Source organism: Rosettibacter primus (assembly GCF_036860675.1).
GTDB lineage: Bacteria > Bacteroidota > Ignavibacteria > Ignavibacteriales > Melioribacteraceae > Rosettibacter > Rosettibacter primus.
Genome location: NZ_JAYKGK010000007.1, coordinates 1 through 57,671, shown reverse-complemented (window position 1 = coordinate 57,671; position 57,671 = coordinate 1). Strand labels below are relative to the sequence as shown.

Here is a 57,671-nt window from a genome sequence, read left to right as displayed (position 1 = left end):
TGCAATTTTTTTAACAACCTCCCATCTAATTGTGGGTTCACCGTAACCACAAAAAACAATTTCTTTATATTTCTTTGGATCCCCGATTTCTTTTATATAAGTCTCTGCATCTGGTTCTTCTGATTTTTTCATTTTTAGGTTGTAACCATTAATAACTGCATCACCTTTTCTATCGCAGAAGATGCAATCAGCATTACATCTATTCGTAACATTTATATAAAGAGAATTCCCGATTTTATATGTGATACTCAATTCCGGTTTTTGTCCTATACGAAATAATTTATAAACATTGTAAGAAGTTGCTCTTGCAACATCTTCAACTGTAAGATTTTGAATTTCAGCAATTTTTTCTGCAATAAATCGGATGTAAGCAGGTTCATTTCTATTTCCTCTATGTGGAACAGGAGTCATAAATGGAGAATCTGTTTCAAGAAGAATATTTTCGATAGAAATGCTGGAAACAACTTTTCTTAAATTTTCTGCTTTGTTGAAAGTAATGTTTCCTGTAAAAGAAATAAAATGATGCATTTCAATTAACTCTTTGGCATTTGATATTGAACCAGCGAAACAATGATACTGGGCTCTTAATCCGGAATCTTTATACTTGCGAGCTATTTGCATTATATCTTCATTAGCATCCCGATTATGAATAATTACCGGCAATTTCAATTTTAATGCAAGTTGAATCTGTTCTTCAAATGCTTTTATTTGAATTTCCCGCGGCGAAAAATCATAATAATAATCAAGTCCAATTTCACCAATTGCAACTACCTTTTTATTACCTGCAAGTTCTTCCAGTTTATTAATAATACCATCATTCCATTCTTTGCTGTCATGTGGATGAACACCTACTGCTGCATAAATGTTGTCATACTTTTCAGCAAGTTCTATTGCCTGTTGAGATGAAACTAAATCTGCAGCAGGAACTATTATTGAATTAACTTCAGATTCTTTTGCTCTTTGAATTACCTGCTCAACTTCACCATTGAAATTAGGATAAAACAGATGAGCGTGTGTATCTATGAACATATGATTTTTCTTATAATTTAGAGTAAATGTTATTTAACAATTTTTAACAAAAACAATTTAATAGAATTTTTGATTCAACTTCTAAGAGAAAATATTTAATACACTTCGCCAATCACTATGCCTGTTTCATTTACACTTTTGCTAAGTTCCAATACGTTATCTACTTCGTTTTTATTTACGATTGCTATTAAACCTATTCCAAGATTGAATACTTCTCTCATTTCTTCGTCATCAATATCCCCAATTTTTTTAATCAATTGAAATATTACCGGAATTTCCCATGAGTGCCAATCAATTTTCATTTTCAAATTTTCTGGAAGAACTCTTTTAGTATTGCCTACTATTCCACCACCTGTAATATGTGAGAATGCTTTTATAGAAAAATTTTCTTTCAATAAATTTATCAATTGAAGATAAGATTTGTGAATTTTTAATAATTCTTGGCCAAGTGTATTATTAAGTTCATCTATGAAATCATTTAATTTGAATTTATCAAGCAAGACTTTTCTTGCAAGTGAATATCCATTTGTATGTAATCCATTTGAAGGAAAACCAATTAATACATCCTCTTTTTGAACATTTCTGCCGTCAATAATTTTATCCTGTTCAACAAAACCAACAATAGTTCCCGCCACATCGTATTCATCTTCGGCATAGATGCCTGGCATTTCTGCTGTTTCGCCACCAATTAAAGCAACATTATTTTCTTTACAGGCAATTGAAAATCCTTTAATAATTTGTTCGGCTTTTTCAGGGATTAATTTCCCAAATGCAATATAATCCATAAAATATTGAGGCTCTGCTCCACAAACTGCAATATCATTAACACAGTGGTTGACTAAATCCTGCCCAATCGTATCGTGTTTATTCATCATCATAGCAATTTTAATTTTCGTTCCTACACCATCAACACTCGAAACAAGAACTGGATTATTCCACTTTTTCAAATCAATTTTATAAAAAGCTCCAAAATGGCCTATGCCGTGCAAAACATTTTGATTAAATGTAGATTTAGCAAGTAACTTAATTCTATCTACAGTATTTTCACCTGCCTGTATGTTTACACCGGCATCTTTATAACTAATTCCCACTAAATCCTCTAAATTTTTTACAGCAAATATAAGAATATTAATCCCGAATTATAAGTTAACCCCCTTTTAAAATGATAAAATTTTATTGTTCAGTTTAACCCCATTAAATTTTTTTGCGATAAGCGAAAAACAATTTGCGTTAACTTGAAACTTTAAGTCAAATAAAATTGTCTTATGCGACGCATTGAAGAGTTAATCATCTAATCTGAAAAATTGTCAAAATTTTGATATTTTTGAAGCCACGATTAGGATGGATAAGTGTATGCAGGATTATCAATTAAAAGATAGGGAAAAAGCAATACTTAGATTTGTAATACACCAGTTTATTTTGACAGCAAGTCCTGTAGGCTCAAGAAATATTTCGAAGAAATATAATATTGGTTTATCTCCTGCTTCAATTAGAAATATTATGGCAGATTTAGAGGAGTTAGGGTATTTAGACCACCCTCACACTTCAGCAGGAAGAGTGCCTACAGACAAAGGTTACCGTGTCTATGTGGATTCATTAATGGATCCGCCAAAACTTGATTCACAAGCCAAACATCTTATAGATATTAATTTAAGTCAGGCTTCAAGCGAAACAGAAGAACTGCTTAAAATAACAACAAACATTTTGAGTGATTTAACAAATCAGCTTGCAATGGTAACTTATCCAAAATTTGAACAAGCAGTTCTTGAAAAAATTCAGATTGTCCAGCTTTCTTCTACGAGAATTCTTGTTGTTGTTACTGTAAAGTCAGGATTAATAAGAACCATCACACTTGAAATTGATGCTGAAGTCAAAGAGGACCAGTTAGCTGTAGTTCAACATCTTTTGAACGAAAAACTATCTGGCTTAAAATTTTTTGAAATTAGAAATACGATTGGCGAAAGAATTAAAGATTTCGACAAAGAAATTTATAGACCCATTATTAGAGTTTTTCTTGATTCTGTTGACAGAATTTTTACAGATATTCCAAGCGACAAAGTTGTTGTCTCAGGTGCTAAAAATATTCTCAAACAACCTGAATTCGCAGACCATGAACAATTCCAGAGCATAATTGAATTAATTGAAAATAAAGATATTATAATTCATATACTCGACAAAAAGCCTTCTGCAAAAAACGATGAAGTTCTTGTCACAATTGGAGAAGAAAACAAAGATGAAAAGTTTTCTGATTATAGTATGATTACAAAAGAGTACAAGATAGGCGATTTGCAGGGGACTGTAGGAATTATGGGTCCTAAAAGAATGGATTATTCAAAAATTATTGCTGCAGTTGTTTATGTTGCACAACAGCTTTCAGAAGAATTAACTAAACAAAGATAATATGAGGAAAAAGAAAAAGACTATGGAAGATAAAACACTTCAAGAACAAAACAATCAAGCTGAATTATCGAACGAACAGAAAGAGAATGAGCAAAAAGAAATTGAAGCCAAAGAAAATCTAAACCAAACAGAAGATTCTTCACTTCAATTTGATTTACTTGAAAAACAAATCCAAGAATTAGAAGAAAAAATTTCTGAACTCGAAAAAAATAACAGTGAATTAAAAGATGCATTTTTAAGAAAAGCAGCAGAATTTGAAAATTATAAAAGAAGAACCGAAAACGACCAGCTCAATTTAATTAAATATGCTGCTGAGCCTTTTATAAAAAGTATTCTTACAGTTTATGATGACCTTGAAAGATCTCTAAATCATATTAATGGCGATAACAATTTTGAATCATTAAAAAAAGGACTGGAACTTATTTATGATAAATTCACAAAAATTCTTAACTCTCATGGTATAAAGAAAATTGATGCTATTGGTCAACCTTTTAATGTTGAACTTCATGAAGCTTTAATGCAAAAACCAGCCGAAGGTGTTCCGCCTCATACTGTTATTGAAATTTTAGAACATGGTTATATTTATCAGGATAAAGTTATTCGTCATGCAAAGGTTATTGTAAGTTCAGATACATCATCAGAAGAAAATAATTCCGGTTCACAAAACAATAATCAAGGATAGAAATTATGGCTAAAAGAGATTATTACGAAGTCTTAGGTGTTAGCAGAGATGCAACAGAAGAAGAAATAAGAAAGGCTTATAGAAGACTTGCAATGCAGTATCATCCGGATAGAAATCCCGGTAATAAAGAAGCAGAAGAAAAATTTAAAGAAGCTGCCGAAGCATACGAAGTTCTTAGCAATGCAGAAAAAAGAGCTAAATACGACAAATATGGACATAGTGGATTACGTGGTGGAGAAGATTTCCATGGCTTTGAAAATGTAAATGATATATTCAGTCACTTCTCCGATATTTTTGGAAGTGCTTTCGGAGGCTCTTCAATTTTCGATGACTTCTTTGGAACTTCTACATCTCAGAGAACACAAAAGAAAACTACAGGAACTCCTGGTTCTGATCTTAAAATAACTCTTAAACTTACACTCGAAGAAATTGCAACAGGGACTACAAAGAAAGTCAAAATTAAAAAATATATAAAATGTGATACATGTGGTGGAACTGGAGCTCGAGCTTCTTCTGGTTATAAAACCTGTACAATGTGCAATGGGACAGGTGAAATCAGACAAGTATCGAGGTCTATCTTTGGACAGTTTGTAAATATCACTACATGTAAAAATTGTGGTGGAACTGGTAAAGTAATTTCAGAACCCTGCCCAACTTGTTCAGGTGATGGAAGAGTTTATGGTGAAACTACTATCAAAATCAATGTGCCTGCAGGAGTTCACGACGGCAGTTATATGACTTTAAGAGGTGAAGGCAATGCAGGCAAAAATGGTGGACCAGCTGGTGATATAATCGTTGTGTTCCAGGAACTTCCTCATCAATATTTTACAAGAGATGGAGACAATGTAATTTATGAATTATTCATAAGCTTTCCAGAAGCTGTATTAGGCACTGAAGTTGAAGTTCCAACTTTAACAGGAAAAGCAAAATTAAAAATTGAACCGGGAACTCAACCAGGAAAATATCTCAAGATGCGCGAAAAAGGAATTCAACATCTCAACAGCCATGGTGCTGGGGACCAACTTGTAAAAATTAATATTCATGTTCCTAAAAATATAACTGCAAAAGAAAGAGAATTGCTCAAAGAACTTCAGAAAATGCCAAATATAAAAGTGGGCGAATAAATTTTTTCCCAATCTTTGAATAGGCGAGGTAAACTATCGACCTTTTCAAAAAAATATCAAGAAAATTTGGCTTTACTGAATTAGAATCAAAAGTAATTTTATTTCTTTTGATTGCGCTCTTTGTTGGTGCTGCAATAAACTTTTTAAAAAACAGTAGAAATAAAAATTTTCTCGAATATAATTATTCAAAAGACGATAGTCTTTTTTTTGGCTATCAACTTTCTCAAAATGACTCTACGGAAAAATATGTAAATCTGGGAGTTGATTATCAATGGGAACTTTTAGATTTTAGCAACGAAAAATTAAAAGAAAATATAAATAAAGAAAAAAAAGATACTTTTAAGTTAGTAAATATTAACTCGGCAAATTTTTCAGAGCTAATAAGTTTACCGGGAATTGGTGAAAAAACAGCTATTGAAATTATTAACTACAGAAAAAATAGTGGAGCATTTAATAACATAAATGATTTGCTGAAAATTAAAGGCATCGGTAAATCAAAATTAGATAAAATAAAAAGCAGAATCACATTTAAGTAAATCTTTTTGGAGGAAAAATAATGAACCCAAAGTCAGAACCATGGTATATTCACGCTATCTTATATGTAATAATTGCTGTTTTGGTGTATGTATTAATTAAGGTTGCATACATAGATCCAAATGAAATTATCGAAAAAGAAAAATATTACAAACAAGAATCAAGACTAAGAATGTCTAATCTCCGTGCAGCAGAAAAATTATGGGAAGCAAAGTATGGAAAATTTACAGACAATCTTAATGACCTGATTAATTTTCTAAAGAATGACCCAAGTGTAAAAAAAGCTATAGAAGGAGTCGACACAGTAACAGGTAAATCAACAAACCCATTTGTTAAATTATCTGATGGCAATTTAGTGTGGGATTCTATTACACACTCACCAAAATCAGGTAAACCTTATATAGTTATGGTAGATACCTCAGTTAGTGCAGATACAATAATTGATAGACGCGGCAGAATAATTAAGATTGATTCAATTAAAACAATTGGACAAAGATATTTTATTCAATGTCCTGATGGTTATGGAACAATAGGCGACCTTAGAAGCGATGCTCTGAAAAATACTGCATCATGGGAATAAAATTGTTTGAGTCAATGTGTTTGAAAATCATATTGGCATAAATTTAACTGAAACCAAATTTCAACTTGTAGAGGTAAGCTATAAACAAAATTCATTTTATCTGGAAAATGTAGACCAGATAATTTTCAAAGAAAATTTAAGCCCTTCTTTTATGAAGGGCTTAAATTCTGATAATGAATCGAGGCTCTTTACAAATCTCCAAGAATCTTTCAATAAAGTCATTTCAAAAAAAAATCCTGTTTCAAAATATGTTTCATTCTCACTGCCAGATGAGTTCTTTATTATTTTTGAAATTCCATTCGACCCAATTCTAACCAGAAAAGATTTAATTGAGCATTTCAAGTGGGAATTTTCAGTTTTGTTTCCATACTTAGATAGCAATGAATATCTCATACAACATATTGAAGTAAATAAAACATCTATTCGCCGGGAAGAATATGCTATTGTTTTTTCACTAAATAAAAAAATCGTAAATGCAATAAATAAATTTTGCAAATCAAACAACCTCCAGTTAAAATACATTGACAATGCTCATCTTTCTTCAACTGCTTTCTTGCATTTATTAGAAAATACAACCGAAGAAAATATTACATTCAGCTTTTATATTGACCAAAATTATTCTTCATTTGCTGCAATAGAAAATAAATTTCCATTTTACTTCAAAGTAATTGATACATTGAAAATACCGAATAGTATTGATGAAATATTTTCACAACTTTCGAAATATGGTATTACATACGATTCTGCAAATCAAATAATAATTTGTGGACAAAGTATTACTGACGAAGCAATTTTAAAACTGGAAGAAAAGTTTAACCAGAAATTAAAAAAAATTAATCCTTTTGAGAGATTGAAAATTGAGGAATCCTTAAAGAAAAATCCTTTTTATACATCACAATTCAACTCATTCACAGCTGCAGCTGGAATGGCATTAAGAGTTATATGAGAATAATATCTGGAATATATAAAGGACGAACAATAAAATTTCCCAACTCAAAACTTGTGCGTCCTACAACAGATAAAGTCAAAGAATCTTTATTTAACTACTTGAATAATCAAATAGACTTTGAGGGAATAAAAGTATGTGATATTTACGCGGGTTCAGGTTCGCTCGGATTAGAAGCTTTGAGTCGAGGTGCAGAAGAAGTTCATTTTGTTGAAAAAGATTTTTTTGTTGTCAAAGTTTTGAAAGAAAATATTTCTTCCCTTGATGCGAAAAATAAATGCAAGATATTCAAAACTGAAGCATTAAGATTTTCGAAAATGAAAAATCATGAAAGATACAATTTAATTTTAGCAGACCCTCCATTCTTTAAAGACGACATTCACTCTGTAGTTCAGAATTTACTCGAACGAAACTTTTTAAGTGAAAATGGAATTTTATTAGTTGAAAGGTCTATCCAGACCAAAGAAAAAGATATTGAGAACTTTCAATGCGAACCTTTCAAAAAAATTGGAGACAGTTTAATTTACTTATTCATAAATAAATCATAATAAAAATTTTTCAAACATTTAGAGAGATTATTATGGCAAAAGTAATTTATCCGGGAACATTTGATCCAGTAACTAATGGTCACATAGATATCGTAAAAAGAGCGAGTGAACTTTTTGACGAGGTTGTTGTAACTGTAGCTCGCAATCCAATGAAAACAGCGTTGTTTACAGTCGAAGAAAGATTAGAAATGCTGAAAGAAAGCCTGAAAGATTTTAAGAATGTTATTGTTGATTCTTTCGATGGACTTGTAGTTGACCATGCAAAACAAGTGGGGGCAATTGGGATAATAAGAGGATTAAGAGCAGTAAGCGATTTTGAATATGAATTTCAAATGGCATTAATGAACAGAAAATTAGCTGGAGATATTACCACAATTTTATTGATGCCGCATGATAAATACACTTACTTAAATTCCACAATTGTTAGAAACCTTGCTCAGTTTCATGGCAATGTGTCAGAATTTGTTCCGCCAATTGTAGAAAAAAAATTAAAAGAGAAATTTGGTTATTAAAAATTTTTCGGCTAATAATCTAAACTATTTTCATCTGGTATGATGAATTAAATAACTCAGGAACATCAAAATTCAATAAAAATTCTTTAATTCTTTTTTCTGATAACTTCACATAATTCTTATTTATTTCATAACCAATAAAATGTCTGAACGATTTAATAGCTGCGATAGCTGTTTGTCCACTTCCCATGAATGGGTCTAATACCACTTCATCTTTGAAAGTATAAAGCTGTATAAGTCGATAAGGCAACTCTACAGGAAAAGGTGCAGGATGACCAATTTTAGTAGCAGGTTCAGCTGAAAAAGTCCACACGCTTTTAGTAAATTCAAGAAATTCTTCTTTTGAAATAGTACTTTCCCTGCCAAAATTTTCTCTTGAAAAACTACCTTTCGAAAAAATTAAAATATATTCATGTATATCTCTTAAAGTAGGATTTTTGGCTGAAAGCCAACTTCCCCATGCTGTAGATGGGCTACCACTCGAAGCTTTATTCCAGATAACTTCCCCTCTCATTAAAAAACCTAAACTTAACATGTCTTCAATTATAAAAGCATGAAGTGGTATGTAAGGTTTTCGTCCTAAATTAGCAATGTTGATACATGCTCGTCCTCCAGGAACAAGTACTCTTCTTACTTCTTCCCAAACTTTTTTAAGAAATTCCCTATACTCATCTAAAGTGAGATTTTCATCATATTCTTTACCCACATTATAGGGCGGGGATGTAATCATTAAATGAATGCTATTATCAGGTAATTCTTTCATACACACACTTGATTTACAAAATATCTTATCCAAATTATCATTAGATATTGGAGATTCTACATATTTTACATTTTCTTCTTTAGGCACTCCTTCGTAAAGTTTGCTTGAATAAAACATTGTCGAGTCATGATTTATTCTTCCTGGAGAGCCAAATTTACTTGTTTTAGTGCCATTTTTTCTTTTATTCATTATCTAAAATTCCTACTTCCATTCCAACTTTTTCAGCTCTTGAACTTTCCAGTTCTGCTAATTGAAACATAAAGGGCAATTTATTTTTATCTTTTTAACAAGTTTTTCATCATAAAATATTTCAACAACTCGACTACTCATAAACAAATCTATCCCCTACATTTCTTTCTCTGCAACAAGTAGCTTACCTTCAACAAACAGACCGTGTTCTAAATGTCTCTTTCTAATATAAACAATCCCATCTTCATTATGAGGTTCTCCATAAATTGAGTGAACGGATTTTAAACCTCCCAGATATTTACGTGCATCAGAAAGATAAACAAGGTCACCGGGTTCTGCAGCCATTTTATGCATATCTCTTTTTGAAAAATTCAATATATCATCATTGTCATCTTTAACTAACTTCCAGTGAACTTTTACAACTTCACCTTCGCGTTCATTTAATTTTCTTCCTTTGAAATATTCTTTAGCTTTATGAATAGACCAGATTGTAAGACCTTCTGTTTGCCTTTCTGCGTTATATTTAACATAATGAGTTGAAATAAGAGCAACAAAGAACGATGCAATTATAGTTGATGTCATTAAAAATCCAAGTGAAAAAGTTTCCAGTCTTAAAACAGCAACCAAAATATCAATTATAAAGACAATTGCCGTAAATGCTATTACAGGATACATTATAAAATGTCTTTTAGAATTAATTATTACATCTGAAAGTTTTCTTAATTGTCGCTGAAAAATTGTGGCAAGTACAGCAAGAGAGACACAAACAATTAGATTATAAAGAGCACTCATATAAGTGTATGGATGTACGGGGTCATAAGGTGTTCCGTGTGCAATAGGTCTAATTAACTCATAAGGAAATCTATTTCCCAAAAGCATTAATGAAATTCCGCCTATAACAGTTGTTATCAGTCCAGCAGGTGTAAATTTTTTCCAGAATGCACCAAAGAAAATTGCAACCATTAATGGAGGCGTTAATGTTGCATGAAAGAATGCATGAGCTTGATAAACAGTTGGATATGATGCGAATGCATAAACAGCCAATACTCCAAGCAGTGTAATTCCAATTGTAGAAATTCTTGCAATTAGCATTGCTTTTTTTTCCTGAAGTCGTTCACTTCTGCTTAACTTTTTAAGCCATATTCTAATTGGTCTATCTACATCATTAACATAGATTGCAGAGGCAGCATTAACAAGAGTACTTACTGTTGACATCAAAGCGGCCGCAATAGCTGCTACCACAAAACCAAATACTCCTGGACCGGTAAGTATATTCGCAACTACAATAAAAATTGAATCTGGATTTACATCAGGAGGAATAATTTCAGGGTTCATAACAGAAATTGCTTTTGCTACCCATCCACCGCCGCCAACTACAATAGCAGAAATTGGAAGCATAAAAAGAATATTTACAGCTGCTGCTTTCCTTCCTTCATGAACATTTTTTGTTGCCATAAATCTCATTATTAGTCCCATATTCATAAACAGAAATCCAACTGAACCTGCAATAGCATCTTCCCAGAATGTTCCTACAGAATTAAATTCAGCAGGTGAATTGAACCCTGCAAAAGGAAGTTTCCAGCTTGTGGGAAGCAAATGCCAGAACGAAGACCAACCGCCTACATACGATATGCCCAGAAAGAATACCAATAATCCAGCTGCGAGCAAAATTGTGCCTTGAACTAAATCAGTAAAGATGACGGCTGTTTGCCCACCAAAAGTTATATAAATTCCAGTAATTAGTGCAGTAACCCAGATTAAGCCCATTAAAGTGACATGAACTTGAACACCAAAGATTGTAAAACTTTCAGGCATAAGTGGAAGGATTGCTTTCCCCATTGTAAGAAATCCTATTCCAACATAACCGATTAAATATAACAATTGAAGAATGGTAACAAGAAATCTGGCCGAAGGAGAAAATCTCCTTTCAAAATACTCAGGAATAGAACGTATTTTTGAATAAACTATGATTGGTAACCAACCAAACATAAAGAAAGGAACAAAGAACCAGTCATTTATATATGACATCGAAGATGAAAAACCATATTTAAATCCCATAGCAGAATATTTCACAAAACTATGACTGCTAATGCCTGTTGCAACAATAGACATAGCAATAAGCCACCAGCTGAATCTTCTACCACCAAAGAAAAAATCATTTGTGTCTTTATTATATTTTGCAAAATAAGAACCGAATAAAAGCATTGTTATCATGTAGATAACAAGAACTATCCAGTCGAGTTGTGTACCAATATTATTTAATTGTGCCATATTAATCTCACAAGTAAAGTGCAGCAATTATTAGAAATGCATGAAGTGCCATGAAGTAAAAATATCCAAATATTAATACTTTCCACCAGAAGCGGTGTCGTTTCAATCTCATATCAAGTGCTTTTGTTTTGCGGATTAATATTAAACCCGCCACAAAAAAAATTCCGCCTCCGACATATAGATAAATGAAAGGCAGCCAGGAATTAAAAAATGTAGGCATGCTGTAAAACCTAAAAATTTTGTATGCCAAATTAGGAGGCTAAAATTTTATACGCAAATAAAATCTATGTTTATAGTTCAATAGAAAGATGCATATTATTTCCCCCATAAATGAAAATAAAGTTTACTCTTAATTGCATTTAATAAGCAGTGTATCTAAATTAACTTCCTAAAATTTAATGTTTTCTTTAAACGGAGGTTGATTTATATGGCGATGATGGCCAGAATGAGGAGTTTAGCTCCGTGGTTCATTCTACTCGTTGGTGGTTTATTTGTTCTTTTCATGGTTATTTCAGATTCAAGAGTTCTGGAATTTTTAGGACAGCGTTCTCAGAATGTTGGTTCTATTGAGGGAGAGGAGATTTCTTATCAGGATTTCTCCAATATGGTCGAAAGAGCTAAAGAAAATCAGGAAAGAATGACAGGCCAGCAAATTGACGAAAGTCAAATGGATTTCTTTAGAGACCAAGTCTGGGATGCAATTGTTACTCAAAAATTACTTCAGAAAAAAATTAAAGAATTTGGAATTGTTGTTACAGATGATGAAGTAAGAGAAGCTTTACTTGGTCCTAATCCCCCGGAAGAATTAAGGCGTCAATTTACAGATTCTGCTGGTGTTTTTAATAGACAACTTTATGAACAAGCTCTTAGAGACCCCAGAAATAAACAAATTGTTCTCTATTATGAAGATTTAATTAGAGAACAACTGCAGCAACAAAAGCTTCAGGAATATTTATTTGCTTCGGTCGTAGTCGGTGATGAAGAAGTAAAAGAACATTTTATCAGACAAAACATCAAAATGCGAGCAGATTATGTTCTTGTAAATGTCAATACAATTCCAGAAAATGAAATTAAAATTTCTGAAGACGAATTAAAAAAATATTATAATGCTCACAAGGAAGATTATAAAATAGAACCTTCTAGAAAACTTAAATATGTTCTTTTCCGTCGCCTGCCGTCAAAGAGTGATTCAATCGGAATAAAAAATAATCTCGAAGCAATTGTCGCAAAAATTAAAAGCGATACTGCTTCATTTAAGTCATATGTCCAGATTTATTCTGACCAGCCTTATAGAAGAGATACAATTTCAATTACCGCTCTTCCTGTTGAAGCTAGAGATATTCTTCTTAAATCCAATAAAGGCGATGTAATTGGACCAATTGCTACTTATGAAGGATATGTAGTTTATAAATTAATTGACAGAGTAAAATCCAAAAACGAAGCTGTTCGAGCTTCACATATTTTAGTTCGTTCAACAGGAAATGACAAAGAAGATCTTGATAAAGCAAATCAAATTTATAATGAATTAATAAAAGGAGCTGATTTTGCTACTGTCGCAAAATCAAAATCGAATGACCCGGGTTCTGCTTCAAACGGAGGCGATTTGGGCTGGTTCACAAAAGGTCAGATGGTTAAAGAATTCGAAGAAGCCTGCTTTAAAGGAAATATTGGAGTGATTCAAAAACCTGTTAAAACTGTTTATGGCTATCATATTATAAAAGTTACAGGCAAATTAAATGAAGATTTCGTAATCGAAAAAATTGTGAACAAAATTCAAATCTCTGGCTCAACATTAGATAAACTTTATCAGGATGCATCAGATTTTGCATATGTAGCAAAAGAAAATGGTTTTGAATCAGAAGCAAAACTGATGAAGTATGATGTAATTGAAACTCCACCTTTTACAGAAGATGCTATTGCAATTCCAGGCTTGGGTGTAAACAAAGCTCTGGTTAAATGGGCATTCGAAAACGGACTTGGCGAAGTAAGTGATGTATTCAAAGTTCCAGCAGGTTATGTAGTGGTCAAAATCTCTGATGTTACAAAAGCCGGATTTAAAGACTTTAATGAAGTTAAAAATATTGTAAGAGCAAAAGTGCTTCAGGAAAAAAGATTTGAAAAAGCTCTTTCTATAGCAAAACAAATTCGAGCAAAATTAGGTGATAACGGCGATAAACAATTAGCCTTAACCGTATGGGATAAAGCACGCGTTGATTCTACAGCTGAATTTACATCAGCAGGCTCAATTCCAAATCTTGGGATTGAATATGCATTTGCAGATTATGCTCTAAAGGGCGAACTAAATAAATGGTCACAGCCAGTTAAAGGAAATATGGGGGTTTATTTAATAAATGTAAGATACAGAACAAAATTTGACACCAATACTTATGAACTTCAAAAACTTGCAATAAGAAGAGAACTTGCACAGAACAAAAAAGCTTATTTGCTTAATCTTTGGCTACAGGAAATTAAAAAACAAGCCAACATTGTAGATAACCGACATCTGTTTTATCGATAAAAATTATAACACCTAAATTCAAAGCCGTGACTAAAACTCACGGCTTTTTTATTATTCTCTTTACCATTTCCCTCAAATAAAAAAATAATTACATTTAAGAAAAATAATTTCAGCTGTTAACCTGATTATGCTTAATAAGAGCCTGATAATACTTTGTTTATCATCTACATTAATTTGTTCACAAGTAATTTCGAAATTCGATTTTACGATTAATTACAATTACACAAACACTTCAAAATTATTTCTACAACCCAAATCTTCTGATTTAATTGTTAGGACAACTTATAATGAATTGGAGGACATTTATAGTTTTTCCGGGGAAGTTCGTTTTCAAATTTTTGAATCCCTTTACACAGGCTTATGGTTAGAAACAATGAAAAAAACTTTTACCAACAAAAATTTTAATCTTGGAAGCATAAGCATTGACATCAATGATGGATACCGGATAATTCCTTTAGAATTAAGTCTATATTATTTTCTTCCTTTTTCAACAGAAAAATTCAAATTTTATATGGGAGGAGGATTTGGATTTTATTTTGGTAAAAGTCTTCGTCAGTTCGAAAATATCTCGGCAATAAATGATGGAGCTAATATTGGCTACGGCATTCAAGTTTCTGTTTTAATGGAATATCTAATTTATGATTTTCTTTTTATAAGAACTCAAATGAGATTTCGCGACCCTGAAATTGAATTGAACAGCAAATATTCAAGCAATTCTTTTACATACAAAAACAGAACTTATTACATTCACTCACAAAATTTTACTACAAAAGTTAATGTTGATGGAATTACTTTTTCAATCGGGATTGGTTTTCGTCTTTAATTTCAATTAATGTAAGGTAAGATAAGTTTATTTATATTTGCCAATAAATTTTTGTAAAAAGTATGCGCATTTATTTAACAGGATTTATGGCAAGTGGAAAAAGCACAATTGGACCAATACTCTCCAATGTGCTTGGATTAGATTATTACGACCTTGACCAGGAAATTGAAGAACACGAGAAATCTACTATCGTAGAAATATTTGAAAAAAAAGGAGAACCTTATTTCCGAAATCTCGAAAGCGAGATTCTCAAAAAGTTAATTCAAAAAGACAATGTTGTGATTTCTCTTGGAGGAGGAACTATAACATTTCCTCAAAATTATGAACTAATGAAAAACACTGGCAAAATTGTTTATCTTAAAGTTTCTCCTGAAGAAATTTACAAAAGACTTAAGAGTAAAACCGACAGACCATTATTCCGTGAATTTGTATTAAACGAAACTCCAAAAGAAGAATTCATAAAAAGAATTAACGAACTGCTCGAAAAAAGAAAACCATTTTACGAAAAAGCAGATTTAATAATTGAAACCAATTTAACACCAATTGGAATAACCGTAGATAATATTGCAAAAAAAATAATGAGAATAATAAATGAAAAAGATTGATATAAAAATTCCGAACAATCCTTATCAAGTTTTCATTGGCAGCGGTATCTTCAATAAACTTGCTGATTTTGAAATTATAAAAGCCAATAAAAATTTTTTTCTTGTTGTTGATAAAAACCTTTATCTGAACCATCAAGAAATTATTTCTTTATTTTATGAAAAACTTAATGGCAAAAAATTTCTTCATGTATACGAAGCAACAGAAGAAAACAAATCTTTTAACTCACTTAAAAAAATTTTTTCTCAATTAATTAAAAATAATTTTGGAAGAGATACATTATTGATTTCAATTGGCGGAGGAATAACCGGCGACATTGCTTCGTTTGCTGCATCAACTTATTCAAGAGGAATAAAATACATTCAGGTGCCAACAACTTTGCTATCTATGGTAGACAGTTCTGTTGGAGGAAAAACCGGAATTAATTTCGGCAACACAAAAAATATTATTGGTTCATTTTATCAGCCAGAATTAGTATTGATTGATACAAATTTTCTAAAAACTCTTCCTCGTGATGAAATAATTTGTGGATTGGGAGAAATTGTAAAATATGGTTTACTAATCGACGATGACTTTTATAATGAAATAAAAAATAAACTTCAAAAACTTGTTGATATTAACAACAATGTTATTGAAGATGTAATTAAAAAATGTGTTCAATTCAAAGGTGACATTGTAAAAAATGATGAAAAAGAAAAATCGGGTTTAAGAAAAATTTTAAATCTTGGTCATACTTTTGCTCATGCAATTGAAATTGAACAAAAACACAATATAAAACACGGACAGGCTGTAATTGTTGGACTTGCCTGTGCGCTTCATCTTTCAAACAAATTAAATCTTCTCAATGATTTCAGGCTTGAAGCGTACCTCCCTCTGCTTATCAAATTTTCTGATTCAATTGATATCCAAAAATATAATCCAAACAAACTTTATGATATCATGAAACGAGACAAAAAGAACAAGGATGCCAAGATTAAATTTGTGCTGTTGAAAAAAGCAGGTCAATTAGTCATAGATGTTGAAGCCAACAAAGAAGATGTTATCTATGCATTGAATAATGGAATTCAATATTACAAAGCTTAGTTTATGTTGATAAAAAAAATTTCCATTTCAACAATCTTACTTTTTTTCTTAAGCTTTATTGCAATTCATTCACAGGTTAATGAAATAAGAGCTGTTTGGATAGCAACTAATCACAGACTGGACTGGCCACCTCCAACTTTTAATATTGAGGTTCAGAAAGAAGCATTAAAAGAAATTTTTGACAGCGCTAAATCAAAAAATCTAAATACAATTTATTTTCAGGTAAGAAGTAATGGAACAGTTTTATTCAAATCTTCTTTCGAACCTTTCTCTTTATATATTGATGGAAAAGGTGGAATGCCTTATGACCCGCTTCAATTTGCTATAGAAGAGGCACATAAAAGAGGTCTTGAAATTCATGCATGGATAAATACTGTGCAGGTTTTTGCAGGAAGTGAGTTAAATGTAATAAATAATCCAAATCACATTATTCAAAATAAGCCTGAATGGATTGTTGAAGACATTAAAAATAATTCAAAGTCATACTGGTTAAATCCAGGTTTGTTAGAAGTAAGAGAATATCTTTCCAATCTGATAAAAGAACTTGTTGAAAATTATGATGTTGATGGAGTTCATCTGGATTATATTCGTTATCCGGGAAAAAATTTTAATGATGATTCAACTTTCAAATTATATGGAAAAAATTTATCCAGAGATGAATGGAGAAGAAAAAATATTACGGATTTAATTTCATTAATCAATAAAAAAATCAAAGCTGTCAAACCAAACATTCAGCTTGGAGCTACACCAATTGGTATTTACAAAAATCACAAAGGAATGAATGGATGGGAAGGATTTTATGAAGTTTATCAGGATACTAAAGACTGGCTTAAAAAAGGAATTATTGATTATATAACACCACAAATTTATTGGTCTTTTGATGATAAATATCAATTCGATATTCTTGCCAAGGACTGGGTTGAAAATTCTTACGGCAAAAAAGTTATAATTGGAATAGGTGCATTTAAAGATGCGGTCAAAAATGAAATAGAAAGAATGATTGAATATTCAAGAAAGATTGGTGCTGATGGTGTGGCATTTTTCCGATATTCAAACATCAAGGATTATAAATTCCTCGCATTTAATGATAATACCTTAATAACAAAATTTGAATCAACCAAGAATAACCTTACAACAACCAAAGCAGAAAATATTTACAAGCATGAAAACAATGAATTTGAAGACATTACTCCCATAGAAAATTTTTCTTCTTTCAATAATCAGTTTTTAAAACCAGCACTCATTAAAAAGTCAAACAATTATTCAGAGATAATAATTTATTCTGAATCAGATGATGAAATTATTGTAAAAGGAGAAACAGAAAAAAGTAATGATGAACCTCTTTTGAAAACTAAAATTAAGCAGGGTAAAAATGTTATAGAATTAAAGATAAATATTGAAGATTATAAAACTATCTTTTTGATATTTCAGAAAGCCAATAAATTGATGAGATTAAAATTATAAAATATTTTTAAGCACAAACCAGGAAATAAAATGAAGAAGAAGAAAAAAAATTTAATATTTCAGATTGTAGTAGTATTGTTAATTTTATCTTTTGCTGTTTATTTAATCATATCGAATATTGCATTTAACAAAGAAAAAGTAAATCCAGAGTTAGAAAAAGCTATGACAGCCAAAGCAGCATATTCATTTACAAAAGAAGGAGAACTTACTTTTGTTAATCACAATGGTGAAATGATTTCAAAACTTGATATTGAGATTGCAGATGATGATGAACAAAGAATGACAGGTTTAATGTTTCGTGATAATATGGAAGAAAATCAAGGAATGTTGTTCATCTTTCCATATGAAGCACCTCAAGCATTCTGGATGAAAAATACAATGATTCCACTTGATATGATTTTTATTAATTCTAAACTGGAAATTGTAAAAATTCATAAAAATACCACTCCTTATTCCGAACAATCATATTCTTCGATTAAACCATCAAAATTTGTAGTTGAAGTAAATGCTGGATACACTGATAAATTTGGAATTAAGGAAGGTGACAAAATTGTATGGCGAAGAGATTAAATAACCCTCTGCGATATTTCACAGAGGGTTATTCTAAATTAAATTTATTTTTTCTTTGTTCTGCTTTTTGATTTTACAGATGTTTTCCTTAGCGTTGATTTTTTTGTTTTAGTTTTCTTCTTAGCTACAGGTTTAGTAACTTTTTTCTTTTTCTGTGTTTTTACACTCTTCTTAACTGTCTTCTTTTGAACCAATTTTGATTTCATCTTTGCTTTTTTCTCTGGCTTAGCAGCTTTTTTTATGACAGCAGTTTTCTTCTTCTCTTTAATCTTCTTCTGGCTTTCAGCTATTAGATTAAGCGCGCTTCCTGCTTTAAACCATTCAATTTGTGAAGCACTAAAAGAATGATTGAGCCAGATTTCATCTATTGACCCATCACTATGCTTTACAATCAACTTTAATTGTTTTTCTGGTGCAAAGTTTTTAAGTCCGACCAAACTCAATCTATCATCTTCCTGAATTTTATCATAATCTTCAGGATTAACAAAAGTCAATGGAAGCATTCCCTGTTTCTTAAGATTTGTTTCATGAATTCGTGCAAAACTTTTTGCTATTATTGCTTTTCCGCCAAGATACCTGGGTTCCATTGCTGCATGTTCACGGGATGAACCTTCTCCATAATTTTCATCACCAACTACAATCCAGCCCAATCCTCTTGCTTTGTAATCCCTTGCAACTTCATGAACCTGTTTATATTCACCTGTAAAAATATTTTTTGCTTGACCTGCATTTCCTGTAAATGCATTTATTGCACCCAAAAACATATTCTTAGAAATATTATCAAGGTGACCGCGATATTTAAGCCATGAACCAGCAGGTGAAATATGGTCAGTAGTACATTTACCTTTTACTTTTAACAGAAGTGGTAAATCAATAAAATCATTTCCATCCCATGGTTCAAAGCGTTCAAGAAATTGAAGGCGTTCACTGTTCGGGTCTATTTTTACTTCTGTTTTATATCCTTCAGGCGAAGGAGCTAAATACCCTAATGTATCTTTTTCAAAACCTTTTTCAGGAAGTTCATCACCATATGGAGGGTCAAGTTTAACCTGCTCTCCATTCTCGTTAGTTAAATAATCTGTCTCGGGATTGAAAGACAAACTTCCAGCAATTGCAAGTGCTGTTACAATTTCTGGACTTGCAATGAATGAATAAGTCTCGGGATTATTATCATTTCTTTTTGCAAAATTTCTATTAAATGAATTTATGATTGTATTTTTTTCACCGGTTTTTATATCCATTCTCTTCCACATGCCAATGCAAGGTCCACAAGCATTTGCAAGAACTGTCCCTCCAAATTCAGTAAGCACCTGAAGCTGGCCATCTCTCTCAATTGTAGCTCTTACCTGTTCTGAACCCGGAGTAATAGTAAATTGTGTTTTAGCTTTCAGACCTTTAGCACGTGCCTGTCGTGCAATATTTGTTGCGCGGTCAATATCTTCATAACTTGAGTTAGTACAACTTCCAATTAAAGCAACACTTATTTTGTCCGGGTAATTATTTTCTAAAACAGCTTCTTTCATCTTTGAAATTGGATGAGCAAGGTCAGGTGTAAATGGTCCATTGATATGCGGTTCAAGTTCATTAAGGTTAATTTCAATAATCTGGTCAAAATACTTTTCTGGTTCTGCATAAACTTCGTCATCAGCTTTAAGTTCATCTGCTAATTTTTCAGCAAGTTCAGCAACATCAGAACGATTAGTCTTTCTCAAGTAATTAGCCATTTTTTCGTCAAATGGGAAAATTGAAGTGGTGGCTCCAACTTCAGCCCCCATATTACAAATTGTAGCTTTTCCTGTGCATGAAATAGATTTTGTTCCTTCACCAAAATATTCAATAATTGAACCTGTGCCGCCTTTAACAGTCAAAATACCTGCAATTTTCAAAATAACATCTTTTGGTGAGGTCCAGCCTGAAAGATTTCCTGATAACTTAACGCCGATAAGTTTAGGCCATTTTAATTCCCAAGGCATGCCAGCCATTACATCAACAACATCTGCACCGCCAACACCGATTGCAATCATTCCAAGTCCACCAGCATTTGGAGTATGAGAATCAGAACCAATCATCATTCCGCCCGGGAATGCATAATTTTCCAGAATAACCTGATGAATTATGCCAGCACCAGGTCTCCAGAAACCAACACCATATTTTTTGCATATACTTTCGAGAAATTCATAAACTTCTTTGTTTTCCTCGATAGCTCTTTCAAGATCTTCTTTTGAACCGCTTTGAGCAACAATTAAATGGTCGGCATGAGCAGTAGCAGGAACCGCAGATGTTTTTCTTCCGGCGTGCATAAATTGAAGCATTGCCATTTGAGCTGTTGCATCCTGCATGGCTACGCGGTCAGGTGCAAATTCAGCAAAATCTTTTCCGCGTATGAATTCTTGCTTTACAGGATTCCAGAGATGTGCGTAAAGAATTTTTTCTGCATAAGTCAACGGTCTGCCAACCACCTTACGGGCATCTCTAACCTTCTTTCTGAATCCTGCATATACTTTCTTTATCATGTCAAAATTTTCTGTCATATCCTCCTCTTTAATAAAATTCAATGCAAAGATAAAAAATTTTAGATTGTGTTTTGGAAGTAATTAAAGCTGTATCAGAAAATATTAAGAAAAAAATCTATTACCCGTATAATTCTGTTTCTACTAATTCACAAATTATATGGGCAATTGTAATATGACCCTCTTGAATTCTTTGAACATTTGAAGAAGGTACAACTATTTGCAAATCAACTTTATTTTTTAATTTTCCTCCATCTCCTCCAAGCAAACCAATCACAAATAATTTTTTTTCTTTAGCTTTTTCTACTGCATTAATAATATTTAACGAATTACCGCTTGTAGAAATTGCAATTAAAACATCCCCCTCATTTCCAAGTCCTTCAATACTTCTTGCAAAAACATTTTCGAAACCAATATCATTACTTCCAGCTGTCAGATTTGATGAATCTGTTGTTAATGCAATTGCTGGTAAAGCAGGACGATTTATTTTATGACTTAATCTTATCATTAATTCAGTTGCAATGTGCTGTGCATCAGCTGCACTTCCTCCATTGCCACATAATAAAACCTTTTTGCCTTTTCTGTATGCATCAGAAATTATTTCGACTGCTTTAAGAACCTCATCTCTACAGAATTTCTCTATGTTTAATTTTGTTTCTGCACTTTCTCTTAACGAATCAGAAAAAAATTTTTCTTTTTCTATCATAATTGCCTCTAAATTTCTTTTCAAAGATAAGAAAGTTTATTATCATTCTATAAACAAAATAGGTTTTAAGTATGAACAGGAAATCTTCGAAAAAAAATAATTTTAATTTCCCTGTATTCTGCGATTATTCATGTAAATATGCCTCGTTTGGAAAACCATCAGCAGTTGGAGCATGCAGAAAAGAATTGGCAGTATGGTGTAAATATTTCAAAAAATATAACAATAAAAACAACAAATGCTTATCGGGATTTTAGATAGAAAGCCTTGAATACGTCTATAATAAAAATTGTTCTATACACTAACATTTTTTAAGTTGCAGTTAAATTTTAGACAATTATTGTATGACTAAAACAAAAAGTTTTCTATTCTGGTTCTTAGCATTACTAATAACAATTTCATCTGCAATTTATCAAAGAATTACAGGTCCTACTTACCCCCTTAGAGGCGAGATAAAATTTGAGAATAAAACAATTAATTATAAGTTAGAAAGAAGTCATTCTTCCAATCAAAATTATACAATAAATATCAAAACTGAAGATGAAAATATTAGAGGTATTTTATACTGGAGGAGATATAAATTTGACAAAGATTACAACAGAATTGAAATGACAGGAAATAAAATACTAAGTGCTGAGCTTCCTAAACAACCTCCTGCAGGAAAACTTGAATACTTTATTGAATTAAAAAAAGATGACAAAAAAATTTTTATTCCAGAAAATAGAACTGTTGTTATTCGTTTTAAGGGAGATGTACCTGCATGGATATTAATTCCACACATTTTAATTATGTTCACTTCAATGTTATTTTCAACACGTGCAGCATTTGAATTTTTTAGTAATCAACCTAAATTAAAATTCTATACATGTTCTACAATTATTACTTTGTTTATTGGTGGATTTATACTTGGTCCTTTAATGCAATACTATGCATTTGGTGAATTCTGGACAGGTATTCCTTTTGGTTTTGATTTAACAGATAATAAAACTTTAATTGCAATGATTGGATGGCTCGTTGCATTTTATAAAATTAATAAATCAGATAATCCAAAAAGGTGGATTTTATTTGCATCAATTATAATGTTAATTGTTTACTTAATCCCTCACAGCGTGCTTGGTTCTGAATTAGATTACAGCAAGTTTAATACAAAATGAAAACAATGATAAGCTAATTTTAATAATCATGTTCGAAAATTGAGAAATTCAGGGGAACTACAAAAGTGCCAAATCAAAATAGATTCCTTAGATAATTGGAGATAAATTTATGAATCAATTAGAAAACAATATTTCGCAAGGACTCCCACCAAATGCTTATACTGAACTTAAACCCGGAGAAAAATATATTCCAATCATGCTGCCCGACAAGGAATATCCTGAAGTAACTCCATATTCTGTCATTACAGGAATAATAATGGCTGTAATATTCACAGCTGCTGCGGCTTATCTTGGATTAAAAATCGGTCAGGTCTTCGAAGCTGCAATTCCAATTGCAATTCTTGCGGTTGGTTTATCTGCTTCATTAAAAAAGAAAGGAGCACTTGGACAAAATGTAATTATTCAATCAATTGGTGCAACTTCAGGGACGATTGTCGCTGGTGCTATTTTTACAATTCCTGCTCTTTACATTCTTGAACTTCAAGCAGATTTTTATAAAATATTTTTTGCATCTCTTCTTGGTGGGTTTTTAGGAATACTTTTTTTAATTCCTTTTCGTAAATATTTTGTTTCGGAAATGCATGGTAAATTTCCATTTCCAGAAGCTACAGCTACAACTGAAGTTCTTGTAGCAGGTGAAAAAGGAGGGAAACAAGCGTTAGTATTGGTCATAAGTGGATTAATAGGAGGAATTTATGACTTTGTTGTTGCAACCTTTGGATGGTGGAGTGAATTATTTACAACTAAAGTTATTCCAATTGGTCAAACAATAGCAGAAAAAATTAAATTAGAACTTCGATTAAGTGTAAGTTCAGCCATTCTTGGATTAGGTTATATTATTGGATTAAAATATTCTTCAATTATTGCTGCTGGTTCATTTCTATCATGGTTTGTTCTTATTCCCGTTATAGCCTATTTCGGAGATTATATTACTACACCTATTGGAGCTAATGTATCTCTTCTAATTAAAGATATGTCACCCGAACAAATTTTCCGAGCATATGTTCGACACATTGGCATTGGTGGGATTGCAATGGCTGGATTTATTGGAATCATTCGTTCATCTGGAATAATTAAAAAAGCTTTCTCTCTTGGATTTCAAGAACTATTTGGTAAAAAAACAAATGAAACCGGAGAAAGAACACAAAGAGATCTCCCAATGAAAATTATATTCGGTGGTATTTTATTAACTGCTATTCTAATATTTATTTTCTTTTTATTTGGTGTTGTAAACAATTTGTTTCAGGCTCTCGTTGGTTTGTTAATTGTGCTAATAATTTCATTCCTGTTTACCACAGTTGCGGCTACAGCAATAGCAATTGTAGGTACTAATCCTGTCTCAGGCATGACTTTAATGACTTTAATTTTATCATCTGCTGTGTTAGTATCAGTTGGCTTAACAGGAACCTCAGGAATGATTTCTGCATTAATTATAGGTGGAGTAGTTTGTACAGCTTTATCTCAAGCAGGTGCATTTATTACTGATTTGAAAATTGGTTACTGGCTTGGTTCATCACCTTATAAACAAGAAAGATGGAAATTTGTTGGAACAATCTTTTCTGCTGCTACTGTAGCATGGATAATCATGGTATTAAACGAGACCTATGGTTTCAGAGGCGAGAATGCACTTGTAGCTCCTCAGGCAAATGCAATGGCAGCAGTCATTAAACCATTAATGTCAAATCAGCCTGCACCATGGATGCTTTACTTAGCAGGTGCTTTCTTTGCATTAATTCTTACAATAATTAAAGTGCCGGCACTTCCATTTGCTCTTGGGATGTACATCCCATTAGAATTAAATACACCGCTCTTAGTTGGAGGCTTAATTGCCCATTTCGTATCAACAAGAAGTAAAGATGAAACAATTAACAATTCAAGAAGAGAACGCGGGACATTAATTGCTTCTGGCTTTATTGCTGGCGGCGCTCTCTTCGGTGTGATAAGTGCTATACTAAGATATGCAGGTTACAATTGGGTTAATCTTGAATGGCAGGAATCGAACACCGCTGAATTGCTCGCTCTCATTATGTTTACATTAATTTCAGCTTATATGATATGGGATTCATTTCGAATCAATAATAAAGAATAATTACGGTTCTCTTGCTGATTAAAGAATTTTTTACTTTTGCCTGTTAAAAAATTTTATGCTTTTTAAAATTAAATACTATATTTCTGGAATATGAAGATGAAAACAAAAATATTTTTTACAGTAATAATTCTGGTGTTAACTATGCAGGAAACAATATTCACACAAAATAAAGAAAGAAAAGATGTCCCAGAAAAATATAAGTGGGATAATTCTGTTCTTTACAAAAATCTTGATGAATGGAACCAAGAAAAAATTGAAATTGAAAATCAAATTGAAAAAATAAAAACATATCAAAATAAACTCTGTGAAAATGCCAATACATTTTATGATGCTCTAAAACTCTACTTTGAGACATTAAAAAAATATTATAAACTATCCGACTATGCTTTCAGACTTGCAGATGAAGACTTGAGAATCAGTGAACATCAAGCATTAAATCAGCAGGCAACTACACTTGGAACAAAACTAAACGAGGCTTCATCTTTTATTAATCCAGAAATCTTAAAAGCCGAACCAGAAAAAATTAAAAGATTCTTTGACGAGAAAAAAGAACTTGATGAGTTCCGATTTTATGTAAATGATATTTTGAGATTGCGAGAACATACTCTATCGGCACGAGAAGAGGAAATACTCGCAAGTGCTGGACTAATTACTTCTACACCAAGCGAAGTCTATGGAATTTTTGACAATGCAGAAAAACCAAATCCAAAAGTAAAATTATCGACTGGCGAAGAAGTTGAACTTACATCTGCTGCTTACACTAAATATAGAACTGTTCCTAATCGTGCAGATAGAGAACTTGTAATGAAATCTACATTTGAAAATTATAAAAGATTTCAAAATACCATAGGAGCTAATCTTGCTGGAAAACTGAGAGCTGATTATTTCTATGCAAAGAATAGAAAATATAAAACTGTTCTTGAAAGCTCTCTTAATGTTAACAATATACCTGTTTCTGTTTACGAAAATTTAATTAATCAGATAAATAAAAATTTACCTACACTTCATCGTTTTTTAAGGTTAAAATCAAAAATGCTCGGGGTTGAACAACTTCATTATTATGACCTTTATACTCCGCTTGTAAAATCAGTCGAATTTAAATTCAGTATTGAAGAGGGACAAAAACTTTTACTCGAAGTTTTCAACCCTATGGGTGAAGAATATGTCAACACAGTTAAAAAGGCTTTCGAAGAAAGATGGATTGATTATCTTCCAACAGCAGGAAAAAGAAGCGGCGCTTATTCATCCGGAGCTGCTTATGAATATCATCCTTATATTCTTATGAACTGGACTGATGATTATGAATCAGTTTCAACACTTGCTCATGAACTTGGTCACACAATGCATAGTTATTTTTCTAATAAGCATCAACCATTTGTTAATTCTCAATATTCAATTTTTGTAGCTGAAATTGCATCCACAATCAATGAAACATTACTCAACCATTACATGGTTAACAATGTAAAAACCGATGAAGAAAAATTATACTTGCTTGGTTCTTATCTCGATTTATTGAGAACAACAATATTCCGTCAAACATCATTTGCCGAGTTTGAACTGGAAATTCATAAGCGAATTGAAAATGGCGAACCGCTTACTGGTGAAGATTTAAGCAGAATTTATTATGACATTGTAAAAAAATATTATGGTCACAATGAAGGCATTTGCATAGTTGATGATTACATTGCTTATGAATGGGCTTATATTCCTCATTTTGTAAATTATACTTATTATGTTTATCAATATTCTACTTCTTTGATTTATGCAACTGCATTTGCAGAAAAAATATTGAAAGAAGGTCAGCCTGCAGTAGATAAATTTTATAGCATTTTAAAAGGCGGCAGTTCAGACTATCCAATAGAATTAATTAAAAAGGCTGGACTTGACCCGCTCTCATCGGAAGCATTTGATTTAACAATGGAAAAGATGAATAAGGTAATGGATATGATAGAAGAGATAATTAACAAACAAAAATAAAATCATTGGAACTGTCTAAAAAGTAAATTTTTTATAATAATAACAGTTAACCAAATTCATTTTTTGATTTTGCTTACTAGAGCTCTTTGCAAGTCTTATTTATTAACTGAATTTTACTTAATTAATTCAGCTTTAACTTGCGCAATGCTAAACCAATTGCTGTTTCTATGGAATATTTTTCGTCGAGATATTCAATCACTAAACGGCAGAATTCTTTTATATATCTTCTCGGAATTAATATTCCATAAAAAGCAGCGGCTAATTCTAAAAGCTTGTTCATTTTACCTAATACTCCTTTTCCAGTTTTATTATCGTATTTTTTAATTAAATGTTTACAGTTAAAAATTTATGACAATCAAAGAAGCAAGAAAACTTTTCCCTCACTTAAAAACTGAACAAATTTATTTCAATCATGCATCACTCGGTCCTTGGTGCGATTTAGCATTAAAAAGAATTAATGAATATGCTCTTCAAAGAAGCGGCGAAAAAATTGAAAATTATGAATATTTTCTTAAATGGAATTTAAGTGCAAAAGAAAAACTCGGAAAGTTAATAGGAACAACACCCGATAGAATTGCATGGATTGATAATGTTTCAAATGGATTAAACTTATTAGCTCAGGGTTTGAAGTGGAATTCTGGAGATAAAATTATTCTAAACGATATTGAATTTCCTTCCAATGTTTATCCTTTTATGAATTTAAAAAAACATGGTGTGGAGATTGAATTCATAAAAAATCGTAATGGAATTGTTGATATTGAAGATATTGAAAAAGCAATAACACCAAAGACAAAATTAATCTCAATCAGTTATGTGCAATTTTTGACAGGTTACAGAGCAAATATTGATGCCATTGGCGAACTGTGCAAAAAGCATAACATAATATTTTGTGTAGATGCTATTCAGGCAGCTGGAGTTGTTCAGATTGATGTCCAAAAATCTAAAATTGATTTTTTAGCAGGCGGAACTCAAAAGTGGTTAATGTCTTCTCAAGGCTTATCTTACATTTTTATTACAGAAGAACTTCAAGAGCAAATTGAGCAAAAGTATGTTGGTTGGATATCGGTAGAAAACGCATGGAATTTACTCGATTACAATTTAAAATTAAGAAAGAATGCAGACCGCTTTCAAACTGGAACTATTAATGCACTTGGAGTAGCAATTTTTGATGCCGTATTAAATCTTTTTATTGAATTTGGAATGGAAAATATTGAAAGTTGTATTTTAGATAACACAAATTACTTTATAGAAAAATTATCAGAATTAGGTTTGAATCCCATATTAAAAAATGTATCCCCTGAAAACAGAGCGGGTATAATTACATTCAAACACAACAAATCAAAAAAGATTTTTGACGAATTAGAGAAACAAAAAATTTATTGTGCGGTTCGAGAAGGAATGATTCGTTTCTCACCGCATTTTTATAATACAAAAGAAGAAATTGATTGTGTTCTTGAAAATCTCAATGAAATCATTAAAAAGATAGAGTAATTATAAGTTCTTTCTATTCGTTCGGATTATAAGTCAATTCAACTTTTACATGAAAATCTGCACCGCTGAATAATGTATATTTAACTTCACTGATTGTGCATTTATAATCTTCACCAACCAAATCGCTAACAACTTTTGCAATTGCATTCTCAAGTGTACCAATGCTCACATTTTTAAGTTTGTTTTTCAAAAGTTTATCAACATCTAAGGTTTTATCCTGTTCTGCCATTTTATTGTCTCCTTTTATTTTTTCGTTTGATTAGACGAATACAAATGTGCTTAGTTGGGAAAATTTCAGCTGCGAATAAAATTCAACAACTCTTCTGTTTTTTCTTTCATTAATTTTTCGTTTCCTCTTGATTCAACATTTAAACGCAAAAGCGGTTCGGTATTGCTCATTCTCACATTAAAACGCCAATCAAAATATTCAACACTAACTCCATCTAATTCATCAATTTTTCCATCACTATATTTTTCTTTTATTGCAAGAAGTTTTGCCTTCGGATTTTCAACTGTTGAATTAATTTCACCTGAACATGGATATGCTTTTATCATTCCTTCAACAAGTTCAGAAAGTTTTGCATTTTCTTCCGATAAAAGTTGAAGTATCAATAAAAACGGAATTATACCACTATCTGAATATGAATTATCTCGAAAGTAATGATGTGCAGACATTTCTCCACCATAGATTGCATTAACTTCTCTCATCTTTTGTTTTATAAAAGCATGTCCACTCTTAGAAATCACAGGTATACCACCTGCTTTAGTAACCACATCTATAGTATTCCATGTTAATCTTGGGTCATAAACTATTTTTTCTCCAGGATGATTTTTTAATATTGATTTTGCAAGCAGTCCAACTATATAATAACCTTCAATAAAATTTCCTTTTTCATCAAAAAAGAAACAGCGGTCGTAATCACCGTCCCATGCTACTCCCAAATCAGCATTATGTTCTATTATTGCATCAATTGTAGACTTTCTATTTTCTGGAAGCAATGGATTTGGTACCCCATTCGGGAAATTTGAGTCGGGCTCAAAAAATACTTTGACCATATTAATCGGAAGAAATTTTTCTAATTCATTCAATGCAGGACCAACACAACCATTCCCCGCATTAAGAACAACTTTAAATGGCTTAATTTTTTGTGAGTCATAAAATTTATTCAGATTGGAAATGAAATCATTCATTATATTTTTCTGGTAAGTTTTCCCCTTTTGAGAAGCTTCACTTCCAAGATTATCATTTAAAATCATTTTTTCAATTTCATTAAGACCTGAATCGTAACCCAAAGGAACGGAACCTCGCTTAACAAATTTTAATCCGTTATATTGAGGTGGATTGTGACTTGCTGTAATCATAACTCCACCATCTGCATTCAAGAATGGAGTCCCAAAATAAATCATTTCCGTTCCACATAATCCTATATCAATAACATCACATCCTGCATCATTTAATCCATTTGCAAGTGCTTGAGATAACTCTAAGGATGATTTTCTTACATCTCTTCCAATAACAACAAGTTTTGCATTTAAATAAACAGCAAGTGCTCTCCCTATTTTGTAAACTAATTCAGAATTTAATTCCTGGGGAACTACTCCCCTTATATCATAAGCTTTGAAAGAAGAAATTCTTTCCATTACATAACTCCATAATCTTTATCTTAAAAATAATGAATAAATTCTAAACGAACATAATTGAGTTGAAAAAGATTTGATGAATTAGAAAAGTTTTGATAAAAACCGATTTGAAATTTGTTCTTAATCAAAGTTTGCCTGCTTTATAACTTAATAAAGATTGATTTAAAAATTATAATAGTTAACAATCATGAATCATTCATAAATGAAAAACCATTTGCATAAAAGTTGTTTTTCATAAAGCATGGGGTTAAAAGAATTTTTGAGTCTCACTTTTCACAATTGTAGTGAACTTGATTACTTAATATTCTCATCAACTGGTTTGTTTACTTTTCTACAGCAGAAAGATTTTAAGAAAGACTATTAACATTAATGAAACAATGACTTTGAAATTGCTATATACTTCCAGTTTAATTTCATAAATTCATAAAATTTGTTAATCTACAATTGAAAGTCAAAAAAACGAATTTTACTTTATAATGTGGACTTTTATATGATATGTCAATAAACAACAAGAAATATTATTATAGAAAAGAATAAATTTCTTTTACTATACTTTCTGAAGCTCCGATGTTGTCTCTTACAAACTTGCCACAAATTTGGCCAATATTTTTTCTGTATAATTCATCAGAAAAGAGTTTTCGCAAAGTTTTATATGCAGATTTTTTATTATGAATAACTAATCCTCCTCCAATTTCTCTTAACTTAATTGCTTCTTGACTGTTTTCGTGTTTAGGACCATAAATCACAGGAATTCCATATACAGCCGGCTCAAGAACATTATGAATTTGCTTAAAGCTTCCTCCTACATAAGCAACATCTGCATAGTAATACAGTGTAAGCAATATTCCAATTGAATCCACAATAATAATTTGTTCATTATTATAATTATTCATGAATGAAAATCTTATAGTTTTATATTTTTTGTAAAAATAATTTTCTATCTTCTCAAGGTGAATGAGTGTCGGTTCGTGGGGAACAATTATCACAACAACATCTTTATCATATTTTAATAAATTAGTTACTGCTGGAAATATTACTTCCTCATCGCTCTCCCATGTGCTTCCCAATACTAAAATTTTTTTCCCTTCAAAAATTCCTTCGCGGAACAATTTTTTTTCTTTTGCCTGAAGACTTTTTTGATAAACCCTGTCAAATCGGGTATCTCCTACAGCTTTTATTCTTTCTGGATTAACTCCAAACATTAAAAAGTTTTTCACATCATTTTCAGAAACAGCAAGAATTTTTTCTGCACATGAATATATATGTTTATGAAAATTTTTTATTACTGGTAAATAACGTTTATTATTATTTCGCATTGTAGCATCTACAATAAAAAAAGGAATCTTTTTATTTTTTAGTTGCCAAATCATATTTGGCCATATATCGTATCGCATAAATATTGCAAGAACTGGGTCTATCATTTCCAAAAATTTTTCTGCATGTTTTGGAATATCAAAGGGCATATAACAAATTACATCCGCATAAGGATATTTAAGTGAATTACGATAACCAGAGGGAGAAAAAAAAGTAACAATTATATTGACATCTTTTTCTGATTTTATTTTTTCAATTATTGGCTTTGCCTGTTCAAATTCACCCATAGAAGAAGAATGAACCCAGATACTTTTCTTCTTTCTGTCAATTTTTGAAAGGTCTTTCTCAAGATTCGAAAAAAGATTTTTTCTATCCTGTATACTAATTCTGATTTTTTCATTAAGAAAAGGAGAAATTAAAACTAAGGCATATAATGCAGGATAATAAAAAATATTATAAAGCAAATACCAGATTATTCTCATAATTCATTTAGAAAGTTTATTACGTTATGAAAAACAAAATCAGGGGTTAAATCTTTCATACATTTAAAATGATTTTCTGGGCATTTTTCTTTTCCAATATGACTGCAAGGTCTGCAAATTAATAATTCATTCTCGAGTATCAAATTCTTTATTTTGTATGGTACAAATCCAAATTCTTTCACACTTGAACCAAATATTACTACAACTGGTGTATTCACTGCAGCAGCTGTGTGCATTAATCCCGAATCATTTGTTACTATCAATTTGCATTTTTTCATATAAGCAGCAGTTACAAGAATTTCATCATTGTTCTGCAGATTAATACTATTTGGAATTTGTTTGCTTATCTCAGAGCATATTGTTTCATCATCTTTCCCACCAAAAATTAGTACAATAAACCCTTCTCTCGAAAGTTTTTTCCCAAGTTCAATAAAATATTCAGGCAACCATCTTTTAGTAAAATGTTTTGAACCCGGACAAAAACCTATAATGGATTCATTCTTAAAATCAAAAATTTTATTTTCAATTTCTTCTGGAATAAATATTTCCAGACCATCACTATCTAATTGAATATCAGGAAATGAATTTGCATATCTTTCAACAATTGTTTTTGATTTTCGTAATAAATTTATTTTGAAATTAACAAGTAAAAATTTTTTTACGGAGTGTTTGTTAAAGCGGTAAACCGGAGCTTTTAAATTAAATGTTACTTTTCTGCTTCTAAAATTATTTTGTAAATCAAGAATAAAGTTGTATTTGTTTTGTTTAAGTTCATTTAACAATTCTTCAATATGTTCTGTATTAAACTCGTAAACTTTTTCCAGATACTGGTTATATTTTAAAACATCTGCATACTGACTTCTTACGAGAAAATCAATTTGAGAATTCGAATATTTTTTTTTCAATGCGCGTATAATTGGAGTTGTGAGTAACACATCTCCAAGCGAGCTTAACCGAATTACTAATATTCTTTTCAAATTTTTTCTTAACAATAAATAATTTTGAACCAAAAATTAGATAATAAATTTTAGCATTCAAAGTTCTGGTTGGAAGTAAGTTCATTCTTAATTATTTTTCGACAGAAAAAATAATGAGATTGAGAAATGACAACATTACCACCGCCGGCAACAAAACTATTTCCAGAAGATTCGCTTGAAAAGAAATGTTACAATATTGCCGAATCATTAAAAGAATATATACCTATAATGAATGAAAGATACCGACTTGGATTTAATTTATATCGTTATATGAAAGGCGAGGGAGACCCACCGGAAGTATTTATTAAAACAGCAAAAATTAAATTCGAACATATTTCAAGAGAAGAGTTAATAGAAAAAATTAACAATTCAATTAAATCACTATCTACTTAGCAATATAAAATTATCCTTTTTCTACAATGTTTTGCTTTGTGCTACAAATTTCCATTTGTGAAAATTTTTGTAATTCGTATCTGTGTTACTAAATTCTTACTGACATTCTTAGGAAACCGCCGTTATTTTCTTCCCTGTCATTCTGAAGAGACCGCTAATAGGTGGACGACGAAGAATCTAATCTCAATTTTTTGTTTTAATGAGATTCTTCATTTCGCTTCACTCCATTCAGAATGACTTTTTATATTACTGCATCATTTGTAAAAACATGCAAAAAATCATAATACCAATATTACATTTCAAAGAGATTCTTCGATTTTAGACTTTATCACAATTAATCATTATAAAGAACTCTCCCTAACTCCCTCTCTTAAAAAGAGAGGGACTTTAAGCCTCAGAATCTTTACTTCCTGAATATTTTCTTTAATTTTTTTAATAACATAAAATAATTCATCAAAATGATATATATTTTTCTGTCATTCTGAGGCGACCACCGTTAGGTGGACTACGAAGAATCTAGTCCAAATTTTTTGTTTTAATGAGATTCTTCATCCCGCTTCGTTCCATTCAGAATGACTGTATTATTCTTTTTTGTTGAGATACTTCGTCCGCCTGCAGCGAACTCAGTATGACTATTATTATGTTATTTCCTTATCAGAATTTTTTGTTATAATTTTTGTCTTGTTCTCACGAAACTATGTTTCGTTTTACTACTCTTGTAATCTTGGTAATATTGACAGAATCATTTCGCCAGCATCATCTTTTTAACTATATAATTCTTCCCTGCTTGAAGCGTGTAAAAATATACTCCGCTCGAAAGTTGATACTCATCAGCTGAAAATTCTACTTTGTAAGTGCCTGCATCTTTGTATTCATTTACTAAAGTTGCTACTTCTCTGCCTAATATGTCATATACTTTTATTGTAACAAAATTTTTCTCTGGCAACTGATAACTGATAATCGTTGATGGATTAAATGGATTAGGATAATTGCTTAGCAATGTTAATATATCATCTTCATTTTTCTCTACCCTATTTTTTTCTGCTACTCTAAATAATCCTCGATTATTTCCCAATAACTTTTCGCTGTCATATACCAATAAGTCTTCCGGATATTTTGATTTTAGTTCACTAAAATATTCATTTGCTTTTTCTTTATCATTCAAACAATTTAGATATACTGAACCAAGTGCAAACAATGTATTTTTTTCGATATGTTCATTTAATGTAAGCTCAAATCTAATTTTTTCAAGATTTTTAATTACTCCTTTAAAATCACCTTTATTCAATAAACCATGATTAATTAGTTCATAACCCATAACCGTTAGCTCATCTTTCATTCCTCCCCTCGAAAATATTTCTTTGTTTATTAATTCTTCAAAGCCTTCTCTTTTTGATTTATTATATGCATCTTCAAGTTTTATCAATGCATATCTGCCTAATAAAGTGTTTCCTTCGTTTCTTAATATATTAAGATAGTATTCAATTTCTTTATTGGGGTCTGTCCCTTTTTCTATCATACTTGTTGTTTTCTTCAAACTAATTCCTTTTAATTGTCCATTGTTCTCTTCTAATATTAATCCCCTCCCACTATTTGGGTCGCTGCTCAATGGATTTTCATTGTGAATTGTTGATTGGTATGAATAAAACTCATTGATGTTTGGCGGGTATGAACCCCACCAGTTATATTGTGCCCATATTGTTGCACCGTATATTGCACAGGCTTCGTATGATGAATTATTATATATACTGTTTGAACCCCCGCCGCCAGTACTTCCAAAGTTAATGTTTCCGTTATAATCTGCCTGCAATCCATAGCCAGTATTATCTTTTATAACATTATTTCCTGGTCCATAATAATACAAAGCTCCCGTTGGTGCTGAATAGTAAGTGGATTTAATTCCTGTTGTAGTATGACCTTTTATTATATTATTGACCACGTAAGGATTTGAATAATAATAACAATAAATTCCATACGAGCCGTTATTCAGTATTTGGTTATTGTTAATTGTTGGTGATGAGTTATAACAATATATTCCATAACCATTATTATTTTGAATAGTGCTGTTTGATATTGTAATGTAATTATAACCTGTACTGTTAAAATAAACTCCAAAATTTGCATTTAGAATATTTGCATAATTGATTGTACCGCTGCTTTTCCATTATTGAAGCGAATACCAACCCAGTTGCCGCTATTGCCTAATCTATCAAATGTAATTCTATTATCAGAGCTGCCAAGTGCATTGAGTGTGCCGTTTATTATAAGAGAGCTACCATTAGAAAAATACAATCGTACATTATTCCCAATATTTAATGTGCCATTAATTGTTAATGATGAGTTATTTTGGAAATAAATAGTAGAACCTGATTGGATTGTTAGTGTTTTACCTTGGGGGACTGTCAAATTCCAATTAAAATAATTTGTTCCAGAAAATGTTTCATTATCAATTAGATTACCGGCATATAAGAACGATATTCCTTCTTCATCTTCAAATTTGAGGAGTCTTCTATTATTTGCAGGGTTGTTTGGTGTATTCATAACAGGATAAGGTATTGTGGAATAAAATGTATGACCCAATCCTATCTGATGACCAATTTCATGTGTTGCTACTGATTGTATGTCATTCCAAGCATCATTATTATCATACCATACTTTCTCTCCATTATAAACAATATCAACATCTAACAATTGATTATTTGAATTACAAGTTAGAATTGTCACAGCGGAAGCGTTATATGTAGAGTCAAATACTTCGCCTTCATTAAATAATGGGTCGCCGTAATAAATCCAGTAATGTCCATTTTTACCATCATTACCATATGTTCCTGAAACAGAACCTGCATAATTAAATGTCATATCGCTAGTTGTAACATTTTCCCATGTATTATAAGCCGAATTAATTAATGCTTGTGTTTGTTGATAAGTAAAACCATCGCCAGCTCCATTTTCTTCAAGATACCAATCAATATGATGATATTGCCAATAAACAATATTGTTTGATCCTTTTGATACCCAATAGGCTTCATAAGTAGGACCATTTCCCATTAAATCTATATAAGTTTCTCCGCTAAATAAAAAAGTTATGGACAAAAGCATAATTAAATAAAGTATATGTAAAATAACTTTTGTTTTCATTTTCAAAACTCATGAATTTAGTTATTAATTTATTTATTAATACACTCATTTAAATATCTTATAAAATCATTGAGTGGAATATTATTTCTATTATTAAGATAGACTCTATTACCTTCTTTGATAATTTCAAGAGTATAATCAGCAAATCTATCCCTAATCACATAAAAATTGTTTTTATAATCAGGATATATATTAAACTTACCTTGTGATAATGCGGTAATAGTATATTTGTTTTGTTTATTGTTTTTTTGAGAATTCTTATTTAAAAAAAGAATTGATTCTTGGTTTTTAATAAACTGTGGATATTCAAGTACTATTGTAGTAATACCATCAAGGGTTCCACCTAAATATGTAAAAGTTATATCTTCGATATCATTGTATTGTCCCTTATAAATTCTTTTTACTCGAAATGTTATATCACTATAAATTCGGCCTTTTTCTTTTTGATAGGACTTTATAGAGATTACCTTGCAAGTACTATAAGATCGCTCTTGTTTATTAATTCAACAAAGTTATAATATTTCATATCCGATGCATGCGAAATATTATTTACAAAAGTTAAATCAATAAATATAATTATTATTGTAATGATTAATTTTTTCATATTCATTCCTATTAAATTTTATTTCAAAAAAATCATTTTAGATGAACTAAAAAAATTCTTCCCTGTTTTTGAGCTCGAAATCAAGTTATATATGTATACTCCACTCGAAACTAAATGGCCAATGTCATTAGTACCATCCCATAAAATAGTATGAGCTCCAACTGGCTGGGAACAATATCTTATTGTTTTTATTGATCTTCCCATCATATCATATATTTTTAATTCTACATCTGATTCATTAGCTAATTCATACGATATAGCTGTTCGAGAATTAAATGGATTTGGGTAATTTTGATTGAGTTTAAATTCTCCAGATATTTCAGGTTTTTTCGTATTAATAGAAGTAATCACCGATTTTTTTTTCATAATTAGACCATTGTTACCTACAACCCATAAATTTCCATTTATATAATTCATTCCCACAATAAATCCATCTGGTAGGCTAAATTCCTCAGACCATGTTTTACCAGCATTTGTAGTATAAAGAACTTGTTTTTTTTGCATAAAAATATTAGAAAAATAAACCCATCCTTTTAAGCCATCAATAGGGGCAAGTGAAGAAGCATTCCCAAATTCATTTTCAAAATAATTCCAGTTATAACCACCATCTACTGATGTTACAAACTTTAATCCTCCTCCCCAAAGTGTATCTTTTCCTGCAATTCTTAGTATACGTAATGGAGTGGCTTTAACTATTCCAACATTTACCCAGGAAGTTCCCCCATCAGAAGTTTTATAAACAAAGGTCTCGGAAAAGCTATCGACATAGTCACCTGCAAATGCCCAGCCAGTATTATTATTCTGAAATTTTACAGCTGTAAATAATTTAGCACTAAACTGATCATAAGATTTAATTTCTAATTGCTTATTCCATGATTTTCCACCATCAACTGTATGAATAATTAAGCCAATACCATGATCAAAATAAGTTTTATATCCAGTTAACCAACCTTCATCTTCATTGACAAATGATAAATCGGTCAAATTGAAACCCTCCTCTAATCCGCTTTCACATATTATCCACGTTTTCCCTCCATCTTTTGTAGACAGTATTTTGCCATTCGAGCCTAAAATATATCCAACATAATAACTTACGAATTGTAGTTTTCTTAACTTAATGTTTTCTACAGGACAAATTTGTTTATACCAATTTAAGCCTCCATCAGTTGTGTTAATTATTGTTGAACTATCTCCTACTGCCCACCCATATAATGTATCTACAAAACAAACATCATTTAGATCTACTTTTACTTTGCTATTCTGTACTTCCCATTGTGCATAAACATTTGTAAATAACAGAATGAATAAAGCTATTATTAAATTCATACTATTCATAATTTTCACCTTTATTAACTGATTTTAATTTTTATGGAGTTACCATTTTATGAGGAAACTTCTTTTTCATTCTATACCTCCAATGATATACTTGATAAAATTACAATCTGAGCCAGAGGCTCATCAGCATTTGGCTGAAGGAATAATTCTTTTAACTGAAGTGAACAGAAATTTATTTTACTTGCTTGTTTTCCACCCTCTGAAAAATGTGATGAACTTATATACTGTAAGAAGAAATCAGCCCTGGAAATTTCTCTGAACAATTTTATTAAATGTCAAAAAAAAATCAAGAACTTTCAAGAATTGAGAAATGAGAATGTTTAATTAACTAAGCTTCACTTCATGTTACTTAGAAGAATCTCTTTTGAAAAATCTATGAGTATAACAAGGAAATGGCATTTTATCATCTGCGAATATCTGCGACAATCCGAGTTATTTGCGTGAAATTTATTTTGTCGTTCTGAGGAATCCCACCGAAAGGTGGATAACGAAGAATCTAATCTCAATTTTTTGTTTTTAAGAGATTCTTCGTCCGCCTAAATGGCGGACTCAGAATGACAATACTACTTTCTCTGTTGTTCTAAGGAGACCGCGGCTACTCTTTTCCCTGTCATTCTGAGGAGGCTGCCGTTATGTGGACGACGAAGAATCTAATCACAGCTTTTTGTTTTTAAGAGATTCTTCATTTCGCTTCACTCCATTCAGAATGACTGTATTATTCTTTTTTGTTGAGATACTTCGTCCGCCTGCAGCAGACTTAGTATGACTGTTATTATATTTTTTTTGTCCAATCAGAAATTTTTTGATATAAGTTTCATCTTATTTTTCACGAAGCTATGCTTGTAGTTACAAAAAAAATCCCGGCAGAAAGTTTTGCTAACTGCCGGGATTCAGAAGCTATTTGTAATTTAGCTTTATTACTTCATCAATATCATCTTCTTACTAATATTTACATTGTTTCCAATCAATCTGTAGATGTAAATTCCTGATGATAAATTGCTTCCATTAAATGTAAGCTTTTGTATACCTGCATTCATTTCGTCATCAAATAATGTTGCTACTTCCTGTCCAAGTATGTCATATACTTTCAATGTGTATCTTCCTTTTTCTGGGACTGCAAATTTAATTGTTGTTACTGGATTGAATGGATTCGGGTAATTTTGACTTAACTCGAATTTTGTTGGAATTTCTTCTGATTCAACAGATGTAACAGATGCAACTCTCTTGCTCAAATAAATCTTTCCTTCTTTAGTTCCAACAAAAACATTATCCGAGTTCTTTGTTACAATTAATGCACTAACACCAAATCCACCCATACCAATTGAGTTCCATGTATTTCCATTATCAGTTGATTCAAATACACCACTTGTCCAGGAAGCAACATAAATTTTATCACTCAAATTAACTGCTATCGAATAAATGAATGAAGCATTCAAATTATTTACTTTAGTCCATGTTGTTCCATTATCAAGTGAACGATAGAGTCCATCTCCATATGTTCCAGCATACAATCCATTTGAATTGGAAGCTAATGACCATACGAAATCATATCCAACATTTAATTTTGTCCATGTTGAATTTTGATATTTGAATACTCCTCCACCGTAACTTGCAGCATAAAGTATGTTTGAATGAACTGTTAATGCATTAATAATTAGATTATAACCAAGCCCATTATTCATTTCATTCCAGGTTGTTCCATTGTCGGTTGATTTGTAAACACCCAATCCCCATGTTCCAGCATAAAGAACACCATTATCAGATGCAAGTGCATGAACATCAATATTTGAAAGTGAAGTTAAACTCCAAGCAGAACCATCATATTTGAATACACCTAATTCAGTTGCTGCAAAGATATAACCGTTATGAATATTCAAAGCCCAGATGAATCCAACATTCATATTGTTATTTATTTTTAACCATGTTTGACCACCATTACTAGATTTATAAATATTTCCTCCCCAGGTTCCTGCATAAATATTTCCTGATTCATCATAAGCCATAGCATATACAATTTCACCATTGGAGAATCCATTTACATACTGCCAGTTGTTTTGATTTTCTGAGCCATTGTTATTGCCCTGTTCAATATTTGAAACTGTTATTGTTGCACTTGCTGAATTATTATTTGGATTCGGGTCTGTTGTAACTGTTGAAGTTATTGTTGCAATATTGGTAATTTCTTTTTCAAATGGGATATTACCAATGAATTGTGCAAGATTCATTTGACCCATTCCACTTAATGATTTGCAAATCATCTGACCATTGATTACACCGCTTACAAAGTTTACATCTGCAAATGGAGCTAATAATGAACCTCTTATATCAATGCCCTGAATAGTTAATTGTGTAGCTTGATAGAAATTGTATAATACATTTGTTATGCTTGTGCCATTTACTGTTAAACCACCAGTCCAGCTTACATTTGTTCCATCAATATTAACAAGAACTACAGAACCATTAGGAGCATTAATTGTTACATTATTTGCAGAAGATAAATCAGCACCATTAACTTTGAATACATTTAAGAATGGGTCACTACCTGTTAAAGTTAAGCCGCCATATTGAAAATTAACTGTTCCATTTACAGTGTAATTTGATAGTGTAGTTGAAAGATTTTCGAGATAAATTTTTGCAGCAGCAAAATTAATAGGGTTATCCTGACGTAAAGTTCCATTAATACTTACAGAAGGCTGCGGCAAATTAGTTGTGTTTCCATAAACAACATTTCCATTGACAGCACCGCTAATGAAAGTAAGATCTCTGCCAACGATTAATACATCTCCACTGTTAGGAGGTAATTGGTCGCCAATACTATAATTTGCAAAGTAAGCATCACGACCAACTGCAGCTTTGCCTTGTGTATCCGATGAAGGCTGATTCACATCATAAATTACAAACAGATTATAATGTTTTGCTGGACCTAAATCGAATATCGAATTATTTAATTGGTCGCAGCTTACTTTTGCAATTATAGTTAGAGTTGCAAATTCCTGGGAATTCAGATCACCTACCATCCAAATTCCCGTATTTGAATCATATACCCCCTGTGAAGTGGAACTGGATACTAGTATCAAACCTTGGGGAATTAAATCTGAAACTTGAATTCCTTTTGCTTTATTTGGTCCATCATTAGTTACTTTTATTGTAAATGTAACATTCTCATCACATTGTGGATTTGGATTATCAACAGATTTTTCAATTCTTACGTCAGCTGGTTCTTCCTGTGGTGGTGGACATACCCAAGGATACCAATACAAATCTCTGCCTATTCCATTTTTAATTGGATTTCCATTGCAGTCTAATACATTTACACCATAATGAATTTCAACAATCTGGTCATCTGGACGAATTCCTGGCCATTGAGCTGTTATTGAAAATGTTGTATCCTTAGTAATTAATATTGTTTGATAATGAGTTGAATTATCCACACTTCCATCGTTTGGATATACAATCCTCCATGATAATTGTAAATATGCTTTGCTTGGATTTGGAGTTAAATGAACACTTCCATTAATTGTAATTGGTTTAGGGTCATATTCACAAATTGCAGAATCAGGACCGAGTGTTGCAGTCCAATCAGTTACACACGATAATTCACACTCAATTTGAACAGTGGCAGATGCTTCATCTTCTACATTAGTAGAACCATCAACTGGATGGCCTACAGCTTTAACTGTATTAATCAATTCACCGCAATCATTTTCTGTAACTGTATAAGTTTTTGTGAATGATTTTGTTTCACCAGGCAGAACTGGTGTAATGTTCTTGATTTTGTGGTCGCCATTTGGATTTAATAAAGCATCATAAAAATCAACGCCGCCGCTCAGTGTTATATCCCCGCAATTTTCAACAGTGAATGTATAAGTGATAATATCGCCGGGCTTTGCAGTTTGTTTATTTGCAGTTTTTGTTACACTAACACAAGTCTTATAAAATCCAAAATCAATTGTTAAATTATCAGCACAATTAAGTTCTACTGTAACAGATTCATTAATATTTGCATCGCTGTCTTTACTGTCATCATTACCTTGATTTTTCTTTGTAGAATACCATTTTGTTTTTAATGTGCTTTCTAAAACACCGCCACTAATGAAATTAGATGAAGCTAATTTTATTGTATAAGTTCCGTTCAATAAATTATTAAATTCATATTTACCATTTGAATCAGTTGTATCTACTGCAATCAATTGATTATTTTGCCAGAGTTCGACAACAACGCCAAAAATTCCCGGTTCATTCGAATCTTGAATTCCATTTACATTTTTATCGTGCCAAACAAAGTTGCCAATTTTGTTTGTGCAAACAACTTCTTTATAAAGTCCAGCATCCCAAGAAAGGTCATTTTCACCCGATGTTAAAGTTGTACAGATTGTCTTACCTGTATTAATATTTGCATCAGAATCTTTGTTATCATCGTTGCTAGCATCTTGAGTTGTAAATACATAACCTGCAGGAGGAATAAATTGAACATAATAATCACCAGGTTCAAGATTTAAGAATAAATAATTACCAGATGAATTAGTTGTTGTTATCGATATTAAGTTATCATTGCAATCATATAATTTCACAGAAACATTTGATATCCCTGGTTCATTAGAATCCTGAATTCCATTTTTATTTAGGTCTTCCCAAACTTTATCCCCAATAGATACAGGTTGTTTACATGTTAGAAATCCTTTGTCAACAGTTCCATTATCAAAGTTTTCATTGATTGCAGTTGCAGCATTATTAATTTCAGATAAAGTAAAACCATTTAGATTGCCACCGCCTAAAACCTGTTCTGCAAAATTCAAAAATTGATTTACAGAGTAATTTGCAAATGGCCCGCTTACAATTATTAAGTTTCCTAATGGAGTTGAATTAGTTCCAAGATATCCTGCTGCACTGTAATAAACATTTAATTTGAGAGCTGTAATCTGACCAGCCAGAACACTTATGTCTGCTGTAGGATTAGTATAATTCTGTGTTAGAACTGAAGGAGTTCCACCATCAGGTAAATAATTTTTAATAGCTGTAGCCGATGTAAATGTAATTTTATAATTGCCCCCTACAGTCATTCCAGTTGGGAAAACTGAGTTAAAATATAAATCTCTAATTTTGCCGGGTGTGCTATTTGAAGGACTTCCCCAGCCGCCTTGAGTAAAAGTTATATAGCCTTTTAAATCGCAATCAGTTGGTGTATACCATTCAACAGTTGCATTAACTTCTTTTGTATCGAAAGATGGTGTGGCTAAAACTAATTTCTGTTTCTCACTTGGTTTTGATTTGTGAACATATCTAGTTCCCTGCGGAATTTCTACTTGCGCTATTATACTTATTGTTGCAGTTCCAATTCCATTATAAGTTAATGTAAATGGCCCGGCATGACCATTAATATCTGTCACTCCTGTATTTGAACTCAATGTTCCAAGAGTTGAAGAAATTTGCAAAGAAACCCCTTCAACAGGATTTCCATTAATATCATAAGCAAAAACATCAAATGTGGCAGGGGTATTCTGGATTAAGGATTGATGATTCGGAATTATTAATAATGTTTGAAGTGGTGCTTGACCATTATGATTTGCATTAGCATCAGCAATAATTGCAAGCGCTCTTGTCTTTACTGTATTATCATTTGAAATTGAATTAGCATTTACACCATCACTGAAGTGCCAGATTGCCATTTGAATTGCAGCAGCTTCTTTGTTAATGTCAGAAAGTTGACCCGGATAATTATTTTTATAAGGATAATAATTATTAAGAATATAAGTTATTTCTGATGGCGTAGCATCTTCATCCCAGTAATCTTGATTGTAAACCAAGCTATGCTGTACATCAATGCAGTAAAATTTTACAGATTGAGAATTTAATGTTCCTTTTAAAGTTCCTGCAAAATTACTTGTGCTTTGATTTGTATATGGATTTGTATAATAAATTGTTTTCCCCTCAGCTGTTCCAGACACTTGAGCAATGCTGGTATAATTTGTTACTTGTTTAATTCCTTTGCTTTGAGCAAAAGAATAAATTGTAAATCCGAAAATAAGAGACAGTAAAATCAAAACTCTTAAAAATAGTTTCGGCTGATTAATCACTTTTCCTCCTGATAAATTGATTTTAATACCTGCTTGTTTTAGCTCAATGCAAATGCCAGAATAAAAAACTTAATTTTAGCTTAAAAACAAAGGATTATACCATTACCACATTTTGGGAATGTTTCAAAATGAGAGAGTTATAAAAGTATGATGCATTTTAAGGTGTGTTAAAATTGAAATGCTAATTCTAAAAAGATGAAATCAAAGTTTACAATTTTTATTTATTTCCGTAATTCAGATAAGAATCTTTTATTGAGTTTTAAGATAATATTAAACTAAAAGTAAATTCCAGTAATGCAGAGACCTGCTATTAAACAGGTCCCCTTAAAAAATTATAGCCCGAGTTTAATTTTAATATCCTGAGGTATAGCATCTTTATGAACCATTATTGCAATCACTTTTAATCTTGCATAAGATTCAGACATATACCAGTAACCATTATACTTTTTATTCTTTGTGCCCCAGGAATTTTTTGTGTAATAAAATTTAGTTCCGTTCTGATCTTTTGCTAATCCTACAATATGCATTAAATGGTCATCAGTTGTCGTTTGATTATCAAATGTTTCTTGACGCATCTCTTGCGTAATTGTTTTTTCTTTTACTGGAACATCATTTTTATCTTCATCACTGTTGTTTTTTTCTTCGTCCGGCTCTTCTGATGAATCAGCGGGAATTACTGCAATACATTTTTTCTTATCAAATGTTTTTTCACTTACGTCTCCATCCCATGCAATTGAATAACCATGTTCCAATGCATAATCCATAATTCTCATTAAATCATCAATTGGAACATTATAGTATAAATCTTTACTCCAGTTATCAGGTATTTCCAAATCAAACTTTGTATAAAATGGATGATGTGTAAATGAAGTCAATTCTACATAATCATCTGGATTGAACCCTAAAGAATCTACAAAACTTTTGGGTGTATAATTTTTTCCTTTGTAGTTAAATTCTTTTGGTGGAATGCCCAAATAAATATCCAGCGTAGATTCAATTACTTTTTGCCAGACTGGCGTAATTTTTCCTCCTTTCTTTTTTGATACAGCATCAACTATTGATTTCAAAACTGCATCCATTTCACCATGATTATGTTCTTCTTCTTGTATGTTCATTCCTTTATAAATTTCTTCAGGTACTAATCCATATTCTCTAATAACATTTAAAACATCGTGTGCTTGTCCTCCCATTCCAAAATTAGTTAACCCATTATAACGAATATAATTTTGTGCTTTCTTTGGGTATGTAAATCTAACATTCCACATTGGAGATAAAATATGTTCTCCTTTTCCCATTCTAATTAACTCTGTTTCAATAAAAGAAGTAGTTGCAAAAGACCAGCATGTACCTGTTTTTGCTTGATTTTTTACTGGTGTGGTTTTAACCTGATAAATCATTGTAAATTCATACTGTTCTTTTTTATCGCTCTTTTTCTTTCCCTGAGCATAAAATACAAATGGGATTAAAATGAGAACAATTATTAACTTCTGAACTTCTGTTATTCTTTTCATTTCAATTCTCCACCACAAAATTTTATTGATAACATTAAAATAATCCTCCTGATAATCATAGGAAATATTTTTTTTATTTTATTTCTGATATTGACAATAAATTTTTGATTTTTTATGATTAACAGTAAACAAAAATTTATCTGTGAGGGATTTAATAGATTCTATAAGTTATCTGCTTATTGCGGGCAAAAAAGGAGGTGACTAAAGCATGTTCGGAATGGACTTTATTAGCTTCTTAATATTACTAATTATCGCTGCAATTGTAGCAGCAGTTTTACACTTTGGATTTAAATACTACATAATTCCGGGCTTCACTTCCTATTTATCAAAAGTAATAATTGCATGGATAGGTGCATGGCTTGGCACCCCAGTATTCGGGAAATGGTTCGAAGGTCTTGCTTATAAAGAAGTCTACATTATTCCTGCAATATTAGGTGCACTGGCAATTTTAATTCTTATTGTTGATGTTGTCAAAAGTTGTTCTAAACAAAAAGAATGAATGTATATTTAATTAACTTAAGATAATTACAAAACTTAAATTGCCCGCAATGGCAGATAACTATTTATTATAAAATTTCTTTTCCTGATTTTAATAAATTCCTATTTATTAAAAATTTTCTGCTTCATGGGGGTATATAATTAACAAAATCCAATCACTAATTAAAGGGGGTAAATATGAAAATTACACGCATGAACAAAATTCAGAACGGAACAGGCAAAACTGCAGCTTTTTTTGATATTGAAACTGATGAGGGAATAAAAATTAAAGGATTCCGAGTTGTTATGGGAGATAAAGGTTTATTTATTTCTTCTCCTAACGAAAAAGGGAAAGATGGCAAATACTATGAAACCATTACTCTACCAAAAGAAATGAAAAAGAAATTAGAGAAAATGGCAATTGATGAGTATAACTCAAAGTAAGTAAAGTGATGTCTAAAATCTTTCTGGGGAAATGAAAAAATAAATTTAACAAAATTAAATCCGTGTAAATCAATAAAAAAAGATTCTCATCCTATAGATTTACACGGATGAATATATTTCCAGCCCACCGTATAATTTATTTTTCTAAATAATTTGTTTTTCATTTATTGATTGATTTTAATTCTATCTAAACATAATTTCACTTTCAGATAATTTTATTTGGGAAATTAAAATGCGAATTCTAATTCGTATTCTATTCTTTATTTTGCTTTCCATATCGACAATTGCACAGAGTGCAAAATATGGCATTGTTGTTCACGGTGGTGCAGGTGTTATAAAAAATTTACCACCTGATAAAGAAAAAGAATATATTTCAAAATTGTCAGAAGCCATCGAGGCTGGTTACAAAATTTTAGAAAGTGGAGGTTCATCACTTGATGCAGTGACAAAAGCAATTAATATTCTCGAAGATTCACCTTTATTTAATGCTGGCAAAGGTGCGGTGCTAACTGAAAATGGAATTGCAGAACTTGATGCTTCAATTATGGATGGAAAAACTTTGATGGCTGGTGCTGTAGCAGGTGTTCATCATGTGAAAAATCCAATTAATCTAGCCCGCCTTATTATGGAAAAATCTCCTCATGTAATGATGATTGGAAACGGAGCCGAAGAATTTGGCAAACTTTTCAATATAGAACTTGTTGATTCAAGTTATTTTATTACAAATGAAAGATGGAATCAATATTTAAAAATGAAACAGGAATATGAAAAAAAAGATGTTGAAAAACATGGAACTGTTGGGGCAGTAGCTTTAGATAAATATGGAAATCTTGCTGCAGGAACTTCTACCGGTGGAATGATGATGAAAAAATTTGGGCGGGTTGGAGATTCTCCAATTATTGGAGCAGGAACTTATGCAAACAACAATACTTGTGCTGTATCCGGAACCGGTCATGGTGAATACTTCATTCGTCTTGGAATTGCAAGAGACATTTCTTCTCTGATGGAATATAAAAATCTTTCTCTTTCAGATGCTGTAAAAGAAGTAATAAACAAACTTACTCAAATTGGTGGAACAGGAGGAGTAATTGCAATTGATAAAAGTGGGAATATAGCTATAACTTTCAATACAGATGGGATGTTCAGAGGATACTTACTAAGTGATGAAAAAATCAATATAAAGATTTACAAAGAAGAATAATATCACTCATACTTACTGCAGATTATTATTTTACTACAAATCGTTCAATATGGTTTTATATAAAATTTTTCTTTTTAACATAAATTAATATCAATCTATGAAAACAAAATAAATCATGGAGGGTAAGATGGAGCCTGTTTACCCAATAAATTTTTGGGCAGTATTTGTGTGTGGCCTGATTGCAATGGCACTCGATTTTGTTTATTACAGTCCATTGCTATTAGGAAAAATCTGGATTACATCTTCTGAAAAATCTGACGAAGAGGAAACAATTAACAAATCAAAAATTTGCATTACTTGCTTTTTTGCACAGCTTGTAATGGCATACATTCTTGCAAGATTAATGAGTTATCTTGGGACTTCAACACCTCAAGAAGGAATTCGAGTTGCTTTTATGGCATGGCTCGGCTTTGTAGCAACTACAACTACCGTTACTTTTATTAATGAAGGAAAAAAATTTGCACAGTTTTTAATTGACGGCGGTTTTCATTTCATTGTGCTTTTAATTTTTGGAATTATACTTGGTGCCTGGCATTAAATAAAAAACTAAACATAAGAAAATTATGAACATCAAACTAATTGTATTTGACCTTGACGGTACACTTGTAAGTTCACACGAGACAATTTATAAAGCTACAGTTCATACATTAAATAAATTGAACATTCATAATAAATTAATAGAAGAAAAATTTTACAACCGCATAGGTTTACACTTTGAAGATATATTTGATGAATTTGATATGAATGTTCCTGATTTCAACGAGTTCATAGAAATTTATAAATCTATATATTTTGACTACATCAATTATTCATATCTATATGATGATGTCGAAACCGCTTTAGATAAAATCCATCTGCTTGGTATTAAGATTTCCTTACTAACAACAAAATCACAGGAACAGGCAGAGTTAATTTTAAAACACTTTAACATTTATGATAAATTTGATTATGTTATGGGAAGAAGACAAGGCATTCAACATAAACCTTCTGCTGAACCATTGCTTTACATTTGTAATGAATTAAAAATCGATACAAAAAAAACAATGATTGTAGGTGATTCTGAATTAGATGTAATGTGCGGCAAAAATGCCAATGCTATTACATGCGCAGTAACTTACGGTTACAGAAAATTAGAAGAACTTAAAAAATCGAATCCAGATTTTATTGCAAATAAAATTTTTGATGTTGTCAACATTGTAAATGGCAAGTTTTGAAAAAATGAAAGAGGGGAGGAGTTATGGAAAAAGGAAAAGTTACAGTAAATATTATCAATGGAATAGCAACTATTAATTTTTACCATCCTAAAAGTAATATACTTCCCATGCCAATGCTGAAGGAGCTCACAGATGCAATAAATAAAATTGCAAGTGACAAAAGTGCTAATGTAATAATCTTAAGAAGCGAGGGGAACAAAACTTTTTGTGCGGGGGCAGCTTTTGACGAACTGCTTGCAATAAAAGATTTCAAAAGCGGCAAAGAATTTTTTATGGGTTTTGCTCGATTGTTCAATGCAATGAGAAAATGTCCAAAGTTTATTATTGCACGAGTCCATGGAAAGGCTGTAGGTGGTGGCGTGGGTTTAGCTGCTTCTGCCGATTACACACTTGCATCAAACGAAGCCTCCGTTAGATTGAGTGAAATTCTGCTGGGAATTGGTCCATTCGTAGCTGGACCTCCCATTGAAAGAAAAATCGGTAAAACTGCTTTTATCACAATGTCAATTGATGCAGAATGGCACGATGCATTCTGGGCTAAACAAAATGGATTGTATACAAAAGTATTTGCTAATAATCATGAACTTGATGAAGCTGTTTCATCTTTAGCTAAAAAACTTGCAAGCTACAATCCTGAAGCAATTGAACAATTGAAAAAAATTTTCTGGAAAGGAACAGAAGACTGGGAAGAACTACTCGAAGAAAGAGCAGAAATTAGTGGCAGACTTGTAGTTTCTGAATTCTCTAAAAATTATATCAAAGCATTTAAAGGAAAGTTATGAACACTGCTACTTTAAGATTTTATGAAGAACTTAATGATTTTCTACCAGAAGAAAAAAGAAAAAAACAATTTAAACATCAGTTCTGGGGACAACCATCAATCAAAGATTTGATTGAATCTCTTGGTGTGCCTCATACAGAAGTTGACCTGATTCTGGTAAATGGCAGGTCAGTTAACTTTAACTATCTTGTAAAAGATAAAGATAGAATTTCTGTCTACCCCGAATTTGAATCAATCGATATAAGCAATATTCAAAAACTTAGAGCCAAACCATTACGAAATCCAAAATTTATTTGCGATGTTCACCTCGGAAAACTTGCAAGAAGTTTAAGAATGTTTGGGTTCGATGTATATTATGAAAATAATTTGAGTGATGAACAAATAATAAAAATTTCTCTAAATCAAAAAAGAACAATATTAACAAGAGATTTAGGAATTCTGAAGAGGAAAGAGGTTACTCGCGGTTATTTTGTCCGCGAAGAAAATCCAGAAAAACAACTCGTTGAAATAATTAATAGATTTGACCTGATTAAATTAATTAAACCATTGACCTTATGTTTAGAATGTGGTGGGAAATTAATAAGAATCTCCAGAAAAAAGATAAGTAACTTTGAGTTGCTGCCTGAAAAAGTAAAAGAATCGCAAAATCGGTTTTTTATTTGTAAAGATTGTAAAAATTTATACTGGAGAGGGACTCACTACGACAATATGAAAATGTTTCTGAATAAAATTATCACTTATCTTAAAACTAACAAAAAAGCTTTAAAAACTATTTGAAAAGGAATTTGAGTTATGAAAGTAAATAAAAAACTTCGTCTTATTGTTTTACTAAGAGAGATCATTCACGATAGATTTAATCTTGAAGAAGATAAAGCAAATGAAGATGAGATTATTGAAAATGTTAAAAAAGGGATTGAGTTTAAGGGAATGAATCTTTGGGTTCTCATCTTTGCAATATTTATTGCTTCGATCGGTCTAAATGTAAACTCAACCGCTGTGATAATTGGCGCGATGTTAATTTCTCCTTTAATGGGTCCAATTATGGGTATTGGTTTGGGAATTGGCATAAATGATTTCGAATTGATAAAAAAATCTTATAAAAATCTTGGTGTTGCCGTTTTGATAAGCGTATTAACATCAACTATATATTTTTTAATTACTCCATTAAGTGATGCCCAATCAGAATTACTTGCACGAACAACCCCGACAATCTGGGATGTATTCATTGCATTATTTGGTGGATTGGCTGGAATTGTTGCTGCAACACGAAAAAGCATAAGCAATGTAATTCCCGGAGTTGCAATTGCAACTGCATTAATGCCACCATTATGTACGGCAGGATTTGGATTGGCAACAGGAAATTTATCTTATTTCTTCGGCGCATTTTATCTTTTCTTTATCAACAGTGTTTTTATAAGTCTTGCTACATATGTAATTGTTCGGTTTATGAAATTCCAGAAAAAAGATTTCCTTGACCCTAAAAAAGAGCTACGTGTTAAACGTTCAATTGTAGTTATTGTATTAATTACTGTTATTCCCAGTATAATTATGGCTTACAATATCGTAAGCAGAACATTTATTGAAAAAAATGTGCAGAAGTTTATTACAAACGAGTTAAGTTTTCCCAACACTCAGATAGTGAGTAAAAAAATAAATTTTGATTCAAGTAGTGTTCAAATAGAAGTATTTCTTTTTGGTTCTGCTGTCGAACCGAATCTAATTGAAATTGCAAAACAAAGATTAACAAAATACAAACTGAAAGATGCTAAACTCATAGTAAGACAAGCAGTAGCAGGAGAAAGTAAAATTGATATAAGCGCTCTCAGAGCTGGTGTTATCGAAGAACTTTATCATAAGAATGAGGAGATAATAAAAAATAAAGATAAACAAATTCAACTACTTGAAAGTCAGCTTGCTCTACTTTCACTAAATCAATATAACATAGAGGAAATCGCAAAAGAAGCCAAAGTTTTATTTAATAATCTCATAGAATTATCAGTTCATCGTTCCTACGTTATGAACTTCAGAACTAATCAATTAGATACTGTTACAATTGCTTATGCAAAATTTCCAACATCGGTTTCTAATAATGATAGAAGAAAATTAAATAATTGGTTGAAAGAAAGAACAAATTCAGAAAAATTTAAGTTAATAACCAACTGATAATCATGAATTATATTTTATCTGAAATTTATATTTATCCAGTTAAATCGCTAAGTGGAATTAGTTTACAAAAATCAGAAGTAACCGAAAGAGGATTAAAATATGATCGACGTTGGATGCTTATCGATCAAAATAATATGTTTATTACTCAACGAAAATATCCTAAAATGGCATTAATCAAAGTTGATTTAGAGAATGATTTATTAATTTTTACTCATAAATTAAATAATGAACTTCAATTCAAGATACCGATTGAAATTGAAGATGGAAAATTAAAAAACGTTGCAATTTGGGATGACTATGTAACAGCTCTTCATTTTTCCGAAGAGGCAGATGAATGGTTTAGTAATGTACTAAATTTAAAATGTAAACTTGTTTATATGCCTGATAATGTTAAAAGGAATGTTGATAAAAAGTATGCTACAAGGAATGAAATAGTTAGTTTTGCCGATGCATTCCCCTTTTTAATAATTGGACAGGAATCTCTCAACGATTTAAATTCGAGACTAAAAGAAAAATTACCAATGAATCGCTTCCGTCCAAATTTTGTTTTTACAGGTGGAAATGCTTATGACGAAGATAAATGGAAAAGTTTTAAAATCGGTGATGTTGCTTTTTATCCTGTCAAGCCATGTTCACGCTGTGTAATCACAACAATAAATCATGACACAGCAGAAAAATCTGATGAGCCATTAAAGACATTATCAACTTATCGTGCAATTAACAACAAGGTAATGTTCGGTCAAAATCTTTTACACGAAGGAGAAGGAATAATCCGCATCAATGATGAATTAAAAATTCTTGAATGGAAATAAAACAAAAATAAAACATAAAATGATTTATAAGCATTACACTTTTCGGTTTTTGCTGATATTGATATAAATATTGAGAAATAATAAATTATGTCAATTAACAAAGCTACGGTTTTGTTAATGGTATAAAAATGAAAAAACAACCGAAAGGCAAAGCCGGATGAGATGTCTATATTGTAATAGCATTTCGACAAAAAAGAATGTTAAAAGGGAGTTGTATTTTATAGGGACAGAAACCAAGATTAAAAGATTAACTCTGAGATATGTATTTAGAGATTATTAAAGAAGTTATTTTAATGCAACAGAGTAACAATAAAATTTCAAAGACGAATAATAATGCAGAGAATACAAATCGACAAATCAATAGAAGATTGTAAACAATCCGTCTATCCATTCCTTTGGAAGAAGCATTTGAGAAATTTGATAATGTGAGGAATTATTTAATTCTTATTTAATTATTTTAGAATGAAACCTTATACAGACTTTAGAGGAAGCAGAAAGTATAGAAATGGACAAACACTATTAGAACTATGTCAAGCAAAATTAAGAGTAAATGACCGGGTTAAATTCTCACTAAATTTGAAATGAAAAAAGCAACAGAAAATTTGAATGCTCTCTGAAAACTCTAATTGAATTTTACTTTATTATTTTAAGGGAGACTATTTGCTTTCTAGTTTATGTTTCCTTTCCCCTTATTGTTTCTTTTGATTTTGTCCTTTTTAACTTATTATTTACTATTATTTAGTTTTCTCCTCTAGTAATTTGATTTTATTTCATTAGTAACAATTTTTTTATTTCACTAAAACTACCCGCCTGCATTCTGCAGAAATAAACTCCGCTTGGTAAACCGGAAGCATTGAATTCCAATTCATAATTACCTGGGGTTTTTTCTTCATTAATAAGTGTTTTTATTTCTCTTCCTAGCACATCATAAACAGTAATGTTTACAAAACTTGTTTTAGGTATAGAATATTTTATTTTCGTAGCTGGGTTGAATGGGTTAGGGTAGGCTTCATAAATATTATAATTCATTATATCAAGGAAATCATTTTCATTATCAGTTAAAATAATATCATTATTTAAACCATTTATTTTGATTTTACTAATAATAAATTTCCTATTTTTATTAAAATTAATTATATATAATATAATATCATCCAACATTATTCCACTATGATTAATAATAGCTACTTTATATTTTGCTTTATCTACTTTTTGGGAAATATACATATACCCTTCAGTTAATGTTTTTATAAATAAACTTGAGTTACTATCTCCTAATTCAATTTCGAACTCAACAGAATAGACTTGATTTTTTTGAATAATATCATTTGATAATAATTTAAATTCCAAAATAGCAGATTTCTTTATATCTACTGATAATATATCAATATCATTTATAGAATAATTTTTTATCTTTAATAATCCGTTGTTTTTATCAAAGCATGTATTAACAGGTAAAAGTAAGCCAACTGAATGCATTAAAATTAATGCAGCATCAAAAGCGGTTATATTGCCATCCATATCAACATCGGTGCTTTTATTACAATCATTTTTTAACCCAATACTACATTGAAGTACTAAAGCTGCATCATATGCATTAGAATAATAATCTCCATTTGCATCGCCACATATGTAATCAGCTATATCAACTTTCCCTTGAGATGTTGTAACACAAGGGTTTCCGCTATTAAATAAAAAATTATCAAATAAGAGTATTGTACTTTCCCCTGGCTTACCTACTACTTCAAATATTAATTTTAACAATATGCCATCAGTTGCTAATGTTGTTGTACCAACACCACCAACTATTATTTCCCCAGGAAAATTTGTGTTTATAATTACTTGCCAATTATTAGAAATAGACTCAGAAATTTCAATATAAGGATTTTTTATAGAAATAATTGAACTATTATATTTCACTTTGAATGAAAAAGAAAAAATATTTTTGTTCTTAATATTATTAACAGTTAGAGGAATCTTTATCAAGCTTCCCACACTTGTTTCAATATATGGCAATAAAACGGTAACACATGATTCATTTGGAGTGTATGTTACTGTTATTGAGGTAAGCTCGGAATATTGATTCGTATTATCTTTTGCCCTTACAGTTATTGTATTTTCTCCTACTACTAAGTTTAATTTTTTATACCAAGTTACTGTCCCACTAACAGATTCCCAATTTCCATTATTTAACTTAATTTCAACTAAAACAACTTCTCCAGGTTGCTGGTCACTTGCTATTCCACTTACCGTAATTTCCGATTGATTAAATATTTGTTTATCTAATGGAGATGATATTCTAACAATTGGGATAGGATCAATTTGATTATATACTGTCCCATCATTTTTATGAAGAACTATATCTTGAAATGGATTGAAACTACCTTTTACCCACCTTATACATTTTGAAGGTAATTTACCCAAATCTTCTGGTTTTGGATAAAGTGAATCATCAGAGTTTGCTATTTCTTTATCAACATTATATACTACAACTTTATTACTATCCGGTAATACCTCTCCTGAACACAGATATTGAATATAAGATAAAGGTGGGTATGAAATATTAATAATCCCCAATTCATTTTTTAATTTATCCCAAACTCTAAATGGATAATTTGAAGTTGAGATCATACTATCAACACCACCTCCATTATACATACATATTGGCCACCACCATGGCTCAATGGTATTTTCAAGTTTATCTTCTTCATCACCAATTAATGCATATGGAGGTATATTTTGATAACAATTATTATAATCTGTTTTGGAATAAACCCTAGGACTAGCCCAGCATACATAATCTCGTAAGACTGCAGCCCCACCTAAAATATTTAATCTTGCTCCTTCAGGTGTATTCTCAGCCAGCATATCTTTTGTAACCCCAAGCAATCTAGCTGCGTTATCTAAAGTTGAACCAGTTAGTTGCATTACCCCAACACCACCATCACGACTTGGTGGTATAGGATTTTGATTCAATTGACTTTCTACAAAAGCTATTGCTTTTAACAAATTAAATGGAATTTTATATTTAATAGAAGCCTCTTTTAAATATGAATTATAATCAAAATAATTTGGTGTGTTCACATTAATTCGAATTGATTTTGTAAAAAATATAGAATTACTACTTTTAACTAATAATTTAACGTTATATATACCTGGTTTATCAAAAATATAAGATATAGATTTACTACTTTCATTAATATTCTCGTATTTTAAACCAATAATTGAATTACTAGGATCACCACAAGTATAAATCAATTCAGTTAGATTTATACTTTCATTATTGCAGTTCCACCATAAATAATAACTTAATAAGTTATGACTAGTATTTATGACATTAATCTTAAAATTAACTACAAGGGGAGCTTGACCCGAATTTACATCACAAGTGAAATCAACTGATAAAAAATTTGTTGGATTTTCTTTTGTTATATGAATATAGTTTGTAAACTTTGAAGGATATACAGTTCTATGACGCCATATAAAATTCCATAAGCTACTAACATCTTCTGAATAACTAGATTCAGTAACTGTAATAGTTCCATCGCTATTTATGCTTTCAACTACAGCTACATGTCCAAGACCCTGCGCGACATTATCTATCTGGGCTATAGAACCAACTGATGGAGAAGAATTAATTAATATACCCTTTACCAATGCTTGGCTGTCCCAGTCACTAGCATTTCCAGTCAAAGCGTTAAGCTGGACTTCATTATAACCCAGTTCTTTTAATCTACCATGTACATACCATGTACAATTACCTAATGCAATACCAAGTTTAGGATTCGGCGGAGCTGTAGAAGCAGGTGCGTATCCATTTTGCCAAAAAATATTATAAGTAGTATAAAAACTTTTTGTAAAATCAGGTTTGTCTATATCACCATTTACTGGGGCCTGTTGAATTCTTGATTCAGCTGTCCAACCATTTTTGCCATTTAAATTTGGTGGTTCTGAGTCCCATTGAATTTTCCACCAATTACCTGTGTATGATAGGTTTCCTGCCGTAGCAAACTTAGGTCCATCAATAATAGTTCCGTGAACACCCCCCTCTTGATTAAAAAGTATTGTCAATAGATTTTCATCACACACAGTAGCACCATCTACTATTGCCATTATACGTGAACCAATTTTAAATGAAGTCAATGTTATTATTGTAACTTTAATAGGACCTAAACCAACTTCTTGCTCAGTTTTCTGTTGTTCTCTAAAATCAATAACATGAATACCATACCAAAAATTTCCAGGTGTTATTAAAGAATCAGAAAATGAACCCGAGTATATTTTTTGGTTGGATAAATTAACGATTTTAATTTGACTCCAATTATTCATATTGGGGGAATTATATATATCAGTAGTTCGCCATAGTTCAACCCTCTTTAATCCAACATCATCTGTTACTGTATAACTTATTGTTATAGTAGCTCCAACATTAACCTGTTTAGGCCCTACATTAAATAAAGTGATATTTGGTGGGTTATCTATGCTTGTCGAAAAACTAAACACATTTGAAGACTTGCCATCAGGATTAATTACTTTTATCGTCC

At 31.2% G+C, this 57,671-nt stretch carries 49 protein-coding genes (1 of these 49 running past the window's edge); 30 read left to right on the top strand and 19 right to left on the bottom strand.

Features of this window, described 5'->3' with window-relative positions:
- Positions 1 to 1,029: the 5' portion of a TatD family hydrolase gene (locus VJY32_RS09965; protein ID WP_353677762.1), read on the bottom strand. The gene continues 333 nt to the left of window position 1, outside the view; 1,029 of the gene's 1,362 nt are visible here — the first part of the coding sequence; its start codon is at positions 1,027 to 1,029; the stop codon falls past the left edge of the window.
- A gap of 95 nt (positions 1,030 to 1,124) precedes the next feature.
- A complete protein-coding gene (gene purM / locus VJY32_RS09960; protein ID WP_434968538.1) occupies positions 1,125 to 2,114 on the bottom strand; it encodes a phosphoribosylformylglycinamidine cyclo-ligase in 990 nt (329 codons plus the stop codon).
- A 268-nt stretch (positions 2,115 to 2,382) separates the two neighbouring features.
- Between purM and hrcA the strand changes: the two genes are divergently transcribed.
- From hrcA to coaD, 8 genes are all read left to right on the top strand, one after another.
- Complete coding sequence (hrcA, locus tag VJY32_RS09955; protein ID WP_353677760.1) at positions 2,383 to 3,429, top strand: heat-inducible transcriptional repressor HrcA; 1,047 nt, start codon at positions 2,383 to 2,385, stop codon at positions 3,427 to 3,429.
- Positions 3,430 to 3,451: 22 nt separating this feature from the next.
- Entirely contained in the window at positions 3,452 to 4,111 is a 660-nt protein-coding gene (gene grpE, locus VJY32_RS09950) for a nucleotide exchange factor GrpE (RefSeq protein ID WP_353677759.1), read from the top strand.
- A gap of 5 nt (positions 4,112 to 4,116) precedes the next feature.
- Entirely contained in the window at positions 4,117 to 5,235 is a 1,119-nt protein-coding gene (dnaJ, locus tag VJY32_RS09945) for a molecular chaperone DnaJ (RefSeq protein WP_353677758.1), read from the top strand.
- Positions 5,236 to 5,342: 107 nt separating this feature from the next.
- Positions 5,343 to 5,771: a ComEA family DNA-binding protein gene (locus VJY32_RS09940; RefSeq protein WP_353677757.1), complete on the top strand. Its 429-nt coding sequence runs from the start codon at positions 5,343 to 5,345 to the stop codon at positions 5,769 to 5,771.
- A 20-nt stretch (positions 5,772 to 5,791) separates the two neighbouring features.
- Positions 5,792 to 6,349, top strand: coding sequence for a hypothetical protein (locus tag VJY32_RS09935; RefSeq protein WP_353677756.1), 558 nt, complete (start codon positions 5,792 to 5,794; stop codon positions 6,347 to 6,349).
- A gap of 16 nt (positions 6,350 to 6,365) precedes the next feature.
- A complete protein-coding gene (locus VJY32_RS09930; protein ID WP_353677755.1) occupies positions 6,366 to 7,295 on the top strand; it encodes a type IV pilus biogenesis protein PilM in 930 nt (309 codons plus the stop codon).
- Positions 7,292 to 7,843 (top strand): 16S rRNA (guanine(966)-N(2))-methyltransferase RsmD, encoded by a 552-nt coding sequence (gene rsmD, locus VJY32_RS09925; protein ID WP_353677754.1) that lies wholly within the window; start codon positions 7,292 to 7,294, stop codon positions 7,841 to 7,843. Before VJY32_RS09930 ends, rsmD begins: the two co-directional genes overlap by 4 nt.
- Positions 7,844 to 7,875: 32 nt before the next feature.
- Positions 7,876 to 8,355 carry a pantetheine-phosphate adenylyltransferase gene (gene coaD, locus VJY32_RS09920; protein ID WP_353677753.1) on the top strand — a complete coding sequence of 160 codons (480 nt, stop codon included), beginning with the start codon at positions 7,876 to 7,878 and terminating at the stop codon, positions 8,353 to 8,355.
- 19 nt (positions 8,356 to 8,374) lie between these two features.
- On the opposite strand, the gene VJY32_RS09915 is transcribed toward coaD, so the two are convergent.
- The 4 genes from VJY32_RS09915 to VJY32_RS09900 all read right to left on the bottom strand — a co-directional run bounded on the left by VJY32_RS09915 (position 8,375) and on the right by VJY32_RS09900 (position 11,798).
- Positions 8,375 to 9,307, bottom strand: coding sequence for a DNA-methyltransferase (locus VJY32_RS09915; RefSeq protein WP_353677752.1), 933 nt, complete (start codon positions 9,305 to 9,307; stop codon positions 8,375 to 8,377).
- Positions 9,300 to 9,377 (bottom strand): ThaI family type II restriction endonuclease, encoded by a 78-nt coding sequence (locus VJY32_RS09910; protein WP_353677847.1) that lies wholly within the window; start codon positions 9,375 to 9,377, stop codon positions 9,300 to 9,302. The genes VJY32_RS09915 and VJY32_RS09910 overlap by 8 nt, the downstream gene beginning before the upstream one ends.
- Before the next feature lie 86 nt (positions 9,378 to 9,463).
- Positions 9,464 to 11,578: a sodium:solute symporter family protein gene (locus VJY32_RS09905; RefSeq protein WP_353677751.1), complete on the bottom strand. Its 2,115-nt coding sequence runs from the start codon at positions 11,576 to 11,578 to the stop codon at positions 9,464 to 9,466.
- A 7-nt stretch (positions 11,579 to 11,585) separates the two neighbouring features.
- The gene (locus tag VJY32_RS09900; protein ID WP_353677750.1) at positions 11,586 to 11,798 is read right to left on the bottom strand and encodes a hypothetical protein; all 213 of its coding nucleotides are present in this window, start codon (positions 11,796 to 11,798) and stop codon (positions 11,586 to 11,588) included.
- A 207-nt stretch (positions 11,799 to 12,005) separates the two neighbouring features.
- Between VJY32_RS09900 and VJY32_RS09895 the strand changes: the two genes are divergently transcribed.
- From VJY32_RS09895 to VJY32_RS09870, 6 genes are all read left to right on the top strand, one after another.
- Positions 12,006 to 14,096, top strand: coding sequence for a peptidylprolyl isomerase (locus VJY32_RS09895; protein WP_353677749.1), 2,091 nt, complete (start codon positions 12,006 to 12,008; stop codon positions 14,094 to 14,096).
- Between the two features lie 373 nt (positions 14,097 to 14,469).
- Positions 14,470 to 14,919: a hypothetical protein gene (locus VJY32_RS09890; RefSeq protein WP_353677748.1), complete on the top strand. Its 450-nt coding sequence runs from the start codon at positions 14,470 to 14,472 to the stop codon at positions 14,917 to 14,919.
- 62 nt (positions 14,920 to 14,981) lie between these two features.
- Positions 14,982 to 15,524: a shikimate kinase gene (locus VJY32_RS09885; RefSeq protein ID WP_353677747.1), complete on the top strand. Its 543-nt coding sequence runs from the start codon at positions 14,982 to 14,984 to the stop codon at positions 15,522 to 15,524.
- On the top strand, positions 15,511 to 16,605 hold the full coding sequence (aroB, locus tag VJY32_RS09880) for a 3-dehydroquinate synthase (protein ID WP_353677746.1): 1,095 nt from the start codon (positions 15,511 to 15,513) through the stop codon (positions 16,603 to 16,605). The genes VJY32_RS09885 and aroB overlap by 14 nt, the downstream gene beginning before the upstream one ends.
- Positions 16,606 to 16,608: 3 nt before the next feature.
- Positions 16,609 to 18,069 (top strand): glycoside hydrolase family 10-like protein, encoded by a 1,461-nt coding sequence (locus tag VJY32_RS09875; protein WP_353677745.1) that lies wholly within the window; start codon positions 16,609 to 16,611, stop codon positions 18,067 to 18,069.
- Between the two features lie 30 nt (positions 18,070 to 18,099).
- Positions 18,100 to 18,639 carry a DUF192 domain-containing protein gene (locus tag VJY32_RS09870; protein WP_353677744.1) on the top strand — a complete coding sequence of 180 codons (540 nt, stop codon included), beginning with the start codon at positions 18,100 to 18,102 and terminating at the stop codon, positions 18,637 to 18,639.
- Between the two features lie 44 nt (positions 18,640 to 18,683).
- On the opposite strand, the gene VJY32_RS09865 is transcribed toward VJY32_RS09870, so the two are convergent.
- Entirely contained in the window at positions 18,684 to 21,170 is a 2,487-nt protein-coding gene (locus VJY32_RS09865; RefSeq protein ID WP_353677743.1) for an aconitate hydratase, read from the bottom strand.
- Between the two features lie 100 nt (positions 21,171 to 21,270).
- Positions 21,271 to 21,855 carry a D-sedoheptulose-7-phosphate isomerase gene (locus VJY32_RS09860; protein ID WP_353677742.1) on the bottom strand — a complete coding sequence of 195 codons (585 nt, stop codon included), beginning with the start codon at positions 21,853 to 21,855 and terminating at the stop codon, positions 21,271 to 21,273.
- A 71-nt stretch (positions 21,856 to 21,926) separates the two neighbouring features.
- On the opposite strand from VJY32_RS09860, the gene VJY32_RS09855 reads away from it, so the two are divergent.
- The 4 genes from VJY32_RS09855 to pepF all read left to right on the top strand — a co-directional run bounded on the left by VJY32_RS09855 (position 21,927) and on the right by pepF (position 27,072).
- On the top strand, positions 21,927 to 22,109 hold the full coding sequence (locus VJY32_RS09855) for a hypothetical protein (RefSeq protein WP_353677741.1): 183 nt from the start codon (positions 21,927 to 21,929) through the stop codon (positions 22,107 to 22,109).
- An 87-nt stretch (positions 22,110 to 22,196) separates the two neighbouring features.
- Positions 22,197 to 23,006 (top strand): hypothetical protein, encoded by an 810-nt coding sequence (locus tag VJY32_RS09850; RefSeq protein ID WP_353677740.1) that lies wholly within the window; start codon positions 22,197 to 22,199, stop codon positions 23,004 to 23,006.
- Positions 23,007 to 23,115: 109 nt separating this feature from the next.
- Positions 23,116 to 25,095 (top strand): OPT family oligopeptide transporter, encoded by a 1,980-nt coding sequence (locus VJY32_RS09845; protein WP_353677739.1) that lies wholly within the window; start codon positions 23,116 to 23,118, stop codon positions 25,093 to 25,095.
- A 96-nt stretch (positions 25,096 to 25,191) separates the two neighbouring features.
- The gene (pepF, locus tag VJY32_RS09840) at positions 25,192 to 27,072 is read left to right on the top strand and encodes an oligoendopeptidase F (RefSeq protein ID WP_353677738.1); all 1,881 of its coding nucleotides are present in this window, start codon (positions 25,192 to 25,194) and stop codon (positions 27,070 to 27,072) included.
- 121 nt (positions 27,073 to 27,193) lie between these two features.
- Here the strand turns inward: pepF and VJY32_RS09835 are convergent, their stop codons facing one another.
- The gene (locus tag VJY32_RS09835) at positions 27,194 to 27,352 is read right to left on the bottom strand and encodes a hypothetical protein (RefSeq protein WP_353677737.1); all 159 of its coding nucleotides are present in this window, start codon (positions 27,350 to 27,352) and stop codon (positions 27,194 to 27,196) included.
- A gap of 68 nt (positions 27,353 to 27,420) precedes the next feature.
- On the opposite strand from VJY32_RS09835, the gene VJY32_RS09830 reads away from it, so the two are divergent.
- Positions 27,421 to 28,563, top strand: coding sequence for an aminotransferase class V-fold PLP-dependent enzyme (locus VJY32_RS09830; RefSeq protein ID WP_353677736.1), 1,143 nt, complete (start codon positions 27,421 to 27,423; stop codon positions 28,561 to 28,563).
- A 13-nt stretch (positions 28,564 to 28,576) separates the two neighbouring features.
- On the opposite strand, the gene VJY32_RS09825 is transcribed toward VJY32_RS09830, so the two are convergent.
- The 4 genes from VJY32_RS09825 to waaF all read right to left on the bottom strand — a co-directional run bounded on the left by VJY32_RS09825 (position 28,577) and on the right by waaF (position 32,977).
- Complete coding sequence (locus VJY32_RS09825; RefSeq protein WP_353677735.1) at positions 28,577 to 28,792, bottom strand: hypothetical protein; 216 nt, start codon at positions 28,790 to 28,792, stop codon at positions 28,577 to 28,579.
- A gap of 65 nt (positions 28,793 to 28,857) precedes the next feature.
- Positions 28,858 to 30,204: a phosphohexomutase domain-containing protein gene (locus VJY32_RS09820; protein ID WP_353677734.1), complete on the bottom strand. Its 1,347-nt coding sequence runs from the start codon at positions 30,202 to 30,204 to the stop codon at positions 28,858 to 28,860.
- A 521-nt stretch (positions 30,205 to 30,725) separates the two neighbouring features.
- Positions 30,726 to 32,000, bottom strand: a complete 1,275-nt coding sequence (locus VJY32_RS09815; RefSeq protein ID WP_353677733.1) for a 3-deoxy-D-manno-octulosonic acid transferase — start codon at positions 31,998 to 32,000, stop codon at positions 30,726 to 30,728.
- Complete coding sequence (waaF, locus tag VJY32_RS09810; protein WP_353677732.1) at positions 31,997 to 32,977, bottom strand: lipopolysaccharide heptosyltransferase II; 981 nt, start codon at positions 32,975 to 32,977, stop codon at positions 31,997 to 31,999. The genes VJY32_RS09815 and waaF overlap by 4 nt, the downstream gene beginning before the upstream one ends.
- A gap of 126 nt (positions 32,978 to 33,103) precedes the next feature.
- Here waaF and VJY32_RS09805 point away from each other — a divergent pair, with 126 nt between their 5' ends.
- Positions 33,104 to 33,370 (top strand): hypothetical protein, encoded by a 267-nt coding sequence (locus VJY32_RS09805; protein ID WP_353677731.1) that lies wholly within the window; start codon positions 33,104 to 33,106, stop codon positions 33,368 to 33,370.
- A 742-nt stretch (positions 33,371 to 34,112) separates the two neighbouring features.
- Here VJY32_RS09805 and VJY32_RS09800 read toward each other — a convergent pair.
- From VJY32_RS09800 to VJY32_RS09790, 3 genes are all read right to left on the bottom strand, one after another.
- Positions 34,113 to 35,501, bottom strand: coding sequence for a T9SS type A sorting domain-containing protein (locus VJY32_RS09800; RefSeq protein WP_353677846.1), 1,389 nt, complete (start codon positions 35,499 to 35,501; stop codon positions 34,113 to 34,115).
- Positions 35,495 to 36,508: a matrixin family metalloprotease gene (locus tag VJY32_RS09795; RefSeq protein WP_353677730.1), complete on the bottom strand. Its 1,014-nt coding sequence runs from the start codon at positions 36,506 to 36,508 to the stop codon at positions 35,495 to 35,497. The genes VJY32_RS09800 and VJY32_RS09795 overlap by 7 nt, the downstream gene beginning before the upstream one ends.
- A 622-nt stretch (positions 36,509 to 37,130) precedes the next feature.
- A complete protein-coding gene (locus VJY32_RS09790; protein ID WP_353677729.1) occupies positions 37,131 to 38,447 on the bottom strand; it encodes a WD40/YVTN/BNR-like repeat-containing protein in 1,317 nt (438 codons plus the stop codon).
- A 634-nt stretch (positions 38,448 to 39,081) separates the two neighbouring features.
- Here VJY32_RS09790 and VJY32_RS09785 point away from each other — a divergent pair.
- Entirely contained in the window at positions 39,082 to 39,213 is a 132-nt protein-coding gene (locus tag VJY32_RS09785) for a hypothetical protein (RefSeq protein WP_353677728.1), read from the top strand.
- Positions 39,214 to 39,364: 151 nt separating this feature from the next.
- On the opposite strand, the gene VJY32_RS09780 is transcribed toward VJY32_RS09785, so the two are convergent.
- Both VJY32_RS09780 and VJY32_RS09775 read right to left on the bottom strand, forming a co-directional pair.
- Entirely contained in the window at positions 39,365 to 44,521 is a 5,157-nt protein-coding gene (locus tag VJY32_RS09780) for an SdrD B-like domain-containing protein (RefSeq protein WP_353677727.1), read from the bottom strand.
- A gap of 332 nt (positions 44,522 to 44,853) precedes the next feature.
- Positions 44,854 to 46,032, bottom strand: coding sequence for a C1 family peptidase (locus tag VJY32_RS09775; protein WP_353677726.1), 1,179 nt, complete (start codon positions 46,030 to 46,032; stop codon positions 44,854 to 44,856).
- Positions 46,033 to 46,240: 208 nt separating this feature from the next.
- On the opposite strand from VJY32_RS09775, the gene VJY32_RS09770 reads away from it, so the two are divergent.
- From VJY32_RS09770 to VJY32_RS09730, 9 genes are all read left to right on the top strand, one after another.
- Complete coding sequence (locus VJY32_RS09770; protein ID WP_353677725.1) at positions 46,241 to 46,531, top strand: hypothetical protein; 291 nt, start codon at positions 46,241 to 46,243, stop codon at positions 46,529 to 46,531.
- A gap of 176 nt (positions 46,532 to 46,707) precedes the next feature.
- Positions 46,708 to 46,953 carry a septation protein SpoVG family protein gene (locus VJY32_RS09765; RefSeq protein ID WP_353677724.1) on the top strand — a complete coding sequence of 82 codons (246 nt, stop codon included), beginning with the start codon at positions 46,708 to 46,710 and terminating at the stop codon, positions 46,951 to 46,953.
- 232 nt (positions 46,954 to 47,185) lie between these two features.
- On the top strand, positions 47,186 to 48,154 hold the full coding sequence (locus VJY32_RS09760; protein ID WP_353677723.1) for an isoaspartyl peptidase/L-asparaginase family protein: 969 nt from the start codon (positions 47,186 to 47,188) through the stop codon (positions 48,152 to 48,154).
- Between the two features lie 127 nt (positions 48,155 to 48,281).
- A complete protein-coding gene (locus VJY32_RS09755; protein ID WP_353677722.1) occupies positions 48,282 to 48,692 on the top strand; it encodes a DUF1761 domain-containing protein in 411 nt (136 codons plus the stop codon).
- 25 nt (positions 48,693 to 48,717) lie between these two features.
- Positions 48,718 to 49,368, top strand: coding sequence for an HAD family hydrolase (locus tag VJY32_RS09750; protein WP_353677721.1), 651 nt, complete (start codon positions 48,718 to 48,720; stop codon positions 49,366 to 49,368).
- Between the two features lie 23 nt (positions 49,369 to 49,391).
- Positions 49,392 to 50,150 (top strand): enoyl-CoA hydratase/isomerase family protein, encoded by a 759-nt coding sequence (locus VJY32_RS09745; protein WP_353677720.1) that lies wholly within the window; start codon positions 49,392 to 49,394, stop codon positions 50,148 to 50,150.
- Positions 50,147 to 50,926, top strand: a complete 780-nt coding sequence (locus VJY32_RS09740; protein WP_353677719.1) for a Mut7-C RNAse domain-containing protein — start codon at positions 50,147 to 50,149, stop codon at positions 50,924 to 50,926. The genes VJY32_RS09745 and VJY32_RS09740 overlap by 4 nt, the downstream gene beginning before the upstream one ends.
- A gap of 15 nt (positions 50,927 to 50,941) precedes the next feature.
- On the top strand, positions 50,942 to 52,312 hold the full coding sequence (locus VJY32_RS09735) for a TIGR00341 family protein (protein ID WP_353677718.1): 1,371 nt from the start codon (positions 50,942 to 50,944) through the stop codon (positions 52,310 to 52,312).
- 5 nt (positions 52,313 to 52,317) lie between these two features.
- Complete coding sequence (locus VJY32_RS09730; protein WP_353677717.1) at positions 52,318 to 53,127, top strand: MOSC domain-containing protein; 810 nt, start codon at positions 52,318 to 52,320, stop codon at positions 53,125 to 53,127.
- Positions 53,128 to 53,892: 765 nt separating this feature from the next.
- Here the strand turns inward: VJY32_RS09730 and VJY32_RS09725 are convergent.
- The coding region (locus VJY32_RS09725) for a CHAP domain-containing protein (RefSeq protein WP_353677716.1) at positions 53,893 to 57,671 on the bottom strand (3,779 nt) is incomplete at its 5' end.

What these genes read in the sequence shown, in the direction of transcription:
- VJY32_RS09895 (WP_353677749.1), top strand. Translation starts at nt 12,006, where the DNA reads ATGGCGATGATGGCCAGAATGAGGAGTTTAGCTCCGTGGTTCATTCTA.
- VJY32_RS09760 (WP_353677723.1), top strand. Translation starts at nt 47,186, where the DNA reads ATGCGAATTCTAATTCGTATTCTATTCTTTATTTTGCTTTCCATATCG.
- VJY32_RS09855 (WP_353677741.1), top strand. Translation starts at nt 21,927, where the DNA reads ATGAACAGGAAATCTTCGAAAAAAAATAATTTTAATTTCCCTGTATTC.
- hrcA (WP_353677760.1), top strand. Translation starts at nt 2,383, where the DNA reads ATGCAGGATTATCAATTAAAAGATAGGGAAAAAGCAATACTTAGATTT.
- VJY32_RS09790 (WP_353677729.1), bottom strand. Translation starts at nt 38,447, where the DNA reads ATGAATAGTATGAATTTAATAATAGCTTTATTCATTCTGTTATTTACA.
- VJY32_RS09820 (WP_353677734.1), bottom strand. Translation starts at nt 30,204, where the DNA reads ATGGAAAGAATTTCTTCTTTCAAAGCTTATGATATAAGGGGAGTAGTT.
- VJY32_RS09750 (WP_353677721.1), top strand. Translation starts at nt 48,718, where the DNA reads ATGAACATCAAACTAATTGTATTTGACCTTGACGGTACACTTGTAAGT.
- VJY32_RS09735 (WP_353677718.1), top strand. Translation starts at nt 50,942, where the DNA reads ATGAAAGTAAATAAAAAACTTCGTCTTATTGTTTTACTAAGAGAGATC.
- VJY32_RS09875 (WP_353677745.1), top strand. Translation starts at nt 16,609, where the DNA reads ATGTTGATAAAAAAAATTTCCATTTCAACAATCTTACTTTTTTTCTTA.
- VJY32_RS09755 (WP_353677722.1), top strand. Translation starts at nt 48,282, where the DNA reads ATGGAGCCTGTTTACCCAATAAATTTTTGGGCAGTATTTGTGTGTGGC.
- coaD (WP_353677753.1), top strand. Translation starts at nt 7,876, where the DNA reads ATGGCAAAAGTAATTTATCCGGGAACATTTGATCCAGTAACTAATGGT.
- VJY32_RS09890 (WP_353677748.1), top strand. Translation starts at nt 14,470, where the DNA reads ATGAAAAAAACTTTTACCAACAAAAATTTTAATCTTGGAAGCATAAGC.
- dnaJ (WP_353677758.1), top strand. Translation starts at nt 4,117, where the DNA reads ATGGCTAAAAGAGATTATTACGAAGTCTTAGGTGTTAGCAGAGATGCA.
- VJY32_RS09905 (WP_353677751.1), bottom strand. Translation starts at nt 11,578, where the DNA reads ATGGCACAATTAAATAATATTGGTACACAACTCGACTGGATAGTTCTT.
- VJY32_RS09795 (WP_353677730.1), bottom strand. Translation starts at nt 36,508, where the DNA reads ATGAAAACAAAAGTTATTTTACATATACTTTATTTAATTATGCTTTTG.
- VJY32_RS09850 (WP_353677740.1), top strand. Translation starts at nt 22,197, where the DNA reads ATGACTAAAACAAAAAGTTTTCTATTCTGGTTCTTAGCATTACTAATA.
- grpE (WP_353677759.1), top strand. Translation starts at nt 3,452, where the DNA reads ATGGAAGATAAAACACTTCAAGAACAAAACAATCAAGCTGAATTATCG.
- VJY32_RS09870 (WP_353677744.1), top strand. Translation starts at nt 18,100, where the DNA reads ATGAAGAAGAAGAAAAAAAATTTAATATTTCAGATTGTAGTAGTATTG.
- VJY32_RS09805 (WP_353677731.1), top strand. Translation starts at nt 33,104, where the DNA reads ATGACAACATTACCACCGCCGGCAACAAAACTATTTCCAGAAGATTCG.
- VJY32_RS09775 (WP_353677726.1), bottom strand. Translation starts at nt 46,032, where the DNA reads ATGAAAAGAATAACAGAAGTTCAGAAGTTAATAATTGTTCTCATTTTA.
- VJY32_RS09745 (WP_353677720.1), top strand. Translation starts at nt 49,392, where the DNA reads ATGGAAAAAGGAAAAGTTACAGTAAATATTATCAATGGAATAGCAACT.
- VJY32_RS09740 (WP_353677719.1), top strand. Translation starts at nt 50,147, where the DNA reads ATGAACACTGCTACTTTAAGATTTTATGAAGAACTTAATGATTTTCTA.
- VJY32_RS09910 (WP_353677847.1), bottom strand. Translation starts at nt 9,377, where the DNA reads ATGTTTCAATTAGCAGAACTGGAAAGTTCAAGAGCTGAAAAAGTTGGA.
- rsmD (WP_353677754.1), top strand. Translation starts at nt 7,292, where the DNA reads ATGAGAATAATATCTGGAATATATAAAGGACGAACAATAAAATTTCCC.
- VJY32_RS09830 (WP_353677736.1), top strand. Translation starts at nt 27,421, where the DNA reads ATGACAATCAAAGAAGCAAGAAAACTTTTCCCTCACTTAAAAACTGAA.
- VJY32_RS09765 (WP_353677724.1), top strand. Translation starts at nt 46,708, where the DNA reads ATGAAAATTACACGCATGAACAAAATTCAGAACGGAACAGGCAAAACT.
- VJY32_RS09860 (WP_353677742.1), bottom strand. Translation starts at nt 21,855, where the DNA reads ATGATAGAAAAAGAAAAATTTTTTTCTGATTCGTTAAGAGAAAGTGCA.
- VJY32_RS09770 (WP_353677725.1), top strand. Translation starts at nt 46,241, where the DNA reads ATGTTCGGAATGGACTTTATTAGCTTCTTAATATTACTAATTATCGCT.
- VJY32_RS09835 (WP_353677737.1), bottom strand. Translation starts at nt 27,352, where the DNA reads ATGAACAAGCTTTTAGAATTAGCCGCTGCTTTTTATGGAATATTAATT.
- VJY32_RS09845 (WP_353677739.1), top strand. Translation starts at nt 23,116, where the DNA reads ATGAATCAATTAGAAAACAATATTTCGCAAGGACTCCCACCAAATGCT.
- VJY32_RS09885 (WP_353677747.1), top strand. Translation starts at nt 14,982, where the DNA reads ATGCGCATTTATTTAACAGGATTTATGGCAAGTGGAAAAAGCACAATT.
- VJY32_RS09865 (WP_353677743.1), bottom strand. Translation starts at nt 21,170, where the DNA reads ATGACAGAAAATTTTGACATGATAAAGAAAGTATATGCAGGATTCAGA.
- aroB (WP_353677746.1), top strand. Translation starts at nt 15,511, where the DNA reads ATGAAAAAGATTGATATAAAAATTCCGAACAATCCTTATCAAGTTTTC.
- VJY32_RS09825 (WP_353677735.1), bottom strand. Translation starts at nt 28,792, where the DNA reads ATGGCAGAACAGGATAAAACCTTAGATGTTGATAAACTTTTGAAAAAC.
- pepF (WP_353677738.1), top strand. Translation starts at nt 25,192, where the DNA reads ATGAAAACAAAAATATTTTTTACAGTAATAATTCTGGTGTTAACTATG.
- VJY32_RS09915 (WP_353677752.1), bottom strand. Translation starts at nt 9,307, where the DNA reads ATGAATAAAAGAAAAAATGGCACTAAAACAAGTAAATTTGGCTCTCCA.
- VJY32_RS09815 (WP_353677733.1), bottom strand. Translation starts at nt 32,000, where the DNA reads ATGAGAATAATCTGGTATTTGCTTTATAATATTTTTTATTATCCTGCA.
- VJY32_RS09935 (WP_353677756.1), top strand. Translation starts at nt 5,792, where the DNA reads ATGAACCCAAAGTCAGAACCATGGTATATTCACGCTATCTTATATGTA.
- VJY32_RS09900 (WP_353677750.1), bottom strand. Translation starts at nt 11,798, where the DNA reads ATGCCTACATTTTTTAATTCCTGGCTGCCTTTCATTTATCTATATGTC.
- VJY32_RS09730 (WP_353677717.1), top strand. Translation starts at nt 52,318, where the DNA reads ATGAATTATATTTTATCTGAAATTTATATTTATCCAGTTAAATCGCTA.